This window comes from Streptomyces sp. NPDC048270 (genome assembly GCF_040652335.1).
Lineage (GTDB): Bacteria > Actinomycetota > Actinomycetes > Streptomycetales > Streptomycetaceae > Streptomyces.
Window position 1 is genome coordinate 1 of record NZ_JBEZLV010000045.1, and the last position, 43699, is coordinate 43699.

The following is a 43699-nucleotide window of genomic DNA, read 5'->3' on the forward strand; positions in this document are numbered from 1 at the left end:
GCCCCGCCGCGCCGGGGGGGGCCCCGCCCCCCCCCCCCCCCCGGGCCGGGGGGGGGGGGGGGGGGGGGGGGGGGGGCCGCGGGCGCCCCCCCCCCCCCCCCCTCTGGGTTCGTGCCTACTGCGTGACCTCGTCGTGGCCCGGGTGCAGGCCACCGCCGCCGCCGCTGCCGCCCGGGGTCGGGACGGAGACGACCGGCTTCGAGAGCGGGGCCAGGTCGTGGGCGTAGTGGCCGACCGCGTCCGCGATGACGTCGACGTTGATGTCGAGCGCCTTCTGGTCGATGTTCGTGATGTCGTCACCCTTGCCGTGGTAGTTCACGTCGTAGGCCACGCCCGCCTGACCGCCGAACTTCGCGGCCTCCGCCGGCGTCTTGATGCCCTCGGCGCCGGTGAACGTACCGCCGGACGGGATGCCGACCTCGATGAACGGGCCGTAGTCCGAACGGCCGGAGAAGTCCGTGCCCGCGTGCGGGATCTTCTTGGAGTCGAGGAAGTCGGTGATCCCCTTCTCGATCTGGGCGGAGCCCTCCGGTCCGGGGCCCGAGCCCACACCGTCCGAGTCGTCGCCGTCGTAGACGAAGTAGGCGGCGTTCGGAGAGCCGATCATGTCGAAGTTCAGGTACAGCTTGATCTGCTTCTTCTGCTCCTCCGTCAGCCCCGCGACATAGGCCTCGGAGCCGAGCAGGCCGTACTCCTCCGCCGACCACCAGGCGAACTTGACCTTGTTTTTGATCTTCGTCTGGCTGCTCGCGAGGCGCTGCGCGACCTGGAGGATACCGGCCGAGCCGGAGCCGTTGTCGTTGATGCCCGGGCCCGCCGCGACCGAGTCGAGGTGCGCGCCGAGGAACACGGTGTTGTTCGCGTCGCCGCCGCGGGTCTCCGCGACCACGTTGTACGTCTTGCGGTTCTCGCGGAACTCGCGGATGTCGAGGGTGACCTCGACCGGGCCGGCCGCGGCCTCGGCGGCGAGCTTCTCGCCCTCCGCCTGGGTGACCCCGCCGGTGGGCACCTTGCCCGCGTTGGCGTCGCCCAGGGTGCCGTTCAGGGCGCCCTCGGTGTTGTTGTAGAGGATCGCGCCGACCGCGCCGGCCTCGGCCGCGTTGGCCTGCTTCACCGCGAAGGTGCAGCCGCCGCGCTTGATCAGGGCGATCTTGCCCGTGAAGGCGCCCGCGGCGAAGTCGCCCGGTTCGCAGCCGTTGGTGCCGTCCGCGTCCACCGGCGCGACCGCGAGCTGCGCCGTGACGCCGTCCTCCGGGCCGCTCTTGGTGTACGTCATCAGGTGGATCGGGACGTCGCGCCCGTTCGCACCGTTCACCGTCAGCTTCTCGGCGATGGTCTCGACGTACACGAAGTCGAACTCGTTCTTCGTGACCTGGTAGCCGGCCGCCTTCATCACGGCCTCGACGTACTTCGCCGACTGGACGTGGCCCTTCGAACCGGCCACGCGGGTGCCGTCGTTGTAGTCCGCGATCGACTGCAGGACCTTCAGGTGGTTGTACGCGCCCTTGCCGGTCGCTTCCTTGACCAGCTTCCTGGCCAGCGCGTCACCGCGGGCGGCGTCGCTCTGCGGGCTCGTGGCGCCGGCCGGGCCGGCGAGCACCAGCGGTGAGACAAGGGCCGCGGCCGCCAGGGCGGCGGTGGCAGCGGCTATACGGCGTGAGGGCATGCAAGGTCCTTCCACGGCAAAAGTGCGAGCAGGGCCAAACGGTGGACGCACGTTAAGCAGCAACGAGCCGCCGTGACCAGACTTTCAACTGATTCCGGTTCGCGAAATCCGGATATCGGCGACTTGGCCTAGCGCAGGATGCCCTCGATGAAGTCCGAGCCTATGCGTGCGACCGCGGACAGATCCAACTGATGCTGGACATAGCGGCCTTGGCGCCGCGTATGGATCAGACCGGCCTTTTTCAGGACGGCCAGATGCCGTGACACCTCCGGCGCGGTGATCCCGTACACGTTCGCCAGTTCGCCGGTCGTGTACGGGGCCCGGGCCAGGCTCCGGCACAGCATCATCCGTACGGGATGCGCCAGGGCCTCCATGCGCCGCCGGAGCAGCTCCACCGACCCGGGCGCGGAGTCCAGTTCGGGGGTGCCGAGCGGGTAGTGGACCACCGGACGCCAGCCCGGTGCGTGCAGCACCAGCAGATGCGGCCAGCCGAAGTGGGTCGGTATGAAGACCAGGCCGGCGCCCGTCCGGGGGTCGGTGGCGGTCGTCGACCCGTCCACCATCTTGTCGGCGGTGATGGTGGTGCGGCCCTCGTCGACGCCGAGCGCCGACGAGACCTCCTTGAGCGCGGCCGGCAGCCCTTTGCGGCGCAGCAGCTCGGTCTTGTGCCGTGCGTCGGCGCTCTGCGCGGGCTCGACGCGCTTCCAGGTCTCGGCGAAGAAGGCCTCGTCGCAGTCCTCGACCAGCCGCCGCATCCACACCCGTACGGCCGCGGTGTCGTCCAGCAGCCGGATGGAGAAGCCCAGCTGGCGGGGGCCGCGGGCGGCGGCCGTCTCCAGCGCCTTGGCGCGGCTCGCCGGGTTCGTGAGCGGGGAGGGCCCGCCGCCGTCGTTGTACGTGGCGAGCCAGCAGTGCTCGAGGGCGGCCGTCACGAAGCGCTCGTCGTCCATCCGGTCGAGTACGTCGAGCTCCTCGGCCAGGGTGGCGCTGGGCAGGCCGGTCCCGCCGCGGACGCCGGCGAACGGCATGAAGATGTCGGAGAAGGAGCTGCGCCACAGGAACTCGGCCTCCAGCAGCCGGTCCGCGAGGCACGGGTCGAGCGAGGCGGCGGTGTCGGCGCTCCAGGAGGCGAGCCGGGGGTGGTGGGCCGTCTGGGAGAGCGCGTGCAGGGCCATGCAGAGCTCGGCGAGCGGGGAGGGCGTGAAGCTGATCCGCTCGGCGGGGAGCCCGGCGATGTCGATGGTGACGCTCATCGGGCCATTCTCCCGCGTGGGGTGGCGGGGGCGGGCCGGCCGGGCCCGTCGCCGCCGGCCGGGCCCCGGGCCCGTACTCCGGTGCGGCGCCGTTGCGGGGGCGCTGCCCCCGGGCCCCCGCGCCTCAAACGCCGGCGGGGCTGGAAGATCGGGGCGCTGCCCCGGACCCCGCGCCTCAAACGCCGGCGGGGCTGGATGTGCCCCCGGCGGGGCTGGATGTGCCCCGGCGGGGGTGGATGTGCCCCGGCGGGGGTGGATGTGCCCCGGCGGGGGTGGATGTGCCCCGGCGGTGGGTTGCCCCGGCCGGGGGGCCGGGGCGGGGCTGGGTGCTCGCGCTATTCGAAGTTGGGGGCGTTGCGTTCGTACACCAGGCGCAGGCCGATCAGGGTCAGCCAGGGCTCGTGGTCGTCGATCACCGAGGATTCGCCGAGGACCATCGGAGCCAGGCCGCCGGTGGCGATGACGCGGACGTCGTCCGGGTCGCCGTTCGGGCCGGCCAGTTCCTTGGCCATCCGGCCCACGACCCCGTCGACCTGGCCCGCGAAGCCGTACACCACGCCCGACTGCATCGCCTCGACCGTGGACTTGCCGATCACGTTGCGCGGGCGGGCCAGCTCGATCTTCCGCAGCTGGGCGCCCCGTACGCCGAGGGCCTCCATCGAGATCTCGATGCCCGGGGAGATCACCCCGCCCACGTACTCGCCCTTCACGGACACCGCGTCGAAGGTGGTCGCCGTACCGAAGTCGACCACGATCGCAGGGCCCCCGTAGAGCTCGACCGCCGCGACCGCGTTGATGATGCGGTCCGCGCCGACCTCCTTCGGGTTGTCCATGAGGATCGGCACGCCGGTCTTGATCCCCGGCTCCACGAGCACCGCCGGGACGTCGCCGTAGTAGCGCCGGGTGACCTCGCGCAGCTCGTGCAGGACCGACGGCACCGTCGAGCAGATCGCGATGCCGTGGATCCCGTCGCCCAGCTCGCTGCCGAGCATCGGGTGCATGCCCATCAGGCCCTGCATCAGCACGGCCATCTCGTCGGCCGTGCGGCGCGGGTCGGTCGAGATGCGCCAGTGCTCGACGATCTCGTCACCGTCGAACAGGCCCAGGACCGTGTGGGTGTTGCCTACGTCGATGGTGAGGAGCATCGGTTACACCGCCTCGCGCAGATCGAGGCCGATGTCCAGGATCGGCGAGGAGTGGGTCAGCCCGCCGACCGCCAGGTAGTCCACGCCGGTCTCCGCGTACGCCCGCGCGGTGTCCAGGGTCAGGCGGCCCGAGGACTCCAGCACCGCGCGGCCGGCCACCAGGGCCACGGCCTCGGCGGTCTGCGCGACGGTGAAGTTGTCCAGCAGGATCAGGTCGGCTCCGGCCTCCAGGACCTCGCCGATCTGCTCCAGGGTGTCGACCTCGATCTCCACCGGCACATCCGGGAAGGCGTCCCGTACGGCCTTGAAGGCCTGCGCGACGCCGCCGGCCGCCACCACGTGGTTGTCCTTCACCAGCGCCGCGTCCGACAGCGACATGCGGTGGTTGACGCCGCCGCCGCAGCGCACCGCGTACTTCTCCAGTGCGCGCAGCCCCGGCGTGGTCTTGCGGGTGTCGCGGACCTTCGCCTTGGTGCCCTCCAGCACGTCCGCCCAGCGGCGGGTGGCGGTCGCGATGCCCGACAGGCGGCACAGGATGTTCAGCGCGCTGCGCTCCGCCGTCAGCAGGTCGCGGGTGCGCGAGCGTACGGAGAGCAGCACCTGCCCGGCCTTGACGGCGTCGCCGTCCTCCGCGTGCCGCTCCACCTCGAAGGCCTCCGTGCAGACCACGGAGAACACGGCCTCGGCGATGCGCAGGCCGGCCACCACGCCGTCCTCGCGGGCGACGAAGTCGGCGACGGCCTCGGCGTCCTCGGCGACCGTGGCGACGGTGGTGACGTCCACCCCGCCGTCCAGGTCCTCGGAGAGCGCCATGTGGGCGATGTCCTCGACCTCGACGGGGTCCAGCCCCGCGTCCGCCAGCAGCTGGGCCAGGGCCGGGTCCAGGCCGGTCTCCTCGCCGTCGCCGCAGGCGCAGTCGTCGCCGCAGCCGCCGTCGTTCTGGTCGATCAGGGGAAGTTCGTCGGGGGTGCTCACGGTCACTGCTCCAGGCTCTGGGTGCTGAGGGGTACGTGCACGGACGGGAAGTCCGCGGAGTCGGTGGGGGTGACGACCAGCGCCCGCTTCTCGGTCGCCGACAGCCGGACGACGAGATGCCGGCGCCAGGCGGCATCGTCCCGGTCCGGATGGTCCTCGCGCCAGTGGCAGCCGCGGGTCTCCACGCGCCGCTGCGCCGCGGCGACCAGCACCCGGGCCACGCACAGCAGGTTCGTGGCCTCCCAGGTGTCCACCCCCGGTTCGGCGGTCTTGCCGTGCGCCTCGAGGTTGTTCAGGGCGGTGGCGTACAGGCCTTCGAGCGCCTGCGCGGCCGTGCGCAGCGACTCGGCCGAGCGCAGCACGCCCGCGCCGTCCGTCATGATCCGCTGGATCTCGTACCGCGCCTCGGCGGGCTGCAGCGGGCCGGTGGCGGGGACCGGTATGCCGGGGCCGCCGCCGGTCAGCGCCCGGGCCGCGATGTCGTCGGCGATGCGCTCGGCGAAGACCAGGCCCTCCAGCAGGGAGTTGGAGGCCAGCCGGTTCGCGCCGTGCACACCGGTGCAGGCGACCTCGCCGCACGCGTACAGGCCCGGGACGGTGGTGCGGCCGTGCAGGTCGGTCCGGACGCCGCCGGAGGCGTAGTGCGCGGCGGGCGCGACCGGGATCGGCTCGGTCACCGGGTCGATCCCGTGGGAGCGGCAGGCGGCGAGGATGGTCGGGAAGCGCTGCTCCCACATCGCGGCGCCGAAGTGCCGGGCGTCGAGGAACATGTGCCGCGCGCCCTGCTCCTGCATGCGCCGCATGATGCCCTTGGCGACGATGTCGCGGGGGGCCAGTTCGGCGAGTTCGTGCTGCCCCTGCATGAAGCGCACGCCGTCCGCGTCGACGAGGTGCGCGCCCTCGCCGCGGACCGCCTCCGAGACGAGGGGCTGCTGGCCCTCCGCGTCCGGGCCGAGGAACAGCACGGTCGGGTGGAACTGCACGAATTCGAGGTCGGAGATTTCGGCGCCGGCGCGCAGGGCGAGCGCCACCCCGTCGCCGGTGGAGACCGAGGGGTTGGTGGTCGCCGAGAAGACCTGGCCCATGCCGCCGGTCGCGAGGATCACCGCGGGGGCGTGGACGGCGCCGACGCCGTCGTGCTGGCCCTCGCCCATGACGTGCAGCGTGACCCCGGCGGTACGGCCCCGCGCGTCCTGGAGCAGGTCCAGGACGAGTGCGTTCTCGACGGTGCGGATCCCCGCGGCCTGTACGGCTTCGACGAGCGCCCGGGAGATCTCGGCGCCGGTGGCGTCGCCGCCCGCGTGCGCGATGCGGCGCCGGTGGTGGCCGCCCTCGCGGGTCAGTTCTATCTCCCCGGTCTCCGCGGAGGTGTCGAAGACGGCGCCCGTGGCCATCAGCCGCCGTACCGCGTCCGGCCCTTCGGTGACGAGCAGCCTTACGGCGGCCTCGTCGCACAGGCCCGCGCCCGCGACCAGCGTGTCGTCCAGGTGCTGCTCGGGGGTGTCGCCCTCGCCGAGGGCCGCGGCGATGCCGCCCTGGGCCCAGCGGGTCGATCCGTCGTCGAGCCGGGCCTTGGTGACCACGACCGTACGGCGGCCGGCGGCGGCGCAGCGCAGCGCCGCGGTCAGTCCCGCGACGCCGGAGCCGACGACCACGACGTCGGCGTCCAGGGCCCAGCCGGGGGCGGGGGCGTGCAGCCGTATGCCGGTGCCCGCGCCCGCGCCTGTGCCGCCCGGGGGGAGGCCTCTGCCTGGGGTGCTCACGAGTGTGCTCCGAATTCCAGTGGGATGTTGTCGATCAGCCGGGTCGTGCCCACCTTCGCGGCGACGGCGAGCACGGCCTGCCCGGTGAAGCCGGGTCCGGCCTCGGTGAAGTCCCGCGGGTCCACCAGTGCCAGGTAGTCCAGTACGAGCGGCGGCTCGTGGCGGCCCGCCTCCTCCAGCACGTGCCCCGCGGCGGCCCGTACGGCGTCCGGCAGCCCGCTGCCCGCCGCCGAGACGGCGTGCGCGTCGGCGGAGGCGCGGATCTCGCCGAGCCGGGCCAGGGCGGTGGCCCGCTCGTCGCTGGCCGGGGAGGCCTCGGCGCGGGCCCGCAGCGCGGCCTGCGCGGCGAGCCGGTCCTGTCCGGCGAACAGGGCGCGGGACAGGGCCAGGGCGGTGCGCCGCTCGGCGGGCGAGAGGTAGCGGTTGCGGGAGGACAGCGCGAGCCCGTCCTCCTCGCGGACGGTCGGTACGCCGACCACCTCCACGGGGAAGTTCAGGTCGGTCACCATCCGCCGGATCAGGGCCAGTTGCTGCGCGTCCTTCTGGCCGAAGAGGGCCAGGTCGGGCCGGGTGAGGTGGAGCAGCTTCGCGACGACGGTCAGCATGCCGTCGAAGTGGCCGGGGCGGGTGGCCCCTTCGAGGCGTCCGCCCATCGGGCCGGCGCTGATCCGCACCTGCGGGTCGCCGCCCGGGTAGACCTCGTCGACGGCGGGGGCGAACACCGCGTCGGCGCCCGCCCCTTCGGCGATCGCGAGGTCGGCCTCCAGGGTGCGCGGGTAGCGGTCCAGGTCCTCGTTCGCCCCGAACTGCAGGGGGTTGACGAAGACGGTGACGACGACCTGCCCCTGCGGCCCGGCCTGTTCGCGGGCCGAGCGGATCAGCGTGGCGTGGCCCTCGTGCAGGGCGCCCATGGTCATCACGACGGCCCGGCGGCCGGTGCGCGGGAGCCCCTGGAGCTCCGCGGCGGTGTCGAGCAGCAGTCCGCTCACGGGGCGGTGCCCCCTTCCGGGTCCGTGTCGGCGAGCACGCCGAGCAGGTCCTCGGCGAGTTCGGGCTTGAGCAGTCCGTGCGCGAGGGCCCGGTCGGCGGTGGTGCGGGCCATCGCCAGATATCCGGCGACGGCGCCGGGCGCGTGCCTGCGCAGCTCCGAGATGTGCGCGGCGACCGTGCCGGCGTCGCCGCGGGCCACCGGGCCGGTCAGGGCCGCGTCCCCGGAGCGCAGGGCGTTGTCGAGGGCCGCGCCGAGCAGCGGGCCGAGCATCCGGTCGGGGTGCGCGACGCCGGCCTGGTCCAGCAGCTCCATGGCCTGGGCGACCAGGGTGACCAGGTGGTTCGCGCCGAGGGCGAGGGCCGCGTGGTAGAGCGGGCGGTTCTCCTCCGCGATCCACTCGGGCTCGCCGCCCATCTCGATGACCAGGGCCTCGGCGGCGAGCCGCAGCTCCTCGGGGGCGGTGACGCCGAAGGAGCAGCCGGCCAGCCGCTGCACGTCGACCTCGGTGCCGGTGAAGGTCATCGCGGGGTGCAGGGCCAGTGGCAGGGCGCCCGCCCGGCGCGCCGGGTCGAGCACGGCGGTCCCGTACCGGCCGGAGGTGTGGACGAGGAGCTGGCCGGGCCGGATCGCACCGGTCTCGGCGAGGCCCTCGACCAGGGAGGGCAGCGCGTCGTCCGGCACGGTGAGCAGGACCAGATCCGCCTTCTCGAACACCTGTGCGGGCGGGACGAGCGGGACGTCGGGCAGCATCCGCGCGGCGCGGCGCACCGAGGCGTCGGAGACGCCGGACACGGCGACGGGCCGGTGCCCGGCCTGCTGGAGCGCGCGGGCCAGCGCGGGGCCGACCCGGCCGGCTCCGACGACACCGACCGCCAGCCGGGCAGGGCGTGGCTGCTGTGAGGAATTCACGCGGGGAGGGCCTTCCGTTCCAGTCCGCGGGGGGTACCGGACGATACGCCGCCATGCTAGCTCCTGGGCCCCGGGCCGGTCGGCGATGATCGTGAGCCATGAGCGAGCACGACGAGGACACCGAGCGGGAGCGGCGGCAGGCGGCGGCATGGCGGGGGGCCGGGCGGATGCTCTCCCGATCCCTGCGGGACGCCACGGTGGCGGAGCTGCTGGCGCCGCTCGCCGAAGCCCCGTACGACATGGACCAGCCGGCCGACCTCTACGGGAGCGGCGTGGTCGCCGAGCTGGAGCGGCGGGTCGCGGAGCTGCTGGGCACCGAGGACGCGGCCTTCTTCCCCAGCGGGACCATGGCGCAGCAGGTCGCGCTGCGCTGCTGGGCCGGGCGGACCGGGAACCCGGTGGTGGCCCTGCACCCGATGAGCCACCCCGAGCGGTGGGAGGGCGGCGCGCTGTCGGCCGTCTGCGGACTGCGGACGGCCCACCCGACGACGGAGCCGCGCCAGCCCACCGCGCAGGAGGTCTCGGCGCTCGCGGAGCCCTTCGGCACGCTGATGCTGGAGCTGCCCCTGAGGGACGCGGGCTTCGTGCTGCCCGGCTGGGAGGAGCTGGAGGCGCTGGTCGAGGCGGCCCGGGAGCGGGAGGCGGTGGTCCACTTCGACGGGGCGCGGCTGTGGGAGTCCACGGTGCACTTCGGGCGGCCGCTGCCGGAGATCGCGGGACTGGCCGACTCGGTGTACGTCTCGTTCTACAAGTCGCTCGGCGGCCTGAGCGGGGCGGCGCTGGCCGGGCCGCGGGCCTTCGTGGAGGAGACCAGGGTCTGGCGCCACCGGTACGGGGGCCAGGTCTTCCGGCAGTTCCCGCAGGCGCTGGCCGCACTGGCCGGGCTGGAGCGGGTGCTGCCGCGGCTGCCGTCGTACGTGGAGCAGGCGCGGCGGGTCGCGGCGGCGCTGGGGCCGGCCCTCGCGGAGGCCGGGGTCCCGTGGTCCCGGGTCCACCCGGAGCGGCCGCACACCCACCAGTTCCAGGTCTGGCTCCCGTACGACCCGGACCGCCTGACCGAGGCGTCGGTCCGCGTCGCGGAGGAGACGGGCCGGGTCCTCTTCCGCCGCTGGTTCCCCGCGCCCGTCCCCGGCCTCTCGGTGACCGAGGTCGAGGTCACGGAACCCGGCCTGACCTGGAGCGGGGCGGAGGTCGCCGAAGCCGTGTCGGACTTCGCCGCCCGCCTGTAGCCGCATCCGGGCCCGCGCCGCGCGGCGCGGGGCCCGGGGCCCGGGCGGGAACCGGGGAATCGCCGAATTGCGTCAAAGACACCGGCGGGGACCGGCCGCGGCGATACCGTCCCCCCACTGGAACACCCGCGAGGAGAGACCATGACCGCTCGGCCCCAGTGGCAGAAGTCCTCGTTCTGCGGCGAGGAACAAGACGCCTGCGTCTATGTTTCCGCCGCCCCCGGCACCCTCGTGCGCGTCGCCGACCGCGCCGATCCCGCACACCTCGTGCTCGCCACGACCCAGGCGGCCTGGGCGGATTTCCTGGCCGCGGTCAAAGAGAGCGGTTGACCGACCGGCCGCGCTAAAGGGGATTTTGTCCGATTAGCGCGTATCTTCGGCCCATGCCCACGCCCTACGGATCCCGCGGCGGCATGGCGTTCAGTGCCGCCGAGCTGCACGTGCTCAGGCGCTCGCTCGCCCACGCCCTTCAGCCCTCCTCGGCCCTCGAGGCCTCGGAGGTCCAGGACTGCCTGCGCCTCGCGCAGTCGGTGGACGACGCGGTCCAGGAGGCGGCCCGGCTCAGAGCCTTCCTCCTGGAGGATCTGGCCCGCTACCGGGGCGCCCTGCCCGGGAGCCTCTCCGGGTACCTGGAGCTGCTCCAGGACGCCCTGGCGGCCGGCTACGAGCCCGCCCCCGACGACCTGGCCGCCCTGCGCGCCCTGCGGGCCAACCGGGTCGCCGCCGCGCTGCTGGACCGGGCCCAGACCGTCCTGGAGCGCTCGGTGCGCCGGCGGCTGTCGACCGCGCCCGCGCCCCGCACCCGGCTGCTGGCCCTGGCCGGCGGCCGGGAGGAGCCGCCGCCCGGCCCCAAGCCCCGGCCCGCGGAGCCGCCGCACCCCGACCAGCCCCCGCGGCCGATCCCGACGCCCGGCGAGGTCTTCCCGCCACGCCGCAAGCCCACCCCGCCCCCGGCGGAGGGCCGGGCCGTCGGCTAGCTACGCTGAGGGGCATGGACTACGTTTCCGCGCTCGTGCCCCCCATCGTGATGGCCGCGTTCTTCATCGCTCTCGTCGTGACGATCGTGAAGACCCAGGGCGGCGCCAACAAGGCCAAGGAAGACGAGGCGGTCGACGCGGTGATCGCCCGGGCCGAGGCCGCCCGCCAGTCCCGTAACTGACCGGCTCGATCCGGGGTCCCCGCGGGGCCCCGGATTTTGTCGCGCGTTGCCGAGCGAATAGTCGGGCAATTACCCACAAGCCGCACTATCGTGCTGTTGTGCCTCGCCCCCTGGGAGAACTCGAAGACGCCGTCATGACGCGGGTGTGGCAGTGGAACCGCCCGGTCACCGTTCGGGAAGTGCTGGAAGACCTCCAGCAGGAACGGTCCATCGCGTACACCACGGTCATGACCGTTATGGACAATCTTCATCAGAAGGGCTGGGTCCGCCGGGAAGCGGAAGGCCGCGCCTATCGATATACGGCGGTCTCCACCCGCGCCGCATACTCGGCCGCACTGATGAACGAGGCGTGGTCGACCAGTGACAACCCCGCGGCCGCACTCGTCGCCTTCTTCGGCATGATGTCGGCGGAACAGCGGGAAGCCCTCCGGGACGCCGTCCGGATCGTCCAGCACGACGACGAGGCGGCCGAGTCGGTCGAGGCGGCCGCACCGGCCGGGCCCGCCCCCGCCCCGGCCGAAGGGGAGTCCGGCGAGCGTGCGGAGGGTCCGGGGCGATAGCGTCCGGGCCATGGGAGAGTTTTCCGCTGCACATGCAGAAACAGTGACGATCCGCCGTGCCCGCACCGGTGATGTTCCCGCGCTGCGCCGCCTGCTCGACCAGTACGTGCAGCAGCGGATCCTGCTCGACAAAGCACCGGTCGTCCTTTACGAGGACATCCAGGAGTTCTGGGTCGCGGAACGCGAGTCCGACCGCCAGGTGCTCGGCTGCGGCGCTCTCCACGTGATGTGGGAAGACCTCGCCGAAGTACGCACTCTCGCCGTCGACCGCGACCTCAAGGGCGCCGGCGTCGGTCATCTGGTGCTGGAGCAGTTGTTGCGGACGGCCCGCGAGCTCGGGGTGAGCCGGGTTTTCTGTCTGACCTTCGAAGTGGACTTCTTCGCGAAGCACGGCTTCGTCGAGATCGGCGAGACCCCGGTCGAGACCGATGTCTACATCGAGCTCCTGCGTTCCTATGACGAGGGCGTCGCCGAGTTCCTCGGTCTCGAACGAGTGAAGCCGAACACCTTGGGCAACAGTCGGATGCTTCTGCACCTCTGATCGATGGCCCCGGCTTTTCCGGCGCTCCGCGCGCCTGTGGCCTATGTCCGAATCGCGCACGTTTCCCGCCCCGTTGCCGTCCTGAACCTCTCCCCGGGGGTTTGTGTTTTCCAGGCAAAAGCGGTTTCCTTTCCGCGTACTGCTTTTCGATGAAAGGAAATCCCGGTGGCACAGAAGGTTCAGGTCCTTCTTGTCGACGACCTCGACGGTGGCGAGGCGGACGAGACGGTGACGTTCGCTCTGGATGGCAAGACCTACGAGATCGACCTCACCACCGCCAACGCTGAAAAGCTCCGCGGTCTGCTCGACCCGTACACCAAGGGCGGCCGCCGCACCGGCGGGCGCGCGACCGCTGCCCGCGCCAAGGGCCGCGCCTCGGCCGCGACCGGGAACCCGGACACCGCCGAGATCCGCGCGTGGGCCAAGGAGAACGGCTACAACGTGAACGACCGCGGCCGCGTCCCGGCCGAGATCCGCGAGGCCTACGAGAAGGCCAAGGGCTGACCGCTCGGCGTCGCACGGCGCCGCAGGCGGGCGCGGTGGCATTCCGTCGCCGCCGCCGCCACCAGGCGCACGAGGTCGGGCCCGCGGGCGGGCCCGGCGCCCGGCCCGGGGGAACCCGGCAGGGCGGGCAGCAGTGCCTCGCACCCCTGCTCGGGGGGTCGCAGCCACACGGCGGCCTCCCGAGGGCCCGGGGGCTGCCCCGGGGGAGCCGGGGCGGTGATCCGGCCGTCCGCACCCAGGGCGGTGAGATCCAGGGCGACCCCGCCCCACTCGAGCCAGTCGAGCAGTCCGTCGAGCTCCTCCGCGCTCCCCGCGGCCACCAGGAACCGCATCCTGCGCCCCATGAGGGCGACCGGTCCCGTGTCGACCGGCCTGCGCAGCAGCGCCGTCCCCGCATCGGACGGCAGCTCCAGGACGTCGAAGCGGGTCCCCGTGACGAGCTGGACGGGCGGGCCGCCCGTCACCGGCCAGCCGAGCACGCGCTCGTACCAGGAGGCGTACCCGGCGCCCGCGGCGTGACCGGCCTCCCCGGCCGGGACGCGGGGCAGCGGGACGGTGGGGGCTGCGACGGTGCTTGAGGCCATGCCCTGAGCAACTTCCGCGGCGCCCGCGGGTTACGGCCCGGGCACCCCCCGTGACGGCCGGGGAGTGACACACCGCACGCGGGCCAATGCGGAACGTAAACATCCGCGGGGTGGAGTCCCACATTCGGGACGGAACTGTGTTCGCCCTTAGCGGAGGGAACCGGTGCCACCGGCATGGAGTGTCAGTCCTTACGGGTAAGACATTCCTAGTGGATCGGGGCGACACGCTGATTTGACGGGCTTCCGTTCGCCATCGGCGTACACGCATGACGGGTATCTGCCTGGCCTGCGGGAACATCGTCTCGCACCATCGGGTTGGAGCAGTTGTCGGCTCTTCGAGCCGGTTTTCCCCGCCGATGCGGGGGTGAGCCGCGTAGGGATGTCGGCAGTTGGAATGAGCTGTCCCGCCCCGCGGGACTAGCATGCGGAAGGACAGGGCGGGGACCGACCCCGAACTGCCCGACCGCTCTGAGGAGCGATAAACGATGTTCGAGAGGTTCACCGACCGCGCGCGGCGGGTTGTCGTCCTGGCTCAGGAAGAAGCCCGGATGCTCAACCACAACTACATCGGCACCGAGCACATCCTCCTGGGCTTGATCCACGAGGGTGAGGGTGTCGCCGCTAAGGCCCTGGAGAGCCTCGGGATTTCGCTCGAGGCTGTTCGCCAGCAGGTTGAGGAGATCATCGGTCAGGGGCAGCAGGCCCCGTCCGGCCACATCCCCTTCACCCCGCGGGCGAAGAAGGTCCTGGAGCTTTCGCTCCGAGAGGCCCTCCAGCTCGGCCACAACTACATCGGCACCGAGCACATCCTGCTCGGCCTGATCCGCGAGGGCGAGGGCGTCGCCGCCCAGGTCCTCGTGAAGCTGGGCGCCGATCTCAACCGAGTCCGGCAGCAGGTCATCCAGCTGCTCTCCGGCTACACCGGCGGGGGCAAGGAGTCGGCCACGGCAGGCGGCCCGGCCGAGGGCACGCCCTCGACCTCGCTCGTCCTGGACCAGTTCGGCCGCAACCTCACCCAGGCGGCCCGCGAATCCAAGCTCGACCCGGTCATCGGGCGCGAGAAGGAGATCGAGCGGGTCATGCAGGTGCTGTCCCGCCGTACCAAGAACAACCCGGTCCTCATCGGCGAGCCCGGCGTCGGCAAGACCGCCGTCGTCGAGGGGCTGGCTCAGGCGATCGTCAAGGGCGAGGTCCCCGAGACCCTCAAGGACAAGCACCTCTACACGCTTGACCTCGGCGCCCTGGTCGCCGGCTCCCGCTACCGCGGTGACTTCGAGGAGCGCCTGAAGAAGGTGCTCAAGGAGATCCGCACCCGCGGCGACATCATCCTGTTCATCGACGAGCTCCACACCCTCGTGGGTGCGGGTGCCGCCGAGGGCGCGATCGACGCCGCGAGCATCCTCAAGCCCATGCTGGCCCGTGGTGAGCTCCAGACCATCGGTGCCACGACGCTCGACGAGTACCGCAAGCACCTCGAGAAGGACGCGGCCCTCGAGCGCCGCTTCCAGCCGATCCAGGTGGCGGAGCCTTCCCTCCCCCACACGATCGAGATCCTCAAGGGCCTGCGCGACCGCTACGAGGCCCACCACCGCGTCTCCATCACGGACGAGGCCCTCGTCCAGGCGGCGACGCTGGCGGACCGGTACATCTCGGACCGCTTCCTGCCGGACAAGGCGATCGACCTGATCGACGAGGCCGGCTCCCGGATGCGCATCCGCCGGATGACCGCGCCGCCGGACCTCCGCGAGTTCGACGAGAAGATCGCGGGCGTGCGCCGCGACAAGGAGTCGGCCATCGACTCCCAGGACTTCGAGAAGGCGGCTTCTCTCCGCGACAAGGAGAAGCAGCTGCTGGCGGCGAAGACCAAGCGCGAGAAGGAATGGAAGGCCGGCGACATGGACGTCGTCGCCGAGGTCGACGGCGAGCTCATCGCCGAGGTCCTCGCGACCGCGACCGGCATTCCCGTCTTCAAGCTCACCGAGGAGGAGTCCTCGCGGCTGCTCCGCATGGAGGACGAGCTCCACCGTCGGGTCATCGGCCAGAAGGACGCCATCAAGGCGCTCTCCCAGGCGATCCGCCGTACCCGTGCGGGTCTGAAGGACCCGAAGCGCCCGGGTGGCTCGTTCATCTTCGCCGGCCCGTCCGGTGTCGGTAAGACCGAGCTCTCGAAGACGCTCGCCGAATTCCTCTTCGGCGACGAGGACGCGCTGATCTCCCTCGACATGTCGGAGTTCAGCGAGAAGCACACGGTTTCCCGCCTCTTCGGTTCGCCTCCCGGCTACGTGGGCTACGAAGAGGGCGGCCAGCTCACCGAGAAGGTGCGCCGCAAGCCGTTCTCCGTCGTCCTCTTCGACGAGGTCGAGAAGGCCCACCCGGATATCTTCAATTCCCTTCTCCAGATCCTGGAGGACGGTCGCCTGACCGACTCCCAGGGCCGGGTCGTGGACTTCAAGAACACGGTCATCATCATGACGACCAACCTGGGTACCCGGGACATCTCGAAGGGCTTCAACCTGGGCTTCGCGGCCCAGGGCGACACCAAGACCGGCTACGACCGGATGAAGGCGAAGGTCAACGAAGAGCTCAAGCAGCACTTCCGGCCCGAGTTCCTGAACCGTGTCGACGACACGGTCGTCTTCCACCAGCTCACCCAGGAAGACATCATCCAGATCGTCGACCTGATGATCGCGAAGGTCGACGAGCGCCTGAAGGACCGCGACATGGGCATCGAGCTGAGCGGCGACGCGAAGCAGCTCCTGGCCAAGCGCGGCTACGACCCGATCATGGGTGCCCGGCCGCTGCGCCGGACCATCCAGCGCGAGATCGAGGACATGCTGTCGGAGAAGATCCTCTTCGGCGAGCTGCGTCCCGGTCACATCGTGGTGGTCGGCGTGGAGGGTGAGGGCGACGAAGCCAAGTTCACCTTCCGCGGCGAGGAGAAGTCGGCTCTGCCCGACCTCCCGCCGATCGAGGCCACGGGCTCCGGCCCGGACCTGTCGAAGGGCGCGTGACCGCCGTAGGGCGGTAGCAGGACGAAGGGGCGGCCCCGGGACCGAGAGGTTCCGGGGCCGCCCCTTTCGGTTGCCCTGCCGAAGGTCCCGGGCGGGGCCGCCGGAGGTCCTGGGCCGGTGACAAGCCGCACAGGGCAAATCGGACCTACTAGAACGTTTCGTAGATCCAGTCACCCGATTTGTCCACCAGCGACCCGCTAGTGACCTGGTCAAACGAATGCGTCACACGCACCAGGTCTACGAGTTCACGTAGTAATGGGGAGGTTTGGGGAAGTACGGGGGCGCGGGTTACCAAGGATGAGCCCACCCGGCACACGCCAGACCGTGCCGGGTCACTTCATGCCCGTGGCGGGCGTGAAACCACGTCTCTGTCCCCGGCCCCGGAGGTCTCCTTCATGTCCGCGAAGCGCGTCATCACCCCCCGTACCCGTATCACCGTCGGCGCAACCGCTCTCGGTGTGGCGCTGGCCCTCGGGGCCGGGACGACCGCCGCCTTCGCCGACACGACGCAGACCGCCCTCACCGGGACCGCCGAGCTGGTCGCCGAGCAGGCCGCGGCCCAGGCCGCCGGCGCCGCCCACGCCGCGAAGTCCGCGAAGTCCGCGGCCTCCGCGAAGTCCGGCCTGTGGGACAAGCCGGTCGAGAAGTACACGCTGTCCGCGACCTTCGGCAAGGGCGGCAGCATGTGGTCCAGCAAGCACTCCGGCCAGGACTTCGCCGTCCCGGTCGGCACCCCGGTCGACGCCGTGGCCGCCGGCACCGTCGTCAAGGCGGGCCCCAACGGCGGCGGCGACGGCCCCGCGTATGGCAACGCCATCGTGATCAAGCACGCGAACAACACGTACTCGCAGTACGCGCACCTCTCGAAGATCCAGGTCAGGATCGGCCAGAAGGTCTCCGTCGACCAGCAGATCGCGCTGTCCGGCAACACCGGAAACTCCAGCGGCCCGCACCTGCACTTCGAGATCCGGACCACCCCGAACTACGGCTCTGCCGTCAACCCGGTGGCCTTCCTGCGCACCGTCGGCGTGACCATCTGACCCTGACGGGTCTCCCGGACCGGTCCTGGCCCCCAGGACCGGTCCTTCGCGTTCCTAGGTGAGCAGCCAGGAGTGCGACGGCTTCGTCGTCGCGGGCATCTTGCCCTCCTTGTAGGCGGCCGCCAGCTCGGGCGAGAACGCCGCCTCGTAGATGCGGATGTTGTGCATGCCCCCCTGCCAGGCGCCGGACCAGATGCCGTGGTGGCGCGAGCGGCCCAGCTGGAGCGGGCCGGGGGCCTGCCAGATGCCGGGCACGGCGGCCTCGCCGGCCTTCTTGCCGTCCACGTAGAGGGCGATCGCCTTCTTCTCCGCGTCGTACGAGCCGATCACCGTGGTCGGCGTCTTGACCATGCCCAGGCCCTCGGCGACGACGGTCTGCGTGGTCGCCGCGGCGCCCTTGTCCCCGGTCTGCACCCGGAAGATCCAGGCCTGCTTGCCGTTCACCTGGTCGATGCCCAGCTCGAACGAGAACGACTCGCCGTCGCCCTGGCTCACGGCGATCCGCGACCCCTTGGCGGCCGAGTTGTAGAGGCGGGCCGTGACGGAGAAGCTCTTCGTCACGTCCACGGCCGCCTCGGAGGCCTGCGCGTAGGACTTCGACGTCCCCTTCGAGACGATCTGGAACCGCTTGCCCACCGGGGCGATCTGCGTGTCGGGGCCCAGCCGGATGCCGATCTTGCCGTTGCTGTCGCGCAGCAGCGTCGCGTCACCCTCGACGGTGGGGGAGTACGGGGCCGACGAACCCGAGGGGCCGCCCGGCGAGGCCGACGCGGAGACCGCGGGGTCGTCCGTCGGGACCTCCGGGTCCTCCTCGCCGCCCAGCAGGAAGAACGTTCCGCCGCCGGCCAGCAGCGCCAGTACGGTCACCCCGCCGCCCAGCATCCACAGCCGCTTCTTGCGCCGCTCGGCCGCGGAGCGGTCGGCCATGGCCTCCCAGTCCGGCTGATCGCCGGCCGGCCCCGGTATGCCCTGAGGGGCGGGGGACCACGGCGTCGGCTGCGCCCCGGGGTCCTGCCGGTAGGGGTCCGGCTGGTACGCGTCGGGCTGGTACGGGTTCGGCTGCCCCGTCTGGGGATAGCCGTAGCCGCCGCCGTCCTGGGCCGGCGGCCCGGGCGGGAAGCCGTAGCCGCTCTGGGCGGGCGGTCCGGGCGGGAAGCCGTACCCGCCTTGTTCGGGGGGCCCCGGCGGGAACCCGTAGCCACCGCTCCCCGGGGCGGGCTCGGGCTGCTGGTTGCTCTGGGGATTCGTGCCGTCGCTCATGCCACGGATGCTAAGTCACGGACCTACCGGACCGTACGGCCCGGTGCCGATCCGGCCCTCCCCGCCCGCCGCCGCGCCCTCCTAGGGCTGGGGCTTGATCACCGGGAAGCTGCCCGTCGCCGTCGGCGCGTGCTCCGGGAGCCAGAGCACCGCCACCGCGCCCGCCGCCCGGCCCTCGCGGTCGAACCCGCCCGGCGCGGCCACGTTGCGGAAGGTCAGCCGGGCGCCCAGCACCCGCGCCTGCCCCTCGGCGATGGTCAGTCCCAGCCCGTGCCCCACGCCCGCGCGGTCCGTCGACCCGGTCCGGAACCGGCTCGGCCCCTCGCGCAGCAGCGCCTCCGGAAAGCCCGGCCCGTGGTCCCGGATCCGCACGACCCGGCCCTCCACGTCGACCTGGACCGGCGGCCGCCCGTACCGCGCGGCATTGGCCAGCAGGTTGCCCAGGATCCGCTCCAGGCGTCGCGGGTCGGTGCTGACGATCTCGTCCGCGACGACCCGTACCGACGCCTCCGGCATCAGCGCCGCCACCCGCCGGCCCACGAACTCGCCCAGCGCCACGTCCTGCAGCTCCGCCCGCTCGGACGCGCTGTCCAGCCGGGCCACCTCCAGCACGTCCTCGACCAGCGCGCGCATGGCCTGCGCACGGTCCCGTACGAGCTCGGTCGGCCGGCCCGGAGGCAGCAGTTCGGCCGCCGTCAGCAGGCCCGTCACCGGGGTCCGCAGCTCGTGCGCGATGTCCGCGGTCACCCGCCGCTCGGCCTCCAGCCGCTGCTGGAGGGCGTCGGCCATGGCGTCCACGGCCCGCGCGAGGTCGTCCGTCTCGTCCCGTACGACGCCCCCGACGGCGTCGCGCACCCGTACCCCGGGATCCCCGTGCGCCACCCGCTGCGCGGCCGTCGCGGCCTTGCGCAGCCGCCGCGAGATCTGGCCGCCGATGAGCACGCCCAGCGCGGAGCCGCCGACCACCACGGCCAGCGAGCCGACGACCAGCGCCTGGTCCAGGTCGCGCACCATGTTGGCGCTCTCCCGGAACTGCGTGTGCAGCGACAGCACCTGCCCGTTCTCGAGCGGCACCGCGGCCCACACCTCGGGGGCCCCCTTCGCGGACTCCTGGACGTAGGTGCCGCGCCGCCCGGAGCGCGCCTTCTCCCGCAGCGGGGTGGGCAGTTCCGGGTCGTTGAGCTTGGCGCCCATGGGCGGCTTGCGCCCGGCCTCGGCGTTGCGGGAGATGAACTGCACGCGGTCCAGCTGTACGTCGCGGGCGCTCTCCAGCATCGACACGCGGGCGGCGCTGTGCACGACCAGGCTCAGCGCCACCGCGGTGAGGGCGCCCACGGCGGCGATGGCGATGGTGATCTTCCAGCGGATCCCGGTGCGGAGGGTGAACCGGCTCATGCCTTGAGCTTGTATCCGAAGCCCCGGACCGTCTCGATCCGGTCCTGGCCGATCTTGGTGCGCAGCCGCTGGACGTGGACGTCCACGACCCGGGTGTCACCGCCCCAGTCGTAGTCCCAGACCCGCTCCAGCAGCCGGTCGCGCGACAGGACGGTGCCCGGCGCGGAGGAGAACTCGAGCAGCAGCCGCATCTCGGTCGGGGTCAGCGCCACGCCCGCGCCCGCCTTGCGCACCTCCATGCCCTCGGTGTCGACTTCCAGGTCGCCGAAGGAGAGCAGGCCGCGCTCCGCGTCCTGGCTCTCGTCGGAGGAGCCCGAACCGCCGTTCCGCGGGCCGCCGGCGTGGCCGAAGCGGCGCAGCACGGCGCGGATCCGGGCGACGAGCACCGAGCCGTCGAACGGCTTGGTGACGTAGTCGTCCGCGCCCGCCTCCAGGCCCAGCACCACGTCGATGGAGTCGGCGCGCGCCGACAGCATGATCACCGGGACGGTGGACTCGTCGCGGATGCGGCGGCACAGGCTCACGCCGTCCATGCCGGGGACCATCACGTCGAGGAGGGCGATGTCGGGCCGGTCCGCCCGGAAGGACTCCAGTCCGGACAGGCCGTCGGGCATGGCGGTGACCACGAACCCGTCGCGTTCCAGCGCCAGGGTCGTGGCCTCGCGGATGACGTCGTCGTCCTCCACGAACAGGACATGGGTCTCGGCCATGCGGGAGCCTCGCCTCGGTTCTTCGGTTCTTCGGCACTCGGTCGTGCGGCGGTCAGTTCTTCTGGGTCACGGCCGGAGCGGGCGCGCTGCCGCTGTCGACCACGTTGCTGTACTCGGAGTGCACCCGGTCCTGCTCGGTGAACTTCTCCCCGTCCCAGCGGTACGTGATCACGTCCTCGCCCGACGGATAGGCGAGCGGGTCGCTCTTCGCGTACACCTGCTTGGTGACCACCAGATCGCCCCGGTCGATCTCCGCGTAGACGGGCGGCTGCTCGTCCGAGAAGACATTCTCGTACTTCGCCCCGTCCGCGCGGTACACGTACGAACCGCGGCCCAGCGCGTCGGCGCACGACAGGACGTTGACCACGATGTCGACGACGGTGCTGCCGGTGACCTTCCCGTAGCTCACGTCCACGGGGTACTCCTTGCCCGTGCAGGGCTTGAGGTCCCGCTTGACCTCGGCGCTGACCTTGGGGTCGGCCTTCAGCAGGGCCACCGGGTCGATCTTCTTCAGCGGCTGGCCGGAGGCGCCCGCGGACGGTGCGGCGGAGCCGTCGGGGGCCGTCGCGGAGGGGGCGGTCTTGGCGACGGGGTCCGTCCGGGCGGGGCCGCCGTCGCGCAGGCCCGTGCCGCCCGTGGCGCAACCGACCGCGAACACGGCTGTGCCGACGAGGACGACCGTCCCCGCCGACACCAGGACCAGCGAACGTCTGCCGGTCAGTCCTTGGCCATTCAGGCCGCGCACCGCTCACGCCCCTCGTACCGGATGGTGTGGTCACCGCGTTCCAGCGCGCGCATGTCCAGGTCCCGGCTCTCCAGCTCCTGCCGGAGGCGGGCCAGCGCACGATGCAGCGTGCTCTTCACGGTACCCGCCGACATGCCGAGCGCGGCGGCGGTCTCCTCCGTGCTCATCTGCTCCCAGTGTCGCAGCACGACCACGCTGCGCTGCTTGGGCGCCAGCACCTTGAGGATGTCCATGAGCAGGGCGCGGTCGGCGCGCTGGTCGGAGCCGTCCTCGACGGAGGCGTCGGGGAGCTGTTCGGTGGGGACCTCTTCGAGCTTGCGGGCGCGCCACCACTCGGTACGGGTGTTGATCATGACGCGGCGGAGGTAGGCGTCGGCCAGGGACTTGTCGGCGATGCCGTCCCAGCGGCCGTAGGTGCGCACGAGGGCGGTCTGCAGGAGGTCCTGCGCGTCGGTGGGGTCCGGAACCAGGCGCCGGGCGCTGCGCAGCAGCGCGTCCTGCCGAGTGCGTACGTACTCCTCGAATTCGAGTACCTCGCCGTGCGCCATCTCAGACCGCCTCCGTTCCGTGCAACCGCTCTTCCGCTGCCTTACGGATCCGAAGGTACGGAGGGGTTGTCACGGGCCTGTGCGGGCCAGCCTTCGGTGGACGCACGGACACCCATAGGTTGTGTAACAGCGCCCGTGAGCTGGGGTTTCGGCGCAGCAAGCGGAATAGTTGAGTCGGATACGAGTCTGCGCCGAGCCGGTCGTGCGCCGGCTCCGCGGCCGGCCGCGCGCCCCGCTCCCGTCAGGTCTGCGGCAGCCGGTACATGCCTCCCTCGAGCGGCTCCACCAGCCCGTCGGAGACCAGCCCGTCGAGCGACCGGGCGCGCTGCACCGGCTCGTCCCAGACCGTGTCGAGCACGGCCTGCGGAACCGGTCCCACCGCCTCCCGGAGCACGGCGAGCAGCCGGCCGCGCACCTGCCGGTCGGTCCCGGCGTACGTCTGTCCGCGCCGCGGGGGCCCCTCGTGGGCCGGCTTGCCGGCGAGGCGCCACGCGCACAGCCCGGCCACCGGGCAGCGGGCGCAGCCGGGGTTCTTGGCGGTGCACACCAGCGCGCCGAGCTCCATCGAGGCCGCCGCCCAGCGGGCCGCGGTGTCCTCGTCCTCGGGGAGCAGGGCCCGGGCCAGGCGCCGTTCGGCGGCGGTGGTGGCGTTCGGCGGGTACTCCACGCCGGTGGCGGTGCGCGCGAAGACCCGCCGGACGTTGGTGTCGAGCACGGCGTGCCGCTGTCCGTACGCGAAGGAGGCCACCGCGGCCGCGGTGTACTCGCCGATCCCCGGCAGTGCGAGCAGCTGCGCGTGCTCGCGGGGGACGTCGCCCCCGTGCCGCTCCGTTATCGCCACGGCCGCGCCGTGCAGCCGCAGCGCCCGGCGCGGGTAGCCCAGCCGTCCCCACGCCCGTACGGCCTCGCCCGCGGCCTCGGCGGCCAGGTCGGCGGGGCGGGGCCACCGGGCGAGCCACTGCTCGTAGACTGGCAGGACGCGGCTCACGGGGGTCTGCTGGAGCATGAACTCGCTGACCATGACCCCCCAGGGGCCGGCCTCGGGGCGGCGCCAGGGCAGGTCGCGGGCGTGCTCGTCGAACCACGCGATGACGGGGGAGTGCAGGGCGTGGGAGACGGCCGGGGACTCGGGCGACTCGGGGGAGTCGGGGGACTCGGCGGAGGTGATGGGGGATGCAGTCATGGCAGACGGCATCCTGGCACGTTTCGTCCCTACCTTGCGGGGCCCGGGCCGGTGAACCAGACAACTGCCGGTACGCCGCTCGCCCGCATGGCGGCGACGATCCGGCCGGCCGGACCCGCGAGGGCCAGGACGAGCAGGGCGGCCAGCGAACCGCCCAGCAGCAGGCCCATCACCACGTCGTGCGGGTAGTGCACGCCGACGAAGACACGGGAGAAGGCCATCAGCAGGGCGAGCGGGACGGTCAGCAGCGCGAGGCGGCGTGCGGCCATGGCCAGCGCGACCGCGGCGGCGCCCGCCAGGGCGGAGTGGTTGCTGGGGAAGGACCAGTCGCCGGTGGGCGGGCAGGCCACGAGCGAGGCCGCGGCCCCGGCGACGGCGCGGCAGGGCCGCTCCTCGTCCACGGTGGACTTCACGAGTTCGGAGGCGACGTAGGCGGCGGCGGTGACCGCCGGGGCCAGGACGGCGAGCGCGACGGTCCGGGAGCCGGCCCGGCCGCGCGAGCGCCACCAGACGGCCAGGAAGAACACGCCGAAGAGCAGCAGCCCGTACTCCGTCCATATCTCGAACGCAGACCGCACCCAGCCGGGGGTGGAGTGGGCGAAACCGGTGATGTCGAGATACAGGGCTGTGCTGTCCATGGTCACCGACAGTACTCAAATGCGACTAGTGCCCGCGTCAGACTCCTGGCCGATTCCCGGCGTTCCCGATGCGCCTCCAGGATGATCATCCGCAGAACAAACCCGCGGCGCGGCATGGGGGGCGCCGATCGGGCCGCGGACTCTCGTAAAGTTCCGTCCGTGGGATCTCTGCGCAATCCGGTCGGGCCGCTCCCCTCCTCCATCTACTGGCGACGGAGGGCTGTGCTGGCGTCCGTCGTCGCGCTCCTCGCGCTCCTCGCCGTATGGACCGTCAGTTCCGGCGGGGGGAAGTCGAGTACGAACGGCAAGGGCCAGGACCACCCCGATCCCATCGCCTCGATCACCCCCGGCCCGGCGGGCACGGGGCCGGCGATCAGTCAGGCCCCGGGCGGGCGCCCGGAGTCGGGCGGCGGCGGCACCGGATCCGAAGGCGCGGGCTCCGGCGGTGCGGGCAAGAACGGCGAACCGGGCAGCGGTACGGGCACCGGCGGCGCGGCCGGCACGGGTTCCGGCCCGGGCGGCGGCGCGGCCCCGGTCCCGGCGGACCCGGCCCTGCCCACGTGCGCGCCGACGGCGCTGCAGTGGGAGGTCAAGAGCGTGAAGAACGAGTACGAGGCCAACGAGAAGCCCCGCCTCGAACTCGTCGCCCGCAACGTCGCCGGCACCACCTGCAAGGTCGACCTCGGCCCGAAGCAGGCGGTCCTGACCATCCTTCAGGCGACCAGCGGCAAGGCGGTGTGGTCCTCGGCGGACTGCCCGACGGGACCGGGCAGCGCGTTCTTCCGCCTCCCCGCGCAAGGGGAGACCAAGCAGTCGCTCGAATGGGACCGCAAGTTCAGCGCGGCCGACCAGTGCCAGGCGCCTCCGGCGGGAGCCGCGGGCCCGGACACCTACGTCGTCGAGGTCAAGGCCCCCGGCATGCCGGTGGCCCGGACCTCGTTCGTCCTGAAGCAGGACTAGCCCTCCGCCCCGCCGGGGGCCCGGACCTCTTCAGGACAGCCCGGCTCCACGGGATTACGCTGAAATCACAGCGATCGTTCCCGGCCGGCAGCTGGTTCCAGGGGGCGGGGCCTGGCCGCCCCAGTCGAAGGGGACCTTATGAGTGCGAGAGTCACGGGTGTGGCTGTCGGTGTCCTGGCCGCGGTCATCACCGCCTGGAGTCCCGCGGCGGCGTGGGCGGACGATCCTTCGCCCAGACAGGTCTACGAGAAGGCCGCTCCGGCCACGGTGCACGTCATCGGCAAGTACGGCACCGGTACCGGTTTCGTCTACAACGCCGACGAGGGGCTCATCGTCACCAACGCGCACGTCATCCAGGGAGAGGCCGCCCTGAAGGTGGTCATCGACGACGGGCCGCCGATTCCCGTGCGGGTGCTCGGCAGCGATCCGTGCGAGGACCTCGCGGTACTCAAGCTCACCTCCCCCAAGGAGGACCTGAAGGAGCTCAAGTTCGGGAAGAGCGGCGATGTCGCGACGGCCGACACCGTCATGGCCCTCGGCTATCCGGCATCGCTGGGGCAGACGGACGCCACCCAGGACGTCGCCTTCACCTCCGGCGCGGTGCAGACCCCCGAGGTGGGCGCCACGCCCCTCACGTCCCTGCCGCGCTACCCCTCCCTGATCCAGCACTCCGCGACGGTCAACCCGGGCAACTCGGGCGGGCCGCTGCTCAACGCCAAGGGCGAGGTCGTCGGGATCAACACCCTCGGCTACGCGGAGGAGGGAGTGTCGGGGCAGTTCTACGCGATCAGCATCGACCACGCGGAACCCAAGCTCGCCGGGCTGGCCGCGGGCGACAACAAGAACGACCCCGGGTGGTGGCTCCTGGACCTGTCCGACCCGAACGTCCCCGCCCAGTTCGAGGAGATGGGCCCCGCGGAGGACAAGGCCTTCAAGGCCTTCCAGAAGCAGAACATCGACGGAGTGATCGCGATGAGCGTCAATCCGCAGTCCCCGGCCGCCAAGGCCAACCTCGGCGCCGGCGACGTGATCAACATGGTCAAGGGCGAGCCCGTGACCTCGGTCGCCGATGTCTGCGACGTGCTCCAGTCGGCGGGGGCCAGCGAGAAGCTCGCCGTCGACGGGGTCTACACCGGCGCGCTCACCAGCACCGGGGGCAAGCCGGGCGAGGAGTGGACCGCCGAGCTGGTGCTCGGAGGCAAGCCCTAGCGCTCGCCCCGCGGCTAGACGTACCGCTCGAGGATCGAGGACTCGGCCAGGCGGGACAGGCCCTCGCGCACGCTGCGCGCGCGGGCCTCGCCCACGCCGTCCACCGTCTGCAGATCGTCCACGCTCGCCGCGAGCAGCTTCTGCAGGCCCCCGAAGTGCTCCACGAGCCGCTCGATGATGGCCCCCGGCAGCCGGGGGACCTTCGCCAGCAGACGGTAGCCGCGCGGCGACACCGCGGAGTCCAGGGTCTCCGGCGACCCGGTGTACCCCAGCGCCCTCGCCACGATCGCCAGCTCCAGCAGCTCCGGATGCGTCAGCGCGTCCAGGGCCGGCAGCGCCTCCTCCACCGTGCGGGAACGCTTCGCCGTCGGCTCCGGAACGTAGTCCCGGATCACCAGCTCCCGCTCCTGCTCGATCCCGACCGTCAGCTCGTCCAGCTGGAGCGACAGCAGCCGGCCGTCCGTCCCCAGCTCGACGACGTACTCGGCGATCTCGGTCGCGATCCGGCGGACCATTTCCAGCCGCTGGGCGACCGCGGTCACATCGCGGACCGTGACCAGGTCCTCGATCTCCAGCGCCGACAGCGTGCCCGCCACCTCGTCGAGGCGCAGCTTGTACCGCTCCAGCGTGGCCAGCGCCTGGTTCGCCCGGGACAGGATCGCCCCGGACTCCTCCAGGACCCGCCGCTCCCCGTCCACGTACAGGGCGATCAGCCGCATCGACTGCGACACCGAGACCACCGGGAAGCCGCACTGCTTGGAGACGCGGTCCGCGGTCCGGTGCCGGGTACCCGTCTCCTCCGTGTGGATCGACGCGTCCGGCACCAGCTGCACGCCGGCCCGCAGGATCTTGGTGATGTCCTTGTCGAGGATGAGCGCGCCGTCGAGCTTGCACAGCTCGCGCAGCCGGGTCGCGGTGAACTCCACGTCCAGGACGAAGCCGCCGGTGCACATCGCCTCGACCGACTTGTCCATGCCGAGGACGATGAGCCCGCCGGTGTTGCCGCGGACGATCCGTTCCAGGCCGTCACGCAGCGGCTGACCAGGTGCGACCGCGCTCAGCGAGGCGCGCATCATGGCCTCCTGCTTGGAGCTCGCGCCCGACTTGCCGGATGCTGCTGCCCCGTCCTTGGCTGCCACTGCACTCCTCCGGTCGCGGGTTGCGCCGCCTGCGTACGGCCGGGCGGACCACGCCGAAGTCTACCGGCGTGTGCTGCGGCCCGGCCGTGGCTTGGCCAGGCGGGCCCCGCCGGGACCCCGTACGGGCCCTCTGACCAGCCAGGGCCCGACGTGCGGGCCGACCCCGCGCGGCGGCTAGGAGCCTTCGCGCTCCCTGGCCGGCGTACGGGAGCGGCCGCGCGGCAGGACCCGGAGCGCGTCACCCATGTCGGCGACCTCCGTCACCTTCATCCCGGCCGGAACCTTGCCCGGATCCGACGGCACCAGGGCGTGCGTGAAACCGAGGCGGTGCGCCTCGGCGAGCCGCCGCTGTACGCCGGTCACCCGGCGCACCTCGCCGGCCAGGCCGACCTCCCCGATGGCCACGAGGTTCTTCGGGAGCGGGACGTCGCTGGCGGCGGAGGCCAGGGCCAGCGCGATCGCCAGGTCGGCGGCAGGCTCGGTCAGCTTCACCCCGCCCACGGTGGCGCTGTAGATGTCGCGCTTGCCCAGTGCGGTGATCCGGCCGCGCTGCTCCAGCACCGCCAGCATCATCGAGACGCGCGAGGTCTCCAGGCCCGACGTGGTGCGCCGCGGGGAGGGGATCTGCGAGTCCACGGTCAGCGCCTGCACCTCGGCGACCAGCGGGCGCTTGCCCTCCAGGGTCACCGTCAGGCAGGTCCCGGGCACCGCCTCGGCGCGCCGGGTCAGGAACAGCCCGCTCGGGTCGGCGAGCCCGGTGATCCCCTCGTCGTGCAGCTCGAAGCAGCCCACCTCGTCGGTGGCCCCGTACCGGTTCTTGACGCCGCGCACCAGCCGCAGCCGGGCGTGCCGGTCGCCCTCGAAGCTCAGCACCACGTCGACCAGGTGCTCCAGGAGGCGGGGGCCGGCGATCGCCCCGTCCTTGGTCACGTGGCCGACGAGGAGGGTGGACATCCCGCGCTCCTTGGAGGCGCGGATCAGGGCCCCGGCGACCTCGCGGACCTGGGCCATGCCGCCGGGTGCCCCGTCGATCTCCGGGGAGGCGACGGTCTGCACGGAGTCCAGGATGAGCAGGGAGGGCTTCACCGCGTCCAGGTGCCCCAGGACGGCCGACAGGTCGGTCTCGGCCGCCAGGTACAAGTGGTCGCTCAGTGCGTTGATCCGGTCGGCGCGCAGCCGCACCTGGCTCGCGGACTCCTCGCCCGTCACGTACAGCGTGCGGTGGTCGCCGTTGGACGCCTTCGCCGCGACGTCGAGCAGCAGCGTCGACTTCCCGACGCCGGGCTCCCCGGCGAGCAGCACCACGGCGCCGGGCACGAGCCCGCCGCCGAGGACCCGGTCCAGTTCGTCCACGCCGGTGCTGCGGGCGGTCGCGGTCCGGCCGTCGACCTGTGCGATCGGCACGGCGGCGGTGGACACCCGGCCCGCGGCGGTGGTCCGCACGGCGGGCGCGCCCATCTCCTCGACGGTGCCCCACGCCTGGCATTCGGGACACCGCCCGAGCCACTTCGCGGTCGTCCAGCCGCACTCGGTACAGCGGTAGGACGGCCGGTCCTTGGCGGATGAACGAGCGGTGCGGGCAGCCATGCCGCACACGGTAGCCCCCGGCACCGACAGCGCCGACACCGCTGCCGGCAACCGCACCGTCAGTGCTTCACCGATCTGTTCACCCGTAAGGGCTAAATCCGGGTAAGGCTTCCGGAGGTCCACCGGCGCGCCGCCTACGGTCGCCGAGTGAACAGCAGCAGCCAGGCACACTCCTCGTCACGCTCCGGCGCACACCGGGCGCACGGGCGCACGCCCCGCGAGGGGGAGCCGCCGCCGCCCTTCCGGCACGAGCCCTACCTGGACGGCCTGTTCACGTACTGCCTGTCGGTCCTGTGCGACCACGACGCCGCCACCGACGTGCTGGGCGACGTGCTCGCCGTGGCCGAACGGCATCCGGGCCGCTGCCCCGACGAGGGCGACCGGCGGGCCTGGCTCTACGCCCTGGCCCGCTGGGGCTGCCTGTACCGGCTGGCCGAGCAGCGGCGCGCACGGCAGGGAGCGCACTGCGCCCGGCGCGCGCCGGAGCACATGGATCCCGCCCGTGCGCCGGGCGAAGCCGCGGAGGGCGCCCCGCCCGGCGGGCCCCGCCGCACCCTTGACGTGAGCGCCTACCGGCGTACCGAGCTGGCCCGGCTCGCCTGGCCGGAGGCCGCCGGGACCACGCCCGAGCAGCGCGAGGCCCTGGAGCTCGCCGTCCGCCACCGCCTCGGCGTCACCGAACTCGCCGCCGTCCTCGGCACGCCCCCGGCCGCCGCCCGGGAGCTGCTGTCCGGCGCCGCCTGCGAGGTCGAGCGCACCCGCACCGCCCTCGCCGTCGTGGAGACGGGCAACTGCCCCAGCGTCTCGCGGCTCACCGGCGACGGGCAGGTCCTGCTGTCCACCACACTGCGCGCCGAACTCGTACGCCACGTCGACGACTGTCCGCGCTGCCGCCGCGTCGCCGAACGCGTGGGCGCCGGCGCCCCCTGGCCCGGCTCCGGCGGCACCGGCACCGCCGCCCTCCCGCTCGTCCCCGCCCCCCGCACCGCCGTGCACGCGGCGATGCTCCGCGGCGGCCGGGGGCGGCGGCCCGCCCCGCGCTTCGACCGCACCGGCTTCCCGATGGACCCCAGGGACCGCGCGGCCCGCCGCGACCGGATGCGCGCCCGGGCCGTGACCACCACCGTGGTCGCCACCGTCGTCGCCGCGCCGGTGATCGCGCTGTGGGCGGCCTACCGCGGCGCGCCGGACACCGGCGAACCCGTCGGCGACGCCGCCACCCGCATCTCCGCGAGCGAAACCGACCTCCCGCTGCCGCCGCACGCCGGCGGCCACCCGCTGGCCGCCTACGAGAACGCCGGGAACACCTCCTCCACCACCGGCGGGGCCGCCTTCGCCCCGGGCAGCGCCGAGCCCGACGTCTCCGTCCAGGTCATCAGCACCGGCCCCCCGCCGGCCACCGACCGGCCCGGCGCCCCCGGCCGGCTCACCGTGGCCGCGTCCTCCCACGGCACGACCACACTGCTCACCCTCACCGCGTCCGGCGGCGCCCCGGTGGACTGGCGGCTCTGGTCCGACGCGCCCTGGCTGCGCGCGAGCCGTACCGCGGGCACGCTGGCCCCCGGAGAATCGGTCACCCTGCGGATCGCCGTCGACGCCCAGGCCCAGCCCGTGGGGGGCTGGACGGCCCGGGTGGGGGTGGATCCCGGCGGCGCGGTCGTCTCGATCCAGGGCCGCGGGCGGCCGGCCCCGACCCCGGAGCCGCCGTCGACCCCGGAGCCGACACCCACCCCGACGCCGCCGGCGAGCCCCACGCCCACCCCGACGCCGCCCCCGGACCCGAGCCCGACGCCCACGGCGAGCCCGACGCCCGAGCCGACGTCAGGAGGAACGGTTTCCCCGGACCCCGACCCCGGGCCGACGGCCTCGTCGAACTAGCGGGCCCGGCCGGCGCGCGGCCCCGCGCGGCCCGGCCGGCGCGCCGCCCCCGGGCGGGGGCCGGCGCGGCGGCGCCTCAGGCGGGGAGCACCGGGTCGGCCGGGTGCGGGGCCATCGGCAGCAGCGAGGCGAGCCGCGCCTCGCACAGCTTCACCAGCTCCTCGTACGCCTCCTTGCCCATCAGCTCGATCAGCTCGGGGCGGTACGACACGTACACCGGCTCCCCGGCGCCGTGCGCGGAGGTCGCCGACGTGCACCACCAGTGCAGGTCGTGCCCGCCCGGGCCCCAGCCGCGCCGGTCGTACTCCCCGATCGTCACCTGCAGCACCCGGGTGTCGTCGGGCCGCTCGATCCAGTCGTAGGTGCGGCGGATCGGCAGCTGCCAGCAGACGTCGGGCTTGGTCTCCAGCGGCTCCCGGCCCTCCTTCACCGCCAGGATGTGCAGGGAGCAGCCGGCCCCTGCGGGGAATCCCGGCCGGTTCAGGAAGATGCACGCGCCGTCCCAGCGGCGGGTCTGCTTCTCCCCGTCGTCGTCGTGCTGCGTCCAGCCGGTCTCGCTGCCCACGTCGTGGAACTGCCACAGCTCGGGGGTCAGCCGGGCCACGTGCCGGGCGACGCGCTTCTCGTCGTCCTCGTCGGAGAAGTGCGCGCCGAGCGTGCAGCAGCCGTCGTCCGCCCGGCCGACCTGGATGCCCTGGCAGCCCTGGCCGAAGATGCAGGTCCAGCGGGAGGTGAGCCAGGTCAGGTCGCAGCGGAACACCTGCTCGTCGTCGGCGGGATCGGGGAACTCCACCCAGGCCCGGGGGAAGTCGAGGCCCTTCTCGTCGGCCGGTGCGGCGGCCTTGGCCTTCTCCGCCCTGCCCGCCCTGCCGGCCTTGTTCTCCGCCTTGTTGCCGGACTTGGTCTTGTTGGCCTTCTTCGTATTTGGCACAAACCCAAGCCTAAGCGCCCCTTACTCAACCCCTGCGCGTTCGTCGCAGTAGCGTTTCCCCCTATGAGACTCGGTGTCCTTGATGTGGGTTCGAATACCGTCCATCTGCTGGTGGTGGACGCGCACCCCGGCGCGCGCCCGCAGCCGGCGCACTCGCACAAGGTGGAGATGCGGCTGGCGGAGCTCCTCGACGAGAGCGGAGCCGTGACGCCCGAGGGCATAGAGCGCCTCGTCTCGGTGATCGCCGACGCGGTGCAGGCCGCCGAGGACAAGGGCTGCGAGGACGTCCTGCCCTTCGCGACGAGCGCGGTGCGCGAGGCCACCAACGCCGACGCGGTGCTGTCGCGGGTCAAGGCCGAGACCGGTGTGGACCTGCCCGTGCTGAGCGGTGAGGACGAGGCGCGGCTGACGTTCCTGGCCGCGCGCCGCTGGTTCGGCTGGTCGGCCGGGAAGCTGCTGGTCCTCGACATCGGCGGCGGCTCGCTGGAGATCGCGTACGGCATCGACGAGGACCCGTACGCGGCCGTCTCCCTCCCGCTGGGCGCGGGCCGGCTCACGGCGGGCTGGCTGCCGGGCGACCCGCCGGACGCGCTGGACATCAGGGCCCTGCGCCGGCACGTGCGGGCGGAGATCGCGCGGACGGTGGGGGAGTTCACCCGCTTCGGCACCCCGGACCACGTCGTGGCGACGTCGAAGACCTTCAAGCAGCTGGCCCGCATCGCGGGCGCGGCCCGCTCGGCGGACGGCCTCTACGTGCAGCGGGACCTGACCCGCAAGTCGCTGGAGGAGTGGGTCCCGCGGCTGGCCGCGATGACCACGGCCCAGCGGGCGGCCCTCCCGGGCGTCTCGGAGGGCCGGGCGAACCAGCTGCTGGCGGGGGCGCTGGTCGCCGAGGGCGCGATGGACCTCTTCGGCGTCGACGACCTCGAGATCTGCCCGTGGGCGCTGCGCGAGGGCGTCATCCTGCGCAGGCTCGACCACCTGCCGACGGGCACCGCCTGAGGGAGCCGGGCCGACGGGCGCCGCCCGGGGAGCGCCGGGGCCCGCGGGCGACACGCGCCCGGGGGAGCCGGGCCCGTACCCCGTACCCTGTGTCCGTGGCAGAACCAGTCCGTGTCCCGACCGCGAAAGTCGCCCTGTCCACCGCCTCCGTCTATCCGGAGTCCACGGCGACCGCCTTCGAGATCGCCGCGCGCCTCGGCTACGACGGCGTCGAGGTCATGGTCTGGACGGACCCGGTCAGCCAGGACGTCGACGCCCTGCGCCGGCTGTCCGACCACCACCAGGTGCCGATCCTCGCCATCCACGCCCCGTGCCTGCTGATCACCCAGCGGGTCTGGTCCACCGACCCCTGGACCAAGCTCCAGCGCGCCCAGGCGGCGGCCGAGCGGCTCGGCGCGTCCACCGTGGTCGTGCACCCGCCCTTCCGCTGGCAGCGCCAGTACGCGCGGGACTTCGTCACGGGGATCTGGCGGATGGCCGACGAGACCGACGTCCGGTTCGCCGTCGAGAACATGTACCCCTGGCGCTACCGCGACCGCGAGATGCTGGCGTACGCGCCCGAGTGGGACGTGACGAAGGACGACTACCGGCATTTCACCGTCGACCTGTCGCACACCGCGACCGCCCGCACCGACGCCACCGGGATGATCGACCGGATGGGCGACCGGCTCGCGCACGTCCACCTCGCCGACGGAAACGGTTCGGCGAAGGACGAGCACCTGGTCCCGGGCCGCGGTACGCAGCCCTGCGCCGAGCTGCTGGAACGGCTCGCCCGTACCTCCTTCGACGGGCACGTGGTGATCGAGGTCAACACCCGGCGCGCCATGTCGTCGGCCGAGCGCGAGGCCGACCTCGCCGAGGCGCTGGCCTTCACCCGCCTGCACCTCGCCACCGCGCCCGCCCCGCGCGACGGGGTCCGGCGCCCGTGACCGAGCCCGTGAAGCGCCGCCGCGGCCCCGGCCGGCCCCGCCAGGACGAGGTCGAGGAGGGCCCCGGCACCCAGGAGCGCATCCGCCTCGCGGCCCGCTCCGAGTTCGCCGCGCGCGGCTACGACAAGACCTCCGTACGCGGCGTCGCCAAGGCCGCCGGTGTGGACCCGGCCCTGGTCCACCACTACTTCGGCAGCAAGGACGACCTCTTCGCCGCCGCCATCGAGCTGAGCATGGAGCCGGCGATGGTGGTCCCGGCGATCCTCGGCGAGGGCCCGGACGGCATCGGGGAACGGCTCGCCCGCTACTTCCTGGGGATCTGGGAGAACCCGGTCACCCGGGCGCCGCTGCTGGCCGTGATCCGGTCCGCGCTGACCCACGAGGCGGCGGCCTCGGTGCTGCGCCGCATCGTCCTGCGCCGCGTCCTGGAGCGGGTGGCGGCCGACCTCGACGTGCCCGACCCGACCTTCCGCGCCGAGCTCGCCGCCTCCCACATGGTCGGCATCGCGATCCTGCGCTACGTCGTCCAGGTCGAGCCCCTCGCGTCCGCGGACCCGGACGACATCGTGGCCCTGGTGGCGCCCACCCTGCAGCGCTACCTGACCGAGGAATGAGCCGCCCGTCCCGGCATGCGGACCTGCTGTCCGTATCGCGGGCCGGGAGCGTAGCCTCGTAACTGATTCATATCTACAGTCGTGGCCGCGCTCGCAAGGCCGGCCGCACTCATGGGGAGTGAACCCGATGCCCGAGCTGAGGTCCCGCACCGTCACCCACGGCCGCAACATGGCGGGGGCACGCGCCCTTATGCGTGCGTCGGGCGTAGCGAGCGAGGACATCGGCAAGCCGATCATCGCGGTCGCCAACTCCTTCACCGAGTTCGTCCCCGGGCACACGCACCTCGCCCCGGTGGGCCGGATCGTCTCCGACGCCATCCGCGCCGCCGGAGCCATCCCGCGCGAGTTCAACACCATCGCGGTCGACGACGGCATCGCCATGGGCCACGCCGGCATGCTGTACTCCCTGCCCTCCCGCGACCTCATCGCGGACAGCGTCGAGTACATGGTCGAGGCCCACTGCGCCGACGCCCTGATCTGCATCTCCAACTGCGACAAGATCACCCCGGGCATGCTGATGGCCGCCATGCGCCTGAACATCCCGGTGGTCTTCGTCTCCGGCGGCCCGATGGAGGCCGGCCAGGCGACCCTCGTCGACGGCACCGTCCGCAAGCTCGACCTGATCGACGCCATGGTCGACGCCTCCAACGAGAACGTCTCCGACGAGGACGTCCTGCGGATCGAGGAGAACGCCTGTCCGACCTGCGGCTCCTGTAGCGGCATGTTCACCGCCAACTCGATGAACTGCCTCGCCGAGGCCATCGGCCTGGCCCTCCCCGGCAACGGCTCGGTCCTCGCCACCCACACCGCCCGCCGCGCCCTCTACGAGGAGGCGGGCCGCACGGTCGTCGAGATCACCAAGCGCCACTACGAGCAGGACGACCACTCCGTCCTGCCGCGCAGCATCGCGAGCCGCGAGGCCTTCGAGAACGCCATGGCCCTGGACATCGCGATGGGCGGCTCCACCAACACGATCCTGCACCTGCTGGCCGCGGCGCAGGAGGCGGGCCTGGACTACGACCTCACCGACATCGACGAGGTCTCGCGCCGCGTCCCGTGCCTGGCCAAGGTGGCCCCGAACGTGGCGCCCGGCGGCACGTACTACATGGAGGACATCCACCGGGCCGGCGGCATCCCCGCCATCCTCGGGGAGCTGCACCGCGGCGGACTGCTCAACAAGAACGTCACCACCGTCCACTCGGACGGCCTGGAGGACTGGCTCGCGAAGTGGGACGCCCGCGCCGGCACGGCCTCCGAGGAGGCCATGGAGCTGTGGCACGCGGCCCCCGGCTGCAAGCGCTCCGCCAGCGCCTTCTCCCAGTCCGAGCGCTGGGAGACCCTCGACCTCGACGCCGAGGGCGGCTGCATCCGCTCGGTCCAGCACGCGTACTCCAAGGACGGCGGCCTCGCCGTGCTGCGCGGCAACATCGCGCTCGACGGCTGCGTCGTGAAGACGGCCGGTGTCGACGAGTCGATCTGGACCTTCGAGGGTCCGGCCGTCGTCTGCGAATCGCAGGACGAGGCCGTCGACAAGATCCTCCGCAAGGAGGTCAAGCCGGGCGACGTCGTCGTCATCCGCTACGAGGGCCCGCGCGGCGGTCCCGGCATGCAGGAGATGCTCTACCCGACCTCCTTCCTCAAGGGCCGGGGCCTGGGCAAGGTGTGCGCCCTGGTGACCGACGGCCGCTTCTCCGGCGGCACCTCGGGCCTGTCCATCGGCCACGCCTCCCCGGAGGCGGCCTCGGGCGGCACAATCGCGGTCGTGGAGGACGGCGACCGGATCCGCATCGACATCCCGAACCGGACCATCGAGCTCCTGGTCGACGAGGCCACGCTCGCGGCCCGCCACGAGGCGCTCGGCGGCGTCTACGCCCCGAAGGACCGCGAGCGCAACGTCTCCGCGGCCCTGCGCGCCTACGCGGCGATGGCCACGAGCGCCGACAAGGGCGCCGTCCGGGACGTCTCCCGCCTGGGCTGACCCACCGCGCCGAACCGCGTCGCGCGATGCCCCCGCACCCCCGAGGTGCGGGGGCATCGCGCGTTCACCATCCCGCGGGATCCCCCGCGGCCACCCCGAACACGGAACCGTCGGGGGCACTCCCGAACACCCGCCCGTCGGCGACCACGGGCGCGGGGACGGTGGCCGTGTAGGTGCCCCGGCCCGTCCCCATCCGCGGATCCGTCTGCCCGACCAGCCGTCCGGCCCGGGCGTCGACCGCGATCAGCCGGCCGTCGGCCGCCATCAGGAACAGCCGCCCGTCGTCGACGACCGGCCGGGAGGCCGCGGCCACGGCCGTCTCCAGCCGCCACGCCTCCTTCTCCCCGGCGACCGCCGTCAGCGCGCCCGAGATGCCGATCAGGTACACGACGCCGTCCGGTCCCACGGCCGCCTCGGCCTGCAGCTGCTCCACCGACAGCGGGGTCCGCCGTACCGCACGCGTGGCCAGGTCGACGCGCACCACCGCGACGGACATCCCCTCCAGGTCGCCGGCCAGCAGGTGCAGTGCGCCCTGTGCGACGCCGACCGGCTTGAGCAGCCCGGGTGCGCGCAGCTGCCAGCGCACCGTGCCGTCGGCCGGATCGACCGCCGAGAGCTGCGAGGACGTGCCGTCGTCGGCGCGCGTCGACACGTACAGGTCGAGGGCGCCGTCCGGCCGGCCGGGACCGGTGAGCCACACGGACCCCGTCCGTCCCAGGCGCTTGCTCCAGATCACGTCGCCGGTGGCCGCGTCGAGCGCCGTGACCGTCCCGTCCGCCCCGGCGGCCAGCACCTTCGAGCCGGCCGGCAGCACGGTGGCGTTCCGCGCGACGTCCTTCTTCCACCGCGCGACGCCCGTGGCCGGGTCCAGTGCCTGGAGCAGCCCGCTGCCGGGGGCCACGGCGAGGACGAGTCCGCCGCTCGCGACGGGCGCGATGGCGGTGGCGCCCGGCGTACGGGTTCCCGCGCCCGGCGCGGGCACCGACCAGGCGAGGGCGCCGTCGGCCGGGTCCAGCCGGGCGGCGACGAGGCCCGGGGTCGAGCAGTACAGCGCGCCGGCAGCCGCCGCGCACGCGGAGACCGTGTTCCCGGGACCGCGGTCGCCCAGCGGGGCCGACCACGGCGCGGGGGCCGTCGAGGGGGCGGCCGGGTCCTGTGCCCGCGCTGCCGCGGGCCCCGCGGTGTCCCCGCCGCCGAACCACGGGTATCCCGCGGCGGCGGCTCCGCCCGTCAGCAGCAGGGCGAGGGCGAGGACGAGGGCGGCACGGCGTGGCCGCCGGCCCGTCCCGGCGGGCTCGGGGACCCGCACGCGCCGGTGCGTGACCTCGTCGGCGGCGGACGGCGGCGGCGCCGAGAGCGGCCGCCGGGGCTGCGGTATGAAGGCGCGGGTCTCCTCGCCCGTCGGGTACGCGGCCGCCCGCAGCTCTCCGAGCAGGGCGTCGGGGGTCGGCCGGTCGCCGGGGTCCTTGGCGAGGCAGCGCGCGATGACCGGCGCGAGGGAGGACGGCACCCCGGTCAGGTCCGGCTCGCTGTGCACCACCTGGTAGGCGACGAGGTAGTGGCTGTCGGAGTCGAAGGGCCCGCGGCCGGTCGCCGCGTGGACGAGCACCGCCCCCATCGCGAACACGTCCGCCGCCGGTCCGACCTCCCGCGGCCGCTGGAACTGCTCGGGCGCCATGAACGGGGGAGTCCCGATGAGCTTTCCGGTCTCGGTCCGCAGATCGCTGTCGGCGGGCCGGGAGATCCCGAAGTCGATGACGCGCACCCCGTCGGGCGCCATCAGGACGTTGCTGGGCTTGAGGTCCCGGTGCACGACACCGGCCCGGTGGATGTCCCGCAGCGCCTCCGCCAGCCCGGCGCCGAGCCTGGCCAGCGCCCCGGGGCCGAGGGGCGCCTCCCGTACCTGCTCGGCCAGCGTGGGGGCGTCGATGAACAGGGTGGCCATCCACGGCCGCTCGGCATCGGGGTCCGCGTCCACGACGGGAGCGGTGAACGCGCCGCTCACCCGGCGGGCGGCCGCGACCTCCTGGCGGAACCTGGCCCGGAACTCCGGATCCATCGCGTGCTGCGCGTGGACGACCTTGACCGCCAGCCGCAGTCCGGACGCCGAGGTGGCCAGATGAACCACTCCCATGCCACCGGAACCCAGGACGGATTCCAGCCGGTACTGCCCGGCGTACTCCGGAAAACCGGCCCGTTCCGCGCGCAGTGGATGCACTGCCGACCACCCCCGCCGGAGCCTAGTCGATGGCGCATATGAAGCGGTAAGGGCCTGCTACCCTGCGCGAGTTGCAGAGCGTCATGCTCAAGGGGGAGATTTCCGATGTCGGTTGAGAACGAAACGCACGCGGTCCAGACCCTTTCCGAAGGCTCCGGCTACAAGTCCTACCCGGTCGCGCCCGGCGTCCAGCTCAACGTGCGCAGCGGCCCGGGCACCGGCTATCCCGTCGTCGCCGTCCTGCCGCTCGGCGCCCGGGTGACGATCCGCTGCCAGTGCGCGGGCACCACCGTCTCCGGCCCGTACGGCACCACCAACCTGTGGGACTGCGTCGGCAACGGCCAGTTCGTCTCCGACGCGTACGTGAAGACCGGCAGCGACGGCTACGTCGCCGCGCACTGCGGCTAGCCGCACCCCGGGCCACCGCCCGTCTGACACGTGAGACACACCCGGTCCGGCCGGCCCGGCGGGGGATAATCGCTGACGTGAGCGACGACCAGCGAGACCAGAACCCCACCGGGCCGGCCCAGGCCCCGGGCGCCCCGGCCGAGCCGGCCCCGGCCGTGCCCGCCGGACCCGCGCCCGAGCCGATCCGGTTCTTCGGCACCACCTGGGTGAACCACGACGGGGGCTACGCCCTGCGCCGCGCCGCCGTCGCCGCCGGCTCGCTGGTCACCGCCGTCGCCGCCGCGGTGCTGCTCCGCCTCTCCTACGAGGGCCTGGCGCTCGGCAACGTCGGCCCCTTCCTCAGCATCTCCGTCGTCGTCCTCTTCGCGATCGCCAGCTCCATCGCCTTCGCCAAGACCTGGGAGTCCTTCAGCCGCCGCCCGGCCCCCTCCTCCGACGAGGCCGCCCTCAAGGGGCTGAAGGCGATCGGTTTCATCGGCTCCCTCATCGCGTACTTCCTGCGCTGCCTCGTCGAGGCCCCGGGCGAGAAGCTGCGCCGCGCCGAGTACGAGCGCTCCGTGGCCGATTTCGCCCGCCGCCGCAGCGCCCGTACCGGCAACCCCGCGGCGCGCCGCACCAAGCGCAAGAAGTAGCCGGCGCAAGAAGTAGCCGGCGCAAGAAGTAGCCCCGGAACCCGCCCCCGGCGGCAGCGGCTCCGTCCCGGCGATTGACGCCCGGCACAGCCAGGAGCATTATTCATCACATGATGAATAACCCGCCTCCAGAGACCCCGGAAGCCCCCGCCGCCGTGCACGCCGCCGGCCTGACCGTCCGCCGCGGCACGGGCCGAGCCCCCCGCACCGTCCTCGACCGCATCGGCTTCGACGTCCCCCGCGGCCGCATCACCGGCCTCCTCGGCCCCTCGGGCTGCGGGAAGTCCACCCTCATGCGCGCCATCGTCGGAACCCAGGCCCGCGTGAGCGGCACCCTCGACGTCCTCGGCCGCCCCGCCGGCCACCCCGAGCTCCGCTCCCGCATCGGCTACGTCACCCAGGCGCCCTCCGTCTACGACGACCTCACCGTCCGGCAGAACCTCGACTACTTCGCCGCGGTCCTCGACCCGGGCCGCGCCGCCGCCGACCGCCGCGCGGCCGCCGTACGCCAGGCCATCACCGACGTCGACCTGACCACCCACACCGACGCCCTCGCCGGCAACCTCTCCGGCGGCCAGCGCAGCCGCGTCTCCCTCGCCGTCGCCCTGCTCGGCACCCCCGAGCTCCTCGTCCTCGACGAACCCACCGTCGGCCTCGACCCCGTCCTGCGCCGCGACCTCTGGAACCTCTTCCACGAGATCACCCGCACCCGCGGGGCCACGATCCTCGTCTCCTCACACGTCATGGACGAGGCCGAGCGCTGCCACGACCTCCTCCTCATGCGCGAAGGGCGCATCCTCGCCCAGGACACCCCCGACGCCCTGCGCGCCCGCACCGACTCCGCCACCGTCGAGGAGGGCTTCCTGCGCCTCGTCGACGAGGCCAACGCCACCGCCGCCAGGGAGCCGCAGCGATGACCACCACCTCCTCGATCAACGCCGCCCGCACCACCGCCACCGCCGGCCGCGTCCTGCGCCAGCTCGGCCACGACCCGCGCTCCATCGCGCTGATGCTGCTGGTCCCCGTACTGATGCTGACGCTGCTCCGCTTCGTCTTCGACGGCAGCCCGCGCACCTTCGACGGCATCGGCGCGTCACTCCTCGGGATCTTCCCCCTCATCACCATGTTCCTGGTGACCTCCATCGCCACCCTGCGCGAGCGCACCTCCGGCACCCTGGAGCGCCTCCTCGCCATGCCGCTGGGCAAGGGCGACCTCATCGCCGGCTACGCCCTCGCCTTCGGAGCCGTCGCCGTCGTCCAGTCGCTCCTCGCCACCGGGCTCGCCCTCTGGCTCCTGGGCCTCGACGTCGTCGGCTCCCCCTGGCTCCTCCTGCTCGTCGCCCTCCTCGACGCGCTCCTCGGCACCGCGCTCGGCCTCTTCGTCTCCGCCTTTGCGGCCTCCGAGTTCCAGGCGGTCCAGTTCATGCCGGCGGTGATCTTCCCCCAACTGCTGCTGTGCGGCCTGTTCGCGGTCCGCGACACCATGCACCCCGTCCTCGAAACCCTCTCGGACGTGCTGCCCATGTCCTATGCGGTCGACGGCATGACCCAGGTCCTCACCCACACCGACATGACCGCCGACTTCGTCCGCGACGCCGTCATCGTCGCCGCCTGCGCCCTGCTCGTCCTCGCCCTCGGCGCGGCCACCCTCCGCCGCCGGACCCCCTAGCCCGCACGGGCCGCCCACGGACCGGACACCCCGCCCGGCGCACCGGCCCGAGTGCGAGGATGATCCCGTACGCAGTCATACGCAGCGCGTTCGGCGAGGTGAATCGGGCATGACCCAGACAGTCGCAGTCCTCGGTACCGGCAAGATCGGCGAGGCCCTGCTCAGCGGGATGATCCGGGGCGGCTGGCCCGCCTCCAAGCTCCTCGTCACCGCCCGCCGCGCGGAACGCGCCGAGGAGCTCCGCGCCCGCTACGGAGTCGAGGCCGTCAGCAACGCCGAGGCCGCCAAGCGCGCCGACACCCTCATCCTCACCGTCAAGCCGCAGGACATGGGCAAGCTCCTCGAAGAGCTCGCCCCGCACGTCCCCGCCGACCGCCTGGTCATCAGCGGCGCCGCGGGCATCCCGACCGCCTTCTTCGAGGAGCGGCTCGCGCCCGGCACCCCCGTCGTGCGCGTCATGACGAACACCCCCGCCCTCGTCGACGAGGCCATGTCCGTCATCTCGGCCGGCAGCCACGCCACCGCCGCGCACCTCCTGCACACCGAGGAGATCTTCGGCGGCGTCGGCAAGACCCTGCGCGTCCCCGAGTCCCAGCAGGACGCGGCCACCGCCCTCTCGGGATCCGGACCCGCGTACTTCTACTTCCTCGTGGAGGCCATGACCGACGCCGGGATCCTCCTGGGCCTGCCCCGCGCCCAGGCCCACGACCTGATCGTGCAGGCCGCCATCGGCGCCGCCGTGATGCTCCGCGACAGCGGCGAGCACCCGGTCAAGCTCCGCGAGGCCGTCACCTCCCCGGCCGGAACGACGATCAACGCGATCGTCGAGCTCGAGCGGCACGGCGTGCGCGCCGCCCTGATCGCCGCCCTCGAAGCGGCCCGCGACCGCAGCCGCGAGCTCGCCTCCGGCAACAGCTGAGCCGCGGGTACGGGCCGCCGCCCGAGCGGTGGCCCGTCCGCCTGCTCTCACCTCTTCACGGAGCCAGCAGCCCGATGGCCTCGTACGCCCGGTCGACCACCGGCCGCGCCAGCTCCCGGGCCCGCGCCGCCCCCTCCCGCAGCACTTTGTCCACCTCGGCCGGATCGGCCGCCAGTTCGGCATGCCGCTCCCGCACCGGCCGCAGCAGCTCGACCACCGCGTCGGCGACGTCCCGCTTGAGCGCGCCGTAGCCCGGGTACCCCTCGGCGAGCCGCACGGGATCCCCGCCCGTACAGGCGGCCAGGACGTCCAGCAGGTTCGCGACCCCGGGCCGCGCCTCGCGGTCGTAGGCCACCCCGTCGTCCCCGCTGTCGGTGACCGCCCGCATCACCTTCTTGCGGACGACCCCCGGCTCGTCGAGCAGATAGACGATCCCCGTGCCGTTCGCGTGGGACTTCCCCATCTTCGACGTCGGCTCCTGGAGGTCCATGACCCGGGCGGCCACCGCCGGGTGCGTGGCCCTGGGCACCGTGAACGTGTGCCCGTACCGCTGGTTGAAGCGCACGGCCAGGTCCCGGGTCAGCTCCACGTGCTGCCGCTGGTCCTCGCCCACGGGCACCTCGTCGGTCCGGTACGCCAGGATGTCGGCCGCCATCAGCACGGGATAGGTGAGCAGCGACAGCCGTACGCCGTCCCCGGCGGCCTGCGCCTTCGCCGCCTTCTCCTTGTACTGGATCATCCGGCGCAGCTCCCCGTCGGTGGCGGTGCACTCCAGCAGGTAGGCCAGCCGCGTGTGCTCGTCGACGTGGCTCTGCACGAACAAGGTGCACCGCTGCGGATCCAGCCCGGCGGCGAGCAGCAGCGTCGCCGCCTGCCGGCTGAGCCGCCGTACGCGCGCCGGCTCGTGCTCGACGGTCAGGGCGTGCAGGTCGACGACACAGAACAGGGCCTCGTCCGGCGCCTGATCGGCGGCGACCCACTGCCGTACGGCGCCCAGGTAGTTGCCCAGCGTCAGGTGCCCGGTCGGCTTGACCCCGCTGAAGATCCTCGTCATGTCCCGCTCTCCCTTGTGTGTGGTGCCGGGGCCGCCGCGACGGGCGACCGAGCCCACCCCCGGGAGGGGAGAAACGAAAACGGCCGCCGAAGCGGCGGCCGTTGAGCGCATGCGTGCTCGCGTTGCAGTCGGCCGCCGTCAGGCGGCCCACCAGCAGAGGCTGAGCGTGAGCGCATGCGTAGTCATGGACCCAGGGTAGACGGAACGGGATGAAGACGTCGTGAAGTTCGCGCGCCGGTGCGGCCGGTCGCGACCGGTCAGCCGGGGGTTGACACAGCTGTGCCCGGTCCGTAAGGTTCTTCGAGTTGTCCGAAGTGAGCGCCGACTCCGGTCGGTCCCCGGACAGCCATCCCGCACTGCACATTCGAACGAACGGCTGACTTTTGTCGTCTCGTTTTCATGCGTATTTGCGAATGAGGAATCCGCGTCCGAGGACGCCGCCGCCGATTAGGTTCGGGGGCAAGGAATCCGCTACTGTCTCACTCGCCGGAAGGGCCCAACAGCCCGGAAGGCAAGCCCCGCTGACTGGGAGTCAGGCCCGAAAGGATCTGATAGAGTCGGAAACGCCGGAAAGGGAAAGCGCGAAAGCGCGGAACCTGGAAAGCACCGAGGAAGTCGGGCCCGAAAGAGTCTGATAGAGTCGGAAACGCAAGAACAGCAAGAACAGTAAGAACACAGAACGAAAGCCCGGAGGAAAGCCCGAGAGGGTGAGTACAAAGGAAGCGTCCGTTCCTTGAGAACTCAACAGCGTGCCAAAAATCAA

General features: G+C 72.8%; 42 protein-coding genes. 21 read left to right on the forward strand and 21 right to left on the reverse strand.

Going from position 1 to position 43699, the window contains the following annotated elements; translation table 11 throughout:
- Positions 1–115 precede the first annotated feature (115 nt).
- The 7 genes from AB0D66_RS29075 to AB0D66_RS29105 form a co-directional block, all read right to left on the reverse strand.
- Positions 116–1666 (reverse strand): M28 family metallopeptidase, encoded by a 1551-nt coding sequence (locus AB0D66_RS29075; protein ID WP_362309779.1) that lies wholly within the window; start codon positions 1664–1666, stop codon positions 116–118.
- A 128-nt stretch (positions 1667–1794) separates the two neighbouring features.
- Positions 1795–2919: a DUF5937 family protein gene (locus AB0D66_RS29080; RefSeq protein ID WP_362309783.1), complete on the reverse strand. Its 1125-nt coding sequence runs from the start codon at positions 2917–2919 to the stop codon at positions 1795–1797.
- A gap of 335 nt (positions 2920–3254) precedes the next feature.
- On the reverse strand, positions 3255–4064 hold the full coding sequence (locus tag AB0D66_RS29085) for a type III pantothenate kinase (protein WP_361759792.1): 810 nt from the start codon (positions 4062–4064) through the stop codon (positions 3255–3257).
- Positions 4065–4067: 3 nt separating this feature from the next.
- On the reverse strand, positions 4068–5039 hold the full coding sequence (gene nadC, locus AB0D66_RS29090; RefSeq protein WP_362309787.1) for a carboxylating nicotinate-nucleotide diphosphorylase: 972 nt from the start codon (positions 5037–5039) through the stop codon (positions 4068–4070).
- A gap of 2 nt (positions 5040–5041) precedes the next feature.
- On the reverse strand, positions 5042–6802 hold the full coding sequence (locus tag AB0D66_RS29095; protein ID WP_362309790.1) for an L-aspartate oxidase: 1761 nt from the start codon (positions 6800–6802) through the stop codon (positions 5042–5044).
- Positions 6799–7791, reverse strand: a complete 993-nt coding sequence (panC, locus tag AB0D66_RS29100; protein ID WP_362309792.1) for a pantoate--beta-alanine ligase — start codon at positions 7789–7791, stop codon at positions 6799–6801. Before panC ends, AB0D66_RS29095 begins: the two co-directional genes overlap by 4 nt.
- Entirely contained in the window at positions 7788–8702 is a 915-nt protein-coding gene (locus AB0D66_RS29105) for a DUF2520 domain-containing protein (protein WP_362309795.1), read from the reverse strand. The genes panC and AB0D66_RS29105 overlap by 4 nt, the downstream gene beginning before the upstream one ends.
- 98 nt (positions 8703–8800) lie before the next feature.
- Here AB0D66_RS29105 and AB0D66_RS29110 point away from each other — a divergent pair, with 98 nt between their 5' ends.
- The 7 genes from AB0D66_RS29110 to AB0D66_RS29140 all read left to right on the forward strand — a co-directional run bounded on the left by AB0D66_RS29110 (position 8801) and on the right by AB0D66_RS29140 (position 12695).
- Positions 8801–9931: a beta-eliminating lyase-related protein gene (locus AB0D66_RS29110; RefSeq protein WP_362309798.1), complete on the forward strand. Its 1131-nt coding sequence runs from the start codon at positions 8801–8803 to the stop codon at positions 9929–9931.
- A gap of 141 nt (positions 9932–10072) precedes the next feature.
- On the forward strand, positions 10073–10261 hold the full coding sequence (locus tag AB0D66_RS29115) for a DUF397 domain-containing protein (protein WP_362309801.1): 189 nt from the start codon (positions 10073–10075) through the stop codon (positions 10259–10261).
- 53 nt (positions 10262–10314) lie between these two features.
- Positions 10315–10908 carry a hypothetical protein gene (locus AB0D66_RS29120; protein ID WP_362309803.1) on the forward strand — a complete coding sequence of 198 codons (594 nt, stop codon included), beginning with the start codon at positions 10315–10317 and terminating at the stop codon, positions 10906–10908.
- Positions 10909–10922: 14 nt separating this feature from the next.
- A complete protein-coding gene (locus tag AB0D66_RS29125; RefSeq protein WP_167739576.1) occupies positions 10923–11090 on the forward strand; it encodes a hypothetical protein in 168 nt (55 codons plus the stop codon).
- Positions 11091–11188: 98 nt separating this feature from the next.
- Positions 11189–11650 (forward strand): BlaI/MecI/CopY family transcriptional regulator, encoded by a 462-nt coding sequence (locus AB0D66_RS29130; RefSeq protein WP_362309807.1) that lies wholly within the window; start codon positions 11189–11191, stop codon positions 11648–11650.
- 10 nt (positions 11651–11660) lie between these two features.
- A complete protein-coding gene (locus AB0D66_RS29135; protein ID WP_362309810.1) occupies positions 11661–12191 on the forward strand; it encodes an amino-acid N-acetyltransferase in 531 nt (176 codons plus the stop codon).
- Between the two features lie 165 nt (positions 12192–12356).
- Positions 12357–12695 (forward strand): Lsr2 family protein, encoded by a 339-nt coding sequence (locus tag AB0D66_RS29140; protein ID WP_037921217.1) that lies wholly within the window; start codon positions 12357–12359, stop codon positions 12693–12695.
- On the opposite strand, the gene AB0D66_RS29145 is transcribed toward AB0D66_RS29140, so the two are convergent.
- The gene (locus AB0D66_RS29145; RefSeq protein ID WP_362309814.1) at positions 12674–13279 is read right to left on the reverse strand and encodes an SCO3374 family protein; all 606 of its coding nucleotides are present in this window, start codon (positions 13277–13279) and stop codon (positions 12674–12676) included. The two genes, AB0D66_RS29140 and AB0D66_RS29145, sit on opposite strands and share 22 nt — an antisense overlap.
- A 485-nt stretch (positions 13280–13764) precedes the next feature.
- On the opposite strand from AB0D66_RS29145, the gene AB0D66_RS29150 reads away from it, so the two are divergent.
- Positions 13765–16290, forward strand: coding sequence for an ATP-dependent Clp protease ATP-binding subunit (locus AB0D66_RS29150; protein ID WP_362309817.1), 2526 nt, complete (start codon positions 13765–13767; stop codon positions 16288–16290).
- Positions 16291–16685: 395 nt separating this feature from the next.
- Positions 16686–17330 (forward strand): M23 family metallopeptidase, encoded by a 645-nt coding sequence (locus AB0D66_RS29155; protein ID WP_362309820.1) that lies wholly within the window; start codon positions 16686–16688, stop codon positions 17328–17330.
- Between the two features lie 54 nt (positions 17331–17384).
- Here AB0D66_RS29155 and AB0D66_RS29160 read toward each other — a convergent pair whose 3' ends face one another.
- The 7 genes from AB0D66_RS29160 to AB0D66_RS29190 all read right to left on the reverse strand — a co-directional run bounded on the left by AB0D66_RS29160 (position 17385) and on the right by AB0D66_RS29190 (position 23809).
- On the reverse strand, positions 17385–18590 hold the full coding sequence (locus tag AB0D66_RS29160) for a LamG-like jellyroll fold domain-containing protein (RefSeq protein WP_362309823.1): 1206 nt from the start codon (positions 18588–18590) through the stop codon (positions 17385–17387).
- An 81-nt stretch (positions 18591–18671) separates the two neighbouring features.
- On the reverse strand, positions 18672–19985 hold the full coding sequence (gene cseC, locus AB0D66_RS29165) for a two-component system sensor histidine kinase CseC (protein WP_362309825.1): 1314 nt from the start codon (positions 19983–19985) through the stop codon (positions 18672–18674).
- Complete coding sequence (gene cseB, locus AB0D66_RS29170; protein ID WP_362309828.1) at positions 19982–20695, reverse strand: two-component system response regulator CseB; 714 nt, start codon at positions 20693–20695, stop codon at positions 19982–19984. The genes cseC and cseB overlap by 4 nt, the downstream gene beginning before the upstream one ends.
- 52 nt (positions 20696–20747) lie before the next feature.
- Positions 20748–21389, reverse strand: coding sequence for a hypothetical protein (locus AB0D66_RS29175; RefSeq protein WP_362309883.1), 642 nt, complete (start codon positions 21387–21389; stop codon positions 20748–20750).
- Between the two features lie 38 nt (positions 21390–21427).
- Entirely contained in the window at positions 21428–21988 is a 561-nt protein-coding gene (locus tag AB0D66_RS29180; RefSeq protein WP_069920779.1) for a SigE family RNA polymerase sigma factor, read from the reverse strand.
- Positions 21989–22229: 241 nt separating this feature from the next.
- The gene (locus AB0D66_RS29185) at positions 22230–23171 is read right to left on the reverse strand and encodes an A/G-specific adenine glycosylase (RefSeq protein ID WP_362309831.1); all 942 of its coding nucleotides are present in this window, start codon (positions 23169–23171) and stop codon (positions 22230–22232) included.
- Positions 23172–23200: 29 nt separating this feature from the next.
- The gene (locus AB0D66_RS29190; RefSeq protein ID WP_362309834.1) at positions 23201–23809 is read right to left on the reverse strand and encodes a phosphatase PAP2 family protein; all 609 of its coding nucleotides are present in this window, start codon (positions 23807–23809) and stop codon (positions 23201–23203) included.
- A 159-nt stretch (positions 23810–23968) separates the two neighbouring features.
- Between AB0D66_RS29190 and AB0D66_RS29195 the strand changes: the two genes are divergently transcribed.
- Positions 23969–24769, forward strand: a complete 801-nt coding sequence (locus tag AB0D66_RS29195; protein WP_362309837.1) for a hypothetical protein — start codon at positions 23969–23971, stop codon at positions 24767–24769.
- A 159-nt stretch (positions 24770–24928) separates the two neighbouring features.
- A complete protein-coding gene (locus tag AB0D66_RS29200) occupies positions 24929–25978 on the forward strand; it encodes a S1C family serine protease (protein WP_362309840.1) in 1050 nt (349 codons plus the stop codon).
- 14 nt (positions 25979–25992) lie between these two features.
- On the opposite strand, the gene disA is transcribed toward AB0D66_RS29200, so the two are convergent.
- Entirely contained in the window at positions 25993–27117 is a 1125-nt protein-coding gene (disA, locus tag AB0D66_RS29205; RefSeq protein ID WP_281209182.1) for a DNA integrity scanning diadenylate cyclase DisA, read from the reverse strand.
- A gap of 174 nt (positions 27118–27291) precedes the next feature.
- Positions 27292–28704, reverse strand: a complete 1413-nt coding sequence (radA, locus tag AB0D66_RS29210) for a DNA repair protein RadA (RefSeq protein WP_362309844.1) — start codon at positions 28702–28704, stop codon at positions 27292–27294.
- A gap of 147 nt (positions 28705–28851) precedes the next feature.
- On the opposite strand from radA, the gene AB0D66_RS29215 reads away from it, so the two are divergent.
- Positions 28852–30582 (forward strand): sigma-70 family RNA polymerase sigma factor, encoded by a 1731-nt coding sequence (locus AB0D66_RS29215; RefSeq protein ID WP_362309847.1) that lies wholly within the window; start codon positions 28852–28854, stop codon positions 30580–30582.
- 76 nt (positions 30583–30658) lie between these two features.
- On the opposite strand, the gene AB0D66_RS29220 is transcribed toward AB0D66_RS29215, so the two are convergent.
- The gene (locus AB0D66_RS29220) at positions 30659–31513 is read right to left on the reverse strand and encodes a hypothetical protein (RefSeq protein ID WP_362309849.1); all 855 of its coding nucleotides are present in this window, start codon (positions 31511–31513) and stop codon (positions 30659–30661) included.
- A gap of 63 nt (positions 31514–31576) precedes the next feature.
- Here AB0D66_RS29220 and AB0D66_RS29225 point away from each other — a divergent pair, with 63 nt between their 5' ends.
- The 4 genes from AB0D66_RS29225 (at position 31577) to ilvD (ending at position 36036) form a co-directional block, all read left to right on the forward strand.
- On the forward strand, positions 31577–32515 hold the full coding sequence (locus tag AB0D66_RS29225; RefSeq protein ID WP_362309852.1) for a Ppx/GppA phosphatase family protein: 939 nt from the start codon (positions 31577–31579) through the stop codon (positions 32513–32515).
- Between the two features lie 95 nt (positions 32516–32610).
- On the forward strand, positions 32611–33444 hold the full coding sequence (locus AB0D66_RS29230; protein ID WP_362309855.1) for a sugar phosphate isomerase/epimerase: 834 nt from the start codon (positions 32611–32613) through the stop codon (positions 33442–33444).
- The gene (locus AB0D66_RS29235) at positions 33441–34058 is read left to right on the forward strand and encodes a TetR family transcriptional regulator (RefSeq protein WP_069920769.1); all 618 of its coding nucleotides are present in this window, start codon (positions 33441–33443) and stop codon (positions 34056–34058) included. The genes AB0D66_RS29230 and AB0D66_RS29235 overlap by 4 nt, the downstream gene beginning before the upstream one ends.
- A gap of 127 nt (positions 34059–34185) precedes the next feature.
- Positions 34186–36036 (forward strand): dihydroxy-acid dehydratase, encoded by a 1851-nt coding sequence (ilvD, locus tag AB0D66_RS29240; protein WP_362309859.1) that lies wholly within the window; start codon positions 34186–34188, stop codon positions 36034–36036.
- Between the two features lie 64 nt (positions 36037–36100).
- On the opposite strand, the gene AB0D66_RS29245 is transcribed toward ilvD, so the two are convergent.
- Entirely contained in the window at positions 36101–38254 is a 2154-nt protein-coding gene (locus AB0D66_RS29245) for a serine/threonine-protein kinase (protein ID WP_362309862.1), read from the reverse strand.
- Positions 38255–38359: 105 nt separating this feature from the next.
- Here AB0D66_RS29245 and AB0D66_RS29250 point away from each other — a divergent pair, with 105 nt between their 5' ends.
- The 5 genes from AB0D66_RS29250 (at position 38360) to proC (ending at position 41882) form a co-directional block, all read left to right on the forward strand.
- Positions 38360–38662, forward strand: coding sequence for an SH3 domain-containing protein (locus AB0D66_RS29250; RefSeq protein WP_362309865.1), 303 nt, complete (start codon positions 38360–38362; stop codon positions 38660–38662).
- A gap of 155 nt (positions 38663–38817) precedes the next feature.
- Entirely contained in the window at positions 38818–39294 is a 477-nt protein-coding gene (locus AB0D66_RS29255; protein WP_362309886.1) for a hypothetical protein, read from the forward strand.
- Between the two features lie 110 nt (positions 39295–39404).
- Positions 39405–40211, forward strand: a complete 807-nt coding sequence (locus AB0D66_RS29260) for an ABC transporter ATP-binding protein (protein WP_362309868.1) — start codon at positions 39405–39407, stop codon at positions 40209–40211.
- On the forward strand, positions 40208–40963 hold the full coding sequence (locus AB0D66_RS29265) for an ABC transporter permease (protein WP_362309871.1): 756 nt from the start codon (positions 40208–40210) through the stop codon (positions 40961–40963). The genes AB0D66_RS29260 and AB0D66_RS29265 overlap by 4 nt, the downstream gene beginning before the upstream one ends.
- A 109-nt stretch (positions 40964–41072) precedes the next feature.
- A complete protein-coding gene (gene proC / locus AB0D66_RS29270) occupies positions 41073–41882 on the forward strand; it encodes a pyrroline-5-carboxylate reductase (protein WP_362309874.1) in 810 nt (269 codons plus the stop codon).
- Between the two features lie 55 nt (positions 41883–41937).
- Here proC and trpS read toward each other — a convergent pair whose 3' ends face one another.
- Together trpS and AB0D66_RS29280 are read right to left on the reverse strand one after the other, a co-directional pair.
- On the reverse strand, positions 41938–42936 hold the full coding sequence (trpS, locus tag AB0D66_RS29275; protein WP_362309877.1) for a tryptophan--tRNA ligase: 999 nt from the start codon (positions 42934–42936) through the stop codon (positions 41938–41940).
- Positions 42937–43468: 532 nt separating this feature from the next.
- Positions 43469–43699: hypothetical protein (locus AB0D66_RS29280; RefSeq protein WP_362309880.1), on the reverse strand; the 231-nt coding region annotated here is incomplete at its 5' end.

Bases quoted from the DNA above. Each gene is read 5' to 3' on its own strand.
- AB0D66_RS29075 (WP_362309779.1), bottom strand. From the start codon at position 1,666: ATGCCCTCACGCCGTATAGCCGCTGCCACCGCCGCCCTGGCGGCCGCG.
- AB0D66_RS29080 (WP_362309783.1), bottom strand. From the start codon at position 2,919: ATGAGCGTCACCATCGACATCGCCGGGCTCCCCGCCGAGCGGATCAGC.
- AB0D66_RS29085 (WP_361759792.1), bottom strand. From the start codon at position 4,064: ATGCTCCTCACCATCGACGTAGGCAACACCCACACGGTCCTGGGCCTG.
- AB0D66_RS29110 (WP_362309798.1), top strand. From the start codon at position 8,801: ATGAGCGAGCACGACGAGGACACCGAGCGGGAGCGGCGGCAGGCGGCG.
- AB0D66_RS29115 (WP_362309801.1), top strand. From the start codon at position 10,073: ATGACCGCTCGGCCCCAGTGGCAGAAGTCCTCGTTCTGCGGCGAGGAA.
- AB0D66_RS29120 (WP_362309803.1), top strand. From the start codon at position 10,315: ATGCCCACGCCCTACGGATCCCGCGGCGGCATGGCGTTCAGTGCCGCC.
- AB0D66_RS29125 (WP_167739576.1), top strand. From the start codon at position 10,923: ATGGACTACGTTTCCGCGCTCGTGCCCCCCATCGTGATGGCCGCGTTC.
- AB0D66_RS29135 (WP_362309810.1), top strand. From the start codon at position 11,661: ATGGGAGAGTTTTCCGCTGCACATGCAGAAACAGTGACGATCCGCCGT.
- AB0D66_RS29145 (WP_362309814.1), bottom strand. From the start codon at position 13,279: ATGGCCTCAAGCACCGTCGCAGCCCCCACCGTCCCGCTGCCCCGCGTC.
- AB0D66_RS29150 (WP_362309817.1), top strand. From the start codon at position 13,765: ATGTTCGAGAGGTTCACCGACCGCGCGCGGCGGGTTGTCGTCCTGGCT.
- AB0D66_RS29155 (WP_362309820.1), top strand. From the start codon at position 16,686: ATGTCCGCGAAGCGCGTCATCACCCCCCGTACCCGTATCACCGTCGGC.
- AB0D66_RS29160 (WP_362309823.1), bottom strand. From the start codon at position 18,590: ATGAGCGACGGCACGAATCCCCAGAGCAACCAGCAGCCCGAGCCCGCC.
- cseC (WP_362309825.1), bottom strand. From the start codon at position 19,985: ATGAGCCGGTTCACCCTCCGCACCGGGATCCGCTGGAAGATCACCATC.
- cseB (WP_362309828.1), bottom strand. From the start codon at position 20,695: ATGGCCGAGACCCATGTCCTGTTCGTGGAGGACGACGACGTCATCCGC.
- AB0D66_RS29180 (WP_069920779.1), bottom strand. From the start codon at position 21,988: ATGGCGCACGGCGAGGTACTCGAATTCGAGGAGTACGTACGCACTCGG.
- AB0D66_RS29185 (WP_362309831.1), bottom strand. From the start codon at position 23,171: ATGACTGCATCCCCCATCACCTCCGCCGAGTCCCCCGACTCCCCCGAG.
- AB0D66_RS29190 (WP_362309834.1), bottom strand. From the start codon at position 23,809: ATGGACAGCACAGCCCTGTATCTCGACATCACCGGTTTCGCCCACTCC.
- radA (WP_362309844.1), bottom strand. From the start codon at position 28,704: ATGGCTGCCCGCACCGCTCGTTCATCCGCCAAGGACCGGCCGTCCTAC.
- AB0D66_RS29225 (WP_362309852.1), top strand. From the start codon at position 31,577: ATGAGACTCGGTGTCCTTGATGTGGGTTCGAATACCGTCCATCTGCTG.
- ilvD (WP_362309859.1), top strand. From the start codon at position 34,186: ATGCCCGAGCTGAGGTCCCGCACCGTCACCCACGGCCGCAACATGGCG.
- AB0D66_RS29250 (WP_362309865.1), top strand. From the start codon at position 38,360: ATGTCGGTTGAGAACGAAACGCACGCGGTCCAGACCCTTTCCGAAGGC.
- AB0D66_RS29260 (WP_362309868.1), top strand. From the start codon at position 39,405: ATGATGAATAACCCGCCTCCAGAGACCCCGGAAGCCCCCGCCGCCGTG.
- AB0D66_RS29265 (WP_362309871.1), top strand. From the start codon at position 40,208: ATGACCACCACCTCCTCGATCAACGCCGCCCGCACCACCGCCACCGCC.
- proC (WP_362309874.1), top strand. From the start codon at position 41,073: ATGACCCAGACAGTCGCAGTCCTCGGTACCGGCAAGATCGGCGAGGCC.
- trpS (WP_362309877.1), bottom strand. From the start codon at position 42,936: ATGACGAGGATCTTCAGCGGGGTCAAGCCGACCGGGCACCTGACGCTG.